Annotated in this window: 40 protein-coding genes and 1 riboswitch (1 of these 41 running past the window's edge); of the genes, 18 read left to right on the forward strand and 22 right to left on the reverse strand. The window is 63.8% G+C overall.

What is annotated here, in order from left to right; genetic code table 11:
* The 9 genes from murD to EBS11_RS05800 all read left to right on the forward strand — a co-directional run.
* Positions 1–297 carry the 3' portion of a UDP-N-acetylmuramoyl-L-alanine--D-glutamate ligase gene (murD, locus tag EBS11_RS05760; RefSeq protein WP_290601215.1) on the forward strand. Its footprint begins 1,296 nt before the window's first position, so only the last 297 of its 1,593 coding nucleotides appear in the window; the start codon falls outside the window, past its left edge; its stop codon occupies positions 295–297.
* Positions 297–1,508, forward strand: coding sequence for a putative lipid II flippase FtsW (gene ftsW / locus EBS11_RS05765; RefSeq protein ID WP_131376201.1), 1,212 nt, complete (start codon positions 297–299; stop codon positions 1,506–1,508). Before murD ends, ftsW begins: the two co-directional genes overlap by 1 nt.
* Positions 1,505–2,599 (forward strand): undecaprenyldiphospho-muramoylpentapeptide beta-N-acetylglucosaminyltransferase, encoded by a 1,095-nt coding sequence (gene murG, locus EBS11_RS05770; RefSeq protein ID WP_290601216.1) that lies wholly within the window; start codon positions 1,505–1,507, stop codon positions 2,597–2,599. Before ftsW ends, murG begins: the two co-directional genes overlap by 4 nt.
* Positions 2,600–2,609: 10 nt before the next feature.
* Positions 2,610–4,013, forward strand: coding sequence for a UDP-N-acetylmuramate--L-alanine ligase (murC, locus tag EBS11_RS05775; protein WP_131376196.1), 1,404 nt, complete (start codon positions 2,610–2,612; stop codon positions 4,011–4,013).
* A 1-nt stretch (position 4,014) separates the two neighbouring features.
* Positions 4,015–4,983: a D-alanine--D-alanine ligase gene (locus tag EBS11_RS05780; protein WP_290601217.1), complete on the forward strand. Its 969-nt coding sequence runs from the start codon at positions 4,015–4,017 to the stop codon at positions 4,981–4,983.
* A 1-nt stretch (position 4,984) separates the two neighbouring features.
* Positions 4,985–5,797: a cell division protein FtsQ/DivIB gene (locus EBS11_RS05785; protein WP_290601218.1), complete on the forward strand. Its 813-nt coding sequence runs from the start codon at positions 4,985–4,987 to the stop codon at positions 5,795–5,797.
* 52 nt (positions 5,798–5,849) lie between these two features.
* Positions 5,850–7,082, forward strand: a complete 1,233-nt coding sequence (gene ftsA, locus EBS11_RS05790) for a cell division protein FtsA (protein WP_010394955.1) — start codon at positions 5,850–5,852, stop codon at positions 7,080–7,082.
* A 155-nt stretch (positions 7,083–7,237) separates the two neighbouring features.
* The gene (gene ftsZ, locus EBS11_RS05795; protein WP_290601223.1) at positions 7,238–8,446 is read left to right on the forward strand and encodes a cell division protein FtsZ; all 1,209 of its coding nucleotides are present in this window, start codon (positions 7,238–7,240) and stop codon (positions 8,444–8,446) included.
* 333 nt (positions 8,447–8,779) lie between these two features.
* Positions 8,780–9,286, forward strand: coding sequence for a peroxiredoxin (locus tag EBS11_RS05800; protein WP_290601224.1), 507 nt, complete (start codon positions 8,780–8,782; stop codon positions 9,284–9,286).
* A gap of 121 nt (positions 9,287–9,407) precedes the next feature.
* On the opposite strand, the gene EBS11_RS05805 is transcribed toward EBS11_RS05800, so the two are convergent.
* Complete coding sequence (locus tag EBS11_RS05805; RefSeq protein ID WP_290601226.1) at positions 9,408–10,175, reverse strand: class I SAM-dependent methyltransferase; 768 nt, start codon at positions 10,173–10,175, stop codon at positions 9,408–9,410.
* Between the two features lie 104 nt (positions 10,176–10,279).
* Between EBS11_RS05805 and EBS11_RS05810 the strand changes: the two genes are divergently transcribed.
* The 3 genes from EBS11_RS05810 to lpxC all read left to right on the forward strand — a co-directional run bounded on the left by EBS11_RS05810 (position 10,280) and on the right by lpxC (position 13,070).
* Positions 10,280–11,050 carry a helix-turn-helix transcriptional regulator gene (locus EBS11_RS05810; protein ID WP_290601228.1) on the forward strand — a complete coding sequence of 257 codons (771 nt, stop codon included), beginning with the start codon at positions 10,280–10,282 and terminating at the stop codon, positions 11,048–11,050.
* A 166-nt stretch (positions 11,051–11,216) separates the two neighbouring features.
* Positions 11,217–12,059: a DMT family transporter gene (locus EBS11_RS05815; RefSeq protein ID WP_290601275.1), complete on the forward strand. Its 843-nt coding sequence runs from the start codon at positions 11,217–11,219 to the stop codon at positions 12,057–12,059.
* A gap of 75 nt (positions 12,060–12,134) precedes the next feature.
* Positions 12,135–13,070, forward strand: coding sequence for a UDP-3-O-acyl-N-acetylglucosamine deacetylase (gene lpxC / locus EBS11_RS05820; RefSeq protein ID WP_290601229.1), 936 nt, complete (start codon positions 12,135–12,137; stop codon positions 13,068–13,070).
* Between the two features lie 140 nt (positions 13,071–13,210).
* Here the strand turns inward: lpxC and EBS11_RS05825 are convergent, their stop codons facing one another.
* The gene (locus EBS11_RS05825; protein WP_290601232.1) at positions 13,211–13,720 is read right to left on the reverse strand and encodes a DciA family protein; all 510 of its coding nucleotides are present in this window, start codon (positions 13,718–13,720) and stop codon (positions 13,211–13,213) included.
* A gap of 280 nt (positions 13,721–14,000) precedes the next feature.
* Between EBS11_RS05825 and secA the strand changes: the two genes are divergently transcribed.
* Positions 14,001–16,769 carry a preprotein translocase subunit SecA gene (secA, locus tag EBS11_RS05830; protein WP_290601234.1) on the forward strand — a complete coding sequence of 923 codons (2,769 nt, stop codon included), beginning with the start codon at positions 14,001–14,003 and terminating at the stop codon, positions 16,767–16,769.
* A 75-nt stretch (positions 16,770–16,844) separates the two neighbouring features.
* Here secA and EBS11_RS05835 read toward each other — a convergent pair whose 3' ends face one another.
* Complete coding sequence (locus EBS11_RS05835) at positions 16,845–17,813, reverse strand: alpha/beta hydrolase (protein WP_290601235.1); 969 nt, start codon at positions 17,811–17,813, stop codon at positions 16,845–16,847.
* 648 nt (positions 17,814–18,461) lie between these two features.
* Between EBS11_RS05835 and argJ the strand changes: the two genes are divergently transcribed.
* The 5 genes from argJ (at position 18,462) to EBS11_RS05860 (ending at position 21,757) form a co-directional block, all read left to right on the forward strand.
* A complete protein-coding gene (gene argJ / locus EBS11_RS05840; RefSeq protein WP_290601237.1) occupies positions 18,462–19,700 on the forward strand; it encodes a bifunctional glutamate N-acetyltransferase/amino-acid acetyltransferase ArgJ in 1,239 nt (412 codons plus the stop codon).
* Positions 19,697–20,578: an ATP-binding protein gene (locus EBS11_RS05845; protein ID WP_290601239.1), complete on the forward strand. Its 882-nt coding sequence runs from the start codon at positions 19,697–19,699 to the stop codon at positions 20,576–20,578. The genes argJ and EBS11_RS05845 overlap by 4 nt, the downstream gene beginning before the upstream one ends.
* Positions 20,575–21,006: an NUDIX domain-containing protein gene (locus EBS11_RS05850; RefSeq protein ID WP_290601240.1), complete on the forward strand. Its 432-nt coding sequence runs from the start codon at positions 20,575–20,577 to the stop codon at positions 21,004–21,006. Before EBS11_RS05845 ends, EBS11_RS05850 begins: the two co-directional genes overlap by 4 nt.
* Before the next feature lie 118 nt (positions 21,007–21,124).
* Positions 21,125–21,334 (forward strand): DNA-binding protein, encoded by a 210-nt coding sequence (locus EBS11_RS05855; RefSeq protein ID WP_290601241.1) that lies wholly within the window; start codon positions 21,125–21,127, stop codon positions 21,332–21,334.
* Between the two features lie 6 nt (positions 21,335–21,340).
* On the forward strand, positions 21,341–21,757 hold the full coding sequence (locus EBS11_RS05860; RefSeq protein ID WP_290601242.1) for a PIN domain-containing protein: 417 nt from the start codon (positions 21,341–21,343) through the stop codon (positions 21,755–21,757).
* Positions 21,758–21,760: 3 nt separating this feature from the next.
* Here EBS11_RS05860 and yacG read toward each other — a convergent pair whose 3' ends face one another.
* The 19 genes from yacG to cobT all read right to left on the reverse strand — a co-directional run bounded on the left by yacG (position 21,761) and on the right by cobT (position 40,176).
* Positions 21,761–21,949 carry a DNA gyrase inhibitor YacG gene (gene yacG / locus EBS11_RS05865; RefSeq protein ID WP_071325269.1) on the reverse strand — a complete coding sequence of 63 codons (189 nt, stop codon included), beginning with the start codon at positions 21,947–21,949 and terminating at the stop codon, positions 21,761–21,763.
* An 11-nt stretch (positions 21,950–21,960) separates the two neighbouring features.
* Positions 21,961–22,716 (reverse strand): cell division protein ZapD, encoded by a 756-nt coding sequence (zapD, locus tag EBS11_RS05870; protein ID WP_290601245.1) that lies wholly within the window; start codon positions 22,714–22,716, stop codon positions 21,961–21,963.
* A 62-nt stretch (positions 22,717–22,778) separates the two neighbouring features.
* A complete protein-coding gene (coaE, locus tag EBS11_RS05875; protein WP_290601246.1) occupies positions 22,779–23,426 on the reverse strand; it encodes a dephospho-CoA kinase in 648 nt (215 codons plus the stop codon).
* Between the two features lie 21 nt (positions 23,427–23,447).
* The gene (locus EBS11_RS05880; protein WP_290601248.1) at positions 23,448–24,317 is read right to left on the reverse strand and encodes an A24 family peptidase; all 870 of its coding nucleotides are present in this window, start codon (positions 24,315–24,317) and stop codon (positions 23,448–23,450) included.
* A 106-nt stretch (positions 24,318–24,423) separates the two neighbouring features.
* Positions 24,424–25,620 carry a type II secretion system F family protein gene (locus EBS11_RS05885; protein ID WP_290601249.1) on the reverse strand — a complete coding sequence of 399 codons (1,197 nt, stop codon included), beginning with the start codon at positions 25,618–25,620 and terminating at the stop codon, positions 24,424–24,426.
* A 73-nt stretch (positions 25,621–25,693) separates the two neighbouring features.
* Complete coding sequence (locus tag EBS11_RS05890; RefSeq protein WP_290601251.1) at positions 25,694–27,166, reverse strand: DHA2 family efflux MFS transporter permease subunit; 1,473 nt, start codon at positions 27,164–27,166, stop codon at positions 25,694–25,696.
* Between the two features lie 90 nt (positions 27,167–27,256).
* On the reverse strand, positions 27,257–28,735 hold the full coding sequence (locus EBS11_RS05895) for a cobyric acid synthase (protein ID WP_290601252.1): 1,479 nt from the start codon (positions 28,733–28,735) through the stop codon (positions 27,257–27,259).
* Positions 28,732–29,538 carry an ABC transporter substrate-binding protein gene (locus EBS11_RS05900; protein ID WP_290601253.1) on the reverse strand — a complete coding sequence of 269 codons (807 nt, stop codon included), beginning with the start codon at positions 29,536–29,538 and terminating at the stop codon, positions 28,732–28,734. Before EBS11_RS05900 ends, EBS11_RS05895 begins: the two co-directional genes overlap by 4 nt.
* A complete protein-coding gene (locus EBS11_RS05905) occupies positions 29,535–30,446 on the reverse strand; it encodes a cobalamin-binding protein (RefSeq protein ID WP_290601254.1) in 912 nt (303 codons plus the stop codon). Before EBS11_RS05905 ends, EBS11_RS05900 begins: the two co-directional genes overlap by 4 nt.
* On the reverse strand, positions 30,443–31,429 hold the full coding sequence (cobD, locus tag EBS11_RS05910) for a threonine-phosphate decarboxylase CobD (protein ID WP_290601256.1): 987 nt from the start codon (positions 31,427–31,429) through the stop codon (positions 30,443–30,445). The genes EBS11_RS05905 and cobD overlap by 4 nt, the downstream gene beginning before the upstream one ends.
* Positions 31,422–32,375, reverse strand: a complete 954-nt coding sequence (cbiB, locus tag EBS11_RS05915; protein WP_290601257.1) for an adenosylcobinamide-phosphate synthase CbiB — start codon at positions 32,373–32,375, stop codon at positions 31,422–31,424. Before cbiB ends, cobD begins: the two co-directional genes overlap by 8 nt.
* The gene (cobU, locus tag EBS11_RS05920; protein WP_290601258.1) at positions 32,369–32,935 is read right to left on the reverse strand and encodes a bifunctional adenosylcobinamide kinase/adenosylcobinamide-phosphate guanylyltransferase; all 567 of its coding nucleotides are present in this window, start codon (positions 32,933–32,935) and stop codon (positions 32,369–32,371) included. Before cobU ends, cbiB begins: the two co-directional genes overlap by 7 nt.
* Positions 32,936–32,942: 7 nt before the next feature.
* On the reverse strand, positions 32,943–33,575 hold the full coding sequence (gene cobO, locus EBS11_RS05925) for a cob(I)yrinic acid a,c-diamide adenosyltransferase (RefSeq protein WP_290601260.1): 633 nt from the start codon (positions 33,573–33,575) through the stop codon (positions 32,943–32,945).
* Positions 33,572–34,345, reverse strand: coding sequence for an ABC transporter ATP-binding protein (locus EBS11_RS05930; protein WP_290601261.1), 774 nt, complete (start codon positions 34,343–34,345; stop codon positions 33,572–33,574). Before EBS11_RS05930 ends, cobO begins: the two co-directional genes overlap by 4 nt.
* 7 nt (positions 34,346–34,352) lie before the next feature.
* A complete protein-coding gene (locus EBS11_RS05935) occupies positions 34,353–35,378 on the reverse strand; it encodes an iron ABC transporter permease (protein WP_290601263.1) in 1,026 nt (341 codons plus the stop codon).
* An 89-nt stretch (positions 35,379–35,467) separates the two neighbouring features.
* The gene (locus EBS11_RS05940; protein ID WP_290601265.1) at positions 35,468–37,339 is read right to left on the reverse strand and encodes a TonB-dependent receptor; all 1,872 of its coding nucleotides are present in this window, start codon (positions 37,337–37,339) and stop codon (positions 35,468–35,470) included.
* 126 nt (positions 37,340–37,465) lie between these two features.
* Positions 37,466–37,708: riboswitch (cobalamin riboswitch) on the reverse strand.
* 44 nt (positions 37,709–37,752) lie between these two features.
* Positions 37,753–38,307, reverse strand: coding sequence for a histidine phosphatase family protein (locus EBS11_RS05945; RefSeq protein ID WP_290601266.1), 555 nt, complete (start codon positions 38,305–38,307; stop codon positions 37,753–37,755).
* 17 nt (positions 38,308–38,324) lie between these two features.
* Complete coding sequence (locus tag EBS11_RS05950; RefSeq protein WP_290601268.1) at positions 38,325–39,131, reverse strand: adenosylcobinamide-GDP ribazoletransferase; 807 nt, start codon at positions 39,129–39,131, stop codon at positions 38,325–38,327.
* 4 nt (positions 39,132–39,135) lie between these two features.
* A complete protein-coding gene (gene cobT / locus EBS11_RS05955) occupies positions 39,136–40,176 on the reverse strand; it encodes a nicotinate-nucleotide--dimethylbenzimidazole phosphoribosyltransferase (protein ID WP_290601270.1) in 1,041 nt (346 codons plus the stop codon).
* Between the last annotated feature and the right edge of the window lie 524 nt (positions 40,177–40,700).

Consider the following 40,700-nt stretch of genomic DNA (forward strand, 5'->3'; position numbering starts at 1 on the left):
CAGGACTTCTCGCCGCTGGCCGAACCCGTGTCGCGCTACGTGCGTGCCGTGGTACTGATCGGCCGCGATGCGCCGGCCTTGCGCGCCGCGCTCGAGCCGTCCGGCGTCGACATTCTCGACTGCGCCACCTTGCCGGAAGCCGTCAAGCGCACCAGTAGCCTGGCGCTGGCCGGTGACGCGGTGCTGCTGTCGCCCGCGTGCGCCAGCATGGACATGTTCAAGAACTATGCGCATCGGGCGCAGGTGTTTGTCGACGCCGTGCGCGACATCGCCCTGGAAAACGGACAGGATATCTGATGGCCTTCCAACTGCCATTCCGCTTCGGTTCCGGCTCGGCTGCCAAGCCGCTGGACGGCCGCGCGCGGCAGTCGAAGATGATGGAATACGACCAGCCGCTGGTGTGGGTGGTGCTGCTGCTTATGTTGCTGGGCATGGTGATGGTGTACTCGGCGTCGATTTCGCTGTCGGACGCACGCAAGTTCGCCGCCTACACGAACAATTATTTTGTCGTACGCCAGGCGCTGTTCATCGGCGTGTCGATCATCGTCGGGGCGATGGTGTTCCGCATCCGCATCGCCACCTGGCAAAAGATCGCCCCGTGGCTGTTCATCGGCACCCTGGTGCTGCTGGTGATGGTGCTGATACCGGGCCTGGGCGTGTCCGTCAACGGCGGGCGCCGCTGGCTGAACCTGCCGGGCCTGCGTCCGCAGCCGTCCGAGCTGATGAAGGTGGTGATGGTGCTGTACGCGGCCGACTACACGGTGCGCAAGCAGGAATACATGCACAAGCTGACCAAGGGCTTCATGCCGATGGCGCTGGCCGTGAGCTTCGTCGGCCTGCTGCTGCTGATGGAGCCTGACCTGGGCGCCTTCGGCGTGATCGTCTGCATCGCCATGGGCATTTTGTTTTTGGGCGGCGTCAACGCCATCTGGTTCGGCGGCATCGGCGCCATGCTGACGGCGATCTTCGTCACCATCATCGCCCTGTCAAAATTCCGCCGCGAGCGGTTTTTTGCGTATCTCGACCCGTGGCAGGAAGACAATGCGCTGAACAAGGCGTACCAGCTGACGCACTCGCTGATCGCCTTCGGGCGCGGCGAACTGTTTGGCGTGGGCCTGGGCGGCAGCGTGGAAAAACTGCATTACCTGCCCGAAGCGCACACGGACTTTTTGCTCGCCGTGATCGGCGAGGAACTGGGCCTGGTGGGCGTGCTGGTCGTGATCGGCCTGTTCTATTGGATCATCAAGCGCGCCTTCGATATCGGCCGTCAGGCGATCGCCATCGACCAGACGTTCGCGGGCCTGACGGCGAAAGGCATCGCCATCTGGATCGGCGTGCAGACCTTCATCAACATGGGCGTAAACCTGGGCCTGCTGCCGACCAAGGGCCTGACCTTGCCCTTGATGAGTTATGGCGGCACGGGCGTACTGATTAACTGTATCGGCCTGGCGATTTTGCTGCGCATCGATTACGAAAACCGGATCCTGATGCGCGGAGGCCGGCTATGACTAATGTAACGACATTGAAACCGACGAAAAGACTGATGATCATGGCGGCCGGTACCGGCGGCCATATTTTCCCTGGCCTGGCGATCGCGCAAACCATGCGCGCGCGCGGCTGGGAAGTGAGCTGGCTGGGCACGACCCACGGCATGGAGCAGGACCTGGTGCCGAAGAGCGGCATTCCCATGGACGCCATTGCATTCTCCGGCATGCGCGGCAAGGGTCTGGCGCACACGGTCAAGGGCGGCTTCAGGATGCTGGCCAGTTTCTTTGCCATCCGCCGCTTCATCGCGCGCCGCAAGCCGGACGTGGTGATGGGCATGGGCGGCTACGTGACCGTGCCGGGCGGCCTGATGGCGCGCCTGAAGGGCGTGCCGCTGGTGCTGGTCAATGCCGACGCCGCGCTGCTGCTGTCGAACAAGACGCTGGTTCCGCTGGCGCAGCAAGTATGCTTCGGCTTTCCCACCGATTTCGGCAGCGCCGCGGGCAAGGCCGTCGTCACGGGCAACCCCGTGCGCGCCGAGATTCTGGCCATGGCGCCGCCGGCCGCGCGCTTTGCTGGCCGCAGCGGGCCGCTGCGCATCCTGGTGGTGGGCGGCAGCCTGGGTGCGAAGGCGCTGAACGACAGTCTGCCAGCCGCGCTGGCCCTGATGCCCGAAGGCGAGCGTCCGCTGGTGACGCACCAGTCGGGCAAGAAGAATATCGACGCCCTGCATGCCGCGTATGCGCAGGCGGGCGTGCAAGCCAATGTGGTCGACTTCATCGACGACATGGCCAAGGCATATACCGAAGCGGACCTGGTGATCTGCCGCGCTGGCGCGATCACCCTGTCGGAGCTGACGGCGGCCGGCGTGGCCAGCGTGCTGGTGCCCCTGGTGGCGTCGACTACCAGCCACCAGCGCGACAACGCGCAGTGGATGGCGAAACAAGGCGCGGCGATTCATTTGCCGCAGACGGAAATGAGTGCGGCGTCGCTGAGCGCCCTGCTGGCATCGCTGAGCCGCGATAGCTGCCAGCGGATGGCGCAGGCGGCACTGGCAGCAGGCAAGCGCGACGCCAATGAGGCGATCGCACACGTATTGGAAAAACTGGCATGAGGTTAGCTCTGTGAAGCATAAAGTAAATAATATCCACTTTGTCGGCATTGGCGGCAGCGGCATGAGCGGCATCGCCGAAGTGCTGGTCAACCTGGGCTACAAGGTGTCGGGCTCCGACCTGGGCAGTAATGCGGCAACGCAGCGCCTGGCGAGCCTGGGCGCGACCGTCATGCTCGGTCACGCGGCGGAAAATATCGGCGACGCCGACGCGGTGGTGACGTCGGGCGCCGTCCCGCAGGACAATCCGGAAGTGGCGGCCGCGCGCGCGCGCAAGATCCCGCTGGTGCCGCGCGCCGTGATGCTCGGTGAACTGATGCGTCTGAAGCGCGGCATCGCCATCGCCGGCACGCATGGCAAGACGACGACGACCAGCCTGGTTGCTTCCGTGCTGGCGCAGGGCGGTCTCGACCCGACTTTCGTCATCGGCGGCCGTTTGACCAGCGCCGGCGCGAACGCCAAGCTGGGTTCGGGCGACTACCTGGTGGCCGAAGCCGATGAATCGGATGCCTCGTTCCTGAACCTGACGCCGATGATCGAAGTGATCACGAATATCGATGCCGATCACATGGACACCTACGAGCACGATTTCGAAAAGCTCAAGCAGGCCTTCGTGCAGTTCACGCACCGCCTGCCGTTCTATGGCCGCGCCATGCTGTGCATCGATGATCCGCACGTGCGTGCCATCATTCCGTCCGTGACCAAGCCGGTCACCACCTACGGTTTCGCGGAAGACGCGCAAGTGCGCGCCATCAATGCGCGCGCCGTGGGCCTGGAAATGCATTTCACCGTGCTGCAGGAAGGCTATCCCGACCTCGACGTGGTGCTGAACCAGCCCGGCATGCACAATGTGCAGAATGCCTGCTCGGCGATTGCCATCGCGCGCGAAATCGGCATCGCCGACAGCGCCACGCAGCAGGGCCTGGCGGAGTTTTCCGGCGTGGGCCGCCGCTTCACGCGCTATGGCGACGTGGCGCTGCCGAATGGTGGCAGCTTCGCCCTGGTCGACGATTTCGGCCACCATCCGGTGGAAACGGAAGTGACTTTGGCTGCCGCGCGCGCCGCCTATCCGGGCCGCCGCCTGGTGCTGGCGTTCCAGCCGCACCGCTACAGCCGCACGCGTGACCTGTTCGAAGACTTCGTCAAGGTGCTGGGCGCGCCCGACGTGCTGCTGCTGTCCGAAGTGTATGCGGCGGGCGAAGCGCCCATCGTCGCCGCCGATGGCCGCGCACTGGCGCATGCGCTGCGCGCGCGCGGCAAGATCGAACCGATTTTCGTCGAATCCATGACCGACATGGCCGACACCATCATGAGCGTGGCGCGCGACGGCGACGTCGTGCTGACCATGGGTGCGGGCTCCATCAGCGGCATCCCGCAACAACTGACTACGTATCAATCCAACACTGTAAAGGCCTGATGTGAACCAAGCTTCAGCTATCGATGTAAAACAATTGGGCAAGGTCGGCGTCCTGTTCGGCGGCAGCTCGGCCGAGCGCGAAGTGTCGCTGATGTCCGGTACGGGGGTGCTGGCCGCGCTGAAAAGCCATGGCGTGGATGCGCATGGCTTCGATACGGGCGAGCGCAGCCTGGCCGAACTGGCCGCTGAAAAATTTGACCGCGTCTTCATCGCGCTGCATGGCCGCTTCGGCGAAGACGGCAGCCTGCAGGGCGCGCTGGAACAGCTGGGCATTCCCTACACGGGCAGCGGCGTGATGGCTTGCGCCGTGGGCATGGACAAGGTCTATACCAAGATGATCTGGCTGATGCACAAGCTGCCGACGCCGCAGTACGCTGTGCTGGACGACAGCTCCGACCTGGCCAAGGTGGCAGCGGAACTGGGCTTGCCGCTGATCGTCAAGCCGCCGCACGAAGGCTCGAGCATCGGCATCACGACTGTCAAGGAGGCCTCGGCCTTCCAGGCGGCCTACGATATCGCCGCCGGCCTCGATGATTCGGTGCTGGCAGAGGAATTCATCCAGGGTCGCGAGTTCACCGTGGCGATCCTTGGCAAGGGCGCTACGGCGCGCGCGCTGCCGCCGATTGAAATCGTCGCCCCGCAAGGCAGTTACGACTACCAGAACAAGTATTTTACCGACGATACGCAGTATTTCTGCCCGCCGCAGCTGGACCCGGCGATCGTGGCGGAGATGGAGCGCATTGCCGTGGAAGCCTACCGTGCCCTTGGCTGCGAAGGATGGGGACGGGTCGATGTGCTGATGCGCGCGGCCGACAGCAAACTGTTCCTGCTGGAGGTGAATACCTCGCCCGGCATGACGGGCCATTCGCTCGTGCCGATGGCGGCGCGCGCGGTGGGCATCAGCTATGAAGACCTGTGCCTGGAAATCGTCTCCGGCGCGCGCCTGAAAATGCACAAGGGACAGCACTGATATGTGGCATGACGCTAAAAGCCTGAATACGACTGCCAACGGCTTGCTGGCCGCGGTTCTGGTCGTGTGCGTGGCGGCCGGCGTCTGGTGGGTATCGCAGCGTCCCATGTTCGACCTGCGCACCATCAAGGTGGAAAGCGCGGACGACAAGGGCCTGCGCCACGTGAATTACCTGACCCTACGCAGCGGCACCTTGGGGCGCATCAAGGGCAATTTTTTCACGACCAACCTGGAAAGCGTGCGTGGCGTGTTCGAGGCGGTGCCCTGGGTGCGCCGCGCCAGCGTGCGGCGCGAGTGGCCCAACCAGCTGATCGTGGCGCTGGAAGAACACGAAGCGCTGGGCACGTGGGGCGAGGATGGACGCCTGCTGTCGGTCAAGGGCGACGTGTTTACGGCCAATGTGGCCGAAGCGGAAGACGACCATGAACTGCCCGCGTTTTCGGGCCCGGACGGCAGCGAGAAGGAAGTGCTGGCCACCTACGTGCAGCTGGAAAAATGGTTTGCACCGCTGAAGATGGTGCCGGAAAGCCTGTCGCTGTCGAGCCGTTACGCGTGGACCGTGAAACTGAATAACGGCATGAGCGTGGCGCTGGGACGCGAGCAGAATCATACGACCCTGAAGGCGCGGGTCGACCGGCTGGTGGGGATTTATCCGCAGCTGGCGAGCCGCCTGGAAAATATCGACACGATCGACATGCGCTACCAGAATGGCCTGGCCTTGAGTTCCGCTGGCCTCGTGATACCGGCGGAAGGCAAGGATGGCAGGCCAGTGATGAAGAAAAAGAACAGCAGTCCGATTAAAAAACCGGCTTGACCGAATACCCAATTAATCAATTAATTATTAGCCCAAAAACTAGGCGACAGAAATGACAAAAGACGCGAAAAACCTGATCGTCGGCCTCGACATCGGCACCTCGAAAGTGGTGGCGGTGGTAGCCGAAGTGATGTCCGACGGGCGCCACGAAGTGATCGGGCTGGGCCAGCACGAATCGAAGGGCCTGAAAAAAGGCGTGGTGGTCAATATCGAGGCTACGGTGGAGTCCATCCAGCGCGCGCTGGAAGAGGCCGAGCTGATGGCCGACTGCAAGATCCGCAATGTGTATGCGGGCATCGCCGGCAGCCATATCCGCAGCTTCAATTCCAGCGGCATGGTGGCCATCAAGGACAAAGAAGTGACGGCGACCGACGTGGCGCGCGTCATCGAGACGGCAAAAGCGGTTAACATTCCGACCGATCAGCAATTGCTGCACACGGTGCCGCAAGAGTTCATCGTCGACAGCCAGGAAGATGTGCGCGAGCCTATCGGCATGAGCGGCATCCGTCTGGAGGTGAAGGTGCATATCGTCACCGGCGCCGTGTCGGCGGTGCAGAACATCGTCAAGTGCGTGCGCCGCTGCGGCCTGGAAGTGTCGGACCTGATCCTGCAGCCGATGGCTTCGGCCGACGCCGTGCTCACGCCCGATGAAAAGGAGCTGGGTGTGGTGCTGATCGACATCGGCGGCGGCACGACCGATGTGGCGGTGTTCTCCGATGGCGCGATCCGCCATACGGCAGTCATTCCCATCGCCGGCGACCAGATCACCAACGACATTGCCATGGCCTTGCGCACCCCGACCGCGGAAGCGGAAGAAATCAAGATCCGCTATGGCGTGGCCAAGCAGGTCCTGGCCGATCCCGGTGAATCGCTGGAAGTGCCAGGCCTGGGCGACCGCGGTCCACGCAACCTGTCGCGCCAGGCGCTGGCCGCCGTGATCGAACCGCGCGTCGAAGAGCTGTTCGCCATGGTGCACCAGGTGGTGCGCGAATCCGGTTACGAAGGCGTGCTGTCGTCGGGCATCGTGCTCACGGGCGGCACCTCCATCATGCCTGGCATGGTGGAAATGGCGGAAGACATTTTCCTGAAGCCGGCGCGCCTGGGCACGCCCGAGTATCGGGGCCAGCTGGCCGACGTGGTGCGCAGTCCGCGCTATGCCACGGTATTGGGCCTGCTGCTGGAAGCGAAAAAGCAATACCTGCGCGGTCACATCGTGACGCGTCAGGACGGCTCGGTGAAGGCAGTCTGGCAGCGCATGAAGGAATGGTTTTTAGGGAATTTTTAAGGGCATGATTTTCGCCCGGCAGCACAGTTTTTTTGGCAGCATCGCAGGTAAACACACATAACTTAATTTTATATTTAACCGCAGTTTTCAATCTCCAGTTCTCCTACCAATATGAGGCCTGGCGCTTGGAAACCGCATTCTGATAGGAGCACATCATGGAGTTCGATATGGTCGATAACACAGCTTTAGGTACCGTCATCAAGGTCGTCGGCGTCGGCGGTGCGGGTGGCAATGCAGTCCAACACATGATCAACAAAGGCATGTCGGGCGTGGAGTTCATTGCCGCCAATACCGACGCACAGGCCCTGTCAACCTCGAAGGCCCACAACATCATCCAGATCGGCGATACGGGTCTGGGCGCCGGGATGAAGCCGGCCGTCGGCCGCCAGTTGGCGGAAGAATCGCGCACGCGCATCGCCGATTCGCTGCGCGGCGCGCACATGGTCTTCATCGCTGCCGGCATGGGCGGCGGCACGGGCACGGGCGCCGCTCCCATCGTGGCCGAAGTGGCCAAGGAACTGGGCGCGCTGACGGTGGCCGTGGTTTCCAAGCCATTCTCGTACGAAGGCCAGAAGTGCATGGATATCGCCGACGAAGGTCTGGAGCAGCTGTCGCTGCACGTCGATTCGCTGATCATCATCCTCAATGAAAAGCTGGAAGAGATCTACGAAGATGAAAGCATGCTGGAATGGATGCAGCACGCCGATGATGTGCTCAACAACGCGGTGGCCGGCATCGCCGAGATCATCAACGTGCCGGGCCATATCAACGTCGACTTCAACGACGTGAAAACCATCATGGGTGAGCAGGGCAAGGCCATGATGGGCACGGCGACGGCATCCGGCGTCGACCGCGCGCGCATCGCTGCCGAGCAGGCCGTCGCTTCGCCGCTGCTGGACGGTATCGACTTGTCCGGCGCGCGCGGCGTGCTGGTCAACGTCACGGCCAGCCGTGGCTTGAAGGGCAAGGAGATCAAGGAAGTCATGGCCGCCGTGCGCGCGTTTGCGGCGCCGGACGCGTCGATCGCACAAGGCATCGCCTACGACGACGCCATGGGCGACGATATCCGTGTCACCGTGGTGGCGACGGGCCTGGGCCGCGCGAAGAAAAACATCCAGCTGGTACCGCAGCAAGTGCTGCGCACCGGCACCCACAACGGCCCGCTGACCCCGTCGGCGGCGATGGGCGGCGCGCAGGCTGCGACGACCACCGTGGGCGTGGCCACGCCGGCAGCCGGTTTCGATGGCATGAAGGCACCGGCCGTATGGCGCCGCGAATCGGCTTCCGAGCAGGTGCGCGCGATGGAGAAGAACGGTATGGAAACGTACGACATTCCAGCGTTCCTGCGCAAACAAGCCGACTAATCACAGTGAAAAAAGCTCATGGCGGCGTTGCATAGCCTTGCCGTACAGTCGTACTGTCTTCGGCCATGCGCCTTGCCCTGAGCATTTTTCATGTGATTAGGTTTCCGGAGGTGATCTGATGTCAGCAACAATGACGGCGGCCTGAGGGCCGCCGTTTTTTTATCCGTTTTCTTGATGTTTGCCTTTGCCTTCCTGGCTGTTTTCTGCACAAATACGGCAAGTCAGGCATACTATCGCGCTGGGCCAGCTTCACGCTAGCCGAACCAGATCACGGGCGCTGTCCGCTCCATGCAGCGGGCAGCGTCTTCAACCGACAGTACACAAGGAGTCAACATGACCATCAAGATCGGCGACACCCTGCCAGAAGGCACCCTGGCTGAATTCATCGAAAGCGAAACCGAAGGCTGCGCATTGGGCCCGAACACGTTCAACGTGCAAGACCTGGTCAAGGGCAAGAAGATCGCCATCTTCGGCCTGCCAGGCGCCTACACCCCGACCTGCTCCGCACAGCACGTGCCAGGCTACGTCAAGCACGCCGCCGACCTGAAGGCCAAGGGCGTCGATGAAATCTGGTGCATCTCCGTCAACGACGCGTTCGTGATGGGCGCCTGGGGCCGCGACCAGAAAGCCACCGGCGTCGTGCGCATGATGGCTGACGGCAACGCCGCCTTCAGCAAGGCCCTGGGCCTGGATGCCGATTTCTCCAAGCACGGCATGGGCACGCGCTCACAGCGCTACTCGATGCTGGTCGACAATGGCGTCGTGACGCAATTGAACGTCGAGCAGGGCGGCAAGTTTGAAGTGTCGAATGCCGAGACGCTGCTGGGCCAGCTGGCTTGATGGTCGGGGTCAGACCCTTGGGGTCTGGCCCCAGCAATTGTGTAGGGTTAATGCCCAGCTAAAGCTTGCTACCAATCCAAATCAAAATCTGGGGTCGGACCCAAAGGGTCCGACCCCATTTTTATTGCACCTGCGGTTTTGTCGCCTCGAACATGGCCGCGTCGATGCTGAACGAATAATCATCCTGCAGCGCGAAATAGCGCCGCGCTTCTTCGGGCGCGCCGTCGAACAGATTGCGGATGGCCGCCACGCGTTCGACCGGGGTGCGCATGCGCGCCACCCACTCGTCGAACTGCATCGTCAGTTTCCACACGCTGCGCAAGCTGTGCGTGAAGCCCGCGTTGTCGAACTTGGCGCCCCATTCGCAGCTGCGGTAGTCGCGCACGTGCGAGGCGTCGCGCAGCATTTCCACCGCCTGCAAGGTGCTGTCGTACAGGGCCGTTTTCGGCGCCACGATGTCGATTACCAGCAAGGTGCCGTTCGGACGCAGCACGCGCCACGCTTCGGCCAGCGCGCCCGCCACGTCGTTCCAGTGGTGCGCGGAAAAGCGCGTGACGACCATGTCGAAGCTGGCGTCGGCAAACGGCAGCCGGGCCACGTCGCCCTGCTGCGTGCTGATGTTGTGCAAGCCGCGCTGCACCCGGGCGCATTCCACCACGTCGAGCATGGGCTGCGCCAGGTCGTAGGCGACGACGGATGCGGCCACGGGGGCGACGGCAAAGCTGGCGTGGCCCGCGCCGCAGCCCAGGTCCAGCACCACCGGCTTGCCATGGCGGCGCGCGCATTCCTGCATCAGCACCAGGTCGGCTCCCTGCGCGTGGACCGCGCTGCTCAGGTAGGCATTGGCCGTCTTGCCAAACTGTTCGGTAACGACATCGTGCTGCTGCATGATTTTCTCCTGTGGATGGGTGAGTACACGCAGAATAAGGATAAAATTATCCTGTAACAAGACCATAACTTATACTGGTATATCGACTACCATGCATCTCTGCCATGTCCACCAAACTCGCTGAATTCATCCGCGCCCGGCGCGAAGCCGTCACGCCCGCCATGGCCGGTTTGCCCGGCGGCGGACGGCGGCGCACGCCCGGCTTGCGGCGCGAAGAGCTGGCGCAGCTGTGCGATGTCAGCCCCACCTGGCTGACGTGGCTGGAGCAGGGGCGGCCCGTGTCCGCATCGGCCAAGATGCTGGCGCGCCTGGCGCAGGTGCTGCAGCTGAGCGCGGCCGAGCGCGCCTATCTGTTCGAGGTGGCCGACAAGCATGACCCGAGCCACGGGGCAGGCGAGGGCGATGGGCCTGCTAGAGCCGAGCTGGCCGCCATCGTCGCCGCCGTCGCCGCACCCGCCTACATCCTGGATCGCGCGTGGAATGCGGTCGCGTGGAATGACGCCGCCGCCGGCTTGTTCACGGGCTGGCTGCATGGCGATGCGGCCACGCCGAACCAGCTGCGTTTTATGTTCCTCGAAGCTGGCGCGCGTGAGCTGGTCGTCGGCTGGCCCGAACGGGCGCAGCGGCTGGTGGCGGAGTTCCGCGCCGATATCGGCCGCCATGCGGACCAGGCGCCGCTGGCCGGCCTGATCGCCGAACTGGCCGGCGCCAGCGCGCCATTTCGCCAATGGTGGGAGGCGCAGCAGGTGCAGGGCCGCGACGGCGGATTGCGCCGCTTCCAGCATCCGCAGCAAGGCTTGCTGGCATTTCATCAGGTGACCTTGCACCTAGCGCGGCAGCACGAGCTGAAGCTGGTGATGCTGCTGCCCGTATAGTTGCCCCTTTGAAAATGTAAAATGGCGGCGCTTGTTATAATCGGGGCGACTGCCTGGCTCCCGCCATGCTGTCCTGGCTCCGGCCGTCGCCATGATGACGGCCCCGCTCTGTCGCCAGGAGGCTGTCCTGTTACCCCGCAATCCCAACCTGCGCAGCATCTACGTGATGCTGGTCGCCGTCGCCATGTTTTCCCTGATGGACACGGCCATGAAGCTGCTGTCCGCCCATTATCCGCCCATGCAGGTGACGGCCCTGCGCGCCCTGTCGTCCTTGCCGCTCGTCTGCCTGTACCTGCTGTACCGCGGCGCTTTTACCAATGTGATGCAGGTGCGCTGGCCGCTGCACCTGCTGCGCGGCGCCCTGGGCGTACTGATGATTACCCTGTTCGCCTACGGCCTGAAGCGCATGTCGCTCGCCGAGACGTACTCGCTGTTCTTCGTCGCCCCATTGCTGATCACGGTCCTGTCCGTCTTTATCTTGAAGGAGAAGGTTGACTTTGCGCGCTGGTGCGCCATCGCCGTGGGCCTGCTGGGCGTGCTGGTGGCGCTGCGTCCGGACGGTTCGGGATTCTTTTCGCTGGCCGGCCTGGCCGTGCTGGGTTCGGCCGCCTGCTACGCCATTTCGGCCGTCACGGGCCGCATCCTCAGCCGCACGGATGCCAGCGAAAGCATGGTCTTCTGGCTGATGGTGATGATGGCCATCGGCGGCGTGGCACTGTCGGCGCATGAGTGGGTGAGCATCCGCCACGACGACTGGTGGCTGCTGGCAGGCCTGTCCGTCAGCGGTTTCCTGGGACAGTTGGCCATCACGGAGGCGTTTCGCCATGGCAAGGCATCCAGCGTGGCGCCGTTCGAATACTCGGCCCTGGCGTGGGGCATGGCCCTGGACTGGCTGCTGTGGCGCGCCTTGCCCGACCAATACACCCTGATCGGCGCGGCCATCATCATCGGCAGCGGCATTTACCTCGTGCGCCGCGAAGCCGTGCATGCGGAAAGCGAGCATCCCTGACGGTGCATTGTGGTTTTTCTGGCGTGGCTCATGCCGCGCCGCAACGAAAAGACGCCAAATGGATATAATCGACAGATGTTAAAACAACGCACTATCAAACAATTGGTCCGCACCATCGGTGTCGGTTTGCATTCTGGTACCAAGGTCGAACTGACCCTGCGACCCGCCGCGATCGACACGGGCATCGTGTTTCGCCGCATCGACCTCGATCCCATCGTGGAGTTTCCCGCCAGCGCCATGGCCGTGGGCGATACGCGCATGGCCTCCGTGCTGATCAAGGACGGCGCCAGGGTTTCTACCGTGGAACATCTGATGTCGGCCGCGGCCGGCATGGGTGTCGATAATATGTATATCGACGTGAATGCGGAAGAAATTCCCATCATGGACGGCTCCGCCTCATCCTTCGTCTACCTGCTGCAGCAGGCGGGGGTGGAGGAGCAGGAAGCACCGAAGAAATTCATCAAGGTCATCAAACCCGTGGAAGTACGCCACGGCAAGGGCGATGCGGAGAAATGGGCGCGATTGTCGCCGTACGACGGCTTCAAGCTCGATTTCTTTATCGAATTCAATCATCCGGCCGTCGATGGCACGATGCAGCGCGCTTCCGTGGACTTCGGCGACGTGTCCTACGTGCACGACGTGGCGCGCGCCCGCACCTTTGGCTTCATGCAGGACGTGGAAAGTTTGCGCGGCATGGGCCTGGCGCGCGGCGGTTCGCTGGAAAACGCCATCGTCATGGACGAGTACCGCATCCTGAATGCGGACGGCTTGCGCTATGAAGACGAGTTCGTGCGCCACAAGATTCTCGACGCCATTGGCGACCTGTATCTGGTGGGACACCCCTTGCTGGCCTACTACACGGCGCATAAGTCGGGCCACGCGCTGAACAACCAGCTGCTGCTGGCGCTGCTGGAACAGCCCGATGCGTATGAAATTGTCTCGTTCGCCACGAACGAGGAAGCGCCGCAGTCGTATTTACGGCAAATGCAGCGCGAGTGGTCGCTTACCTGAGGGAGACCTCATTAAACCTACTGCGCGGACCGATTTCCGGCCTGCGATGCTCACTGTGCTTTAGCACAGTTGCGCTTCTTGACCAGAACTAGGCCCGCTCGCTACGGTTTTCTGAGGTGTCAAGACGCCGCATGGTGTTCTTAATCTTTTGCTTCGCGGTGGTGACGCACTAAACTGCGCAGCGCCGCGATCAGTTGCTCGTTCTGCTTCGATGCGGGCAGGGCCGCGCTCAGCTCTTCCAGGGCGGACATGGCTTTTTCCGGCAAGACCAGCGCCCGCGTATGCACGATGGGCGCGATGCTCTTGATCACTTGCACTTTCAGCTTGATGGCGGAAATCTGCCAGCCCTTTCTTTCCAGTTCCCCTTGCAGTTTCGGCAATTGCTGCTTGAGCTTGGCCGCCAGCGCCGCGTTCGGCGTCGCCAGCACCAGCTGGCCGCCTTCGAACTGCAGGATATCGCAGTGCTCGAACATTACCGGCAGGGCCTTGGCGCAGTCTTTTTGCAGGGCGGCCAGGCGCTGGACGGTGGGCATCAGGGATGCCATCGTCGCATTGCCGCGCAGAAAGTCTGTCGCGCCCGTGACGGCAGGGCCAGAGCGGGCAAAGCCGTAGCCGCGGCGCGGCGCCGGAGAGTAAGTGGGAGTTCGCATGGGCGAAACATATCACAAGTGGCCCGCGCCTGACGAGCGGGGCGGCCGCGGAAACCCTGGCGGGCTGTGGGTCTTGCCTTACAGCATGGAAAATGTCCGCAATTTCTGCCATTTGTTTGTCATTAAGCTATTGTTATATGGCGCATTACCCCAACCATGTCGGGAACGCATGATAAAATCATCGTCTTTTGCCATAGTCGAACTCCGTGCGGTGACACGATGCTTACCTCGTTGTTCCCTACCGAGCTTTTTTTAACGGCGTTTTTTCAAGAATTCAAGCATGTCATTACTGACCCAGATTTTCGGTAGCCGCAACCAGCGGCTGCTCAAGCAATACCAAAAAACGGTACGCGAGATCAATGCGCTCGAGCCGGTCATCGAAAAGCTGTCGGATGCCGAGCTGCAAGCGAAGACGCCTGCCTTCAAGGAACGCATCGCCGCTGGCGAATCGCTCGACGCCCTGTTGCCGGAAGCATTTGCCGTCTGCCGCGAGGCCAGCAAGCGCGTCCTGCGCATGCGCCACTTCGACGTGCAGATGATCGGTGGCATGGTCTTGCACTTTGGCAAGATCGCGGAGATGGGCACGGGCGAGGGCAAGACCCTGATGGCTACCTTGCCCGCCTACCTGAATGCCTTGTCGGGCAAGGGCGTGCACATCGTCACCGTCAATGATTACCTGGCGCAGCGTGATGCCGAGACCATGGGTCGCCTGTATGGCTGGCTGGGTCTGTCGACGGGCGTGAACATGTCGCAGATGGAGCACAGCGCCAAGCAGCAGGCGTACGCCTCGGACATCACGTATGGCACGAACAATGAATTCGGTTTCGACTTCCTGCGTGACAACATGGTCTACGAAGCGCGCGAGCGCGTGCAGCGCAGCCTGAACTTCGGCATCGTCGACGAAGTCGACTCGATCCTGATCGATGAAGCGCGTACGCCGCTGATCATTTCGGGCCAGGCCGAGAACCACACGGACCTGTATCACAAGATCAATGCAGTCCCAAGTCTGCTGACCCTGCAGATCGGCGAAGAAACGCCAGATGGCAAGGGTAAAGTGGAAGTGCCGGGCGACTACACCAAGGATGAAAAAGCGCACCAGGTGCTGCTGACGGAAGCGGGCCACGAAAAGGCCGAGCGCATCCTGATGGAAATGGGCCTGCTGCCGGAAGGCGCCTCGCTGTACGATTCGGCCAACATCACCCTCGTGCACCACCTGTATGCGGCGCTGCGCGCGCATGCCCTGTACTTCAAGGATCAGCACTATGTGGTGCAGAACAATGAAGTGGTGATCGTCGATGAATTCACGGGCCGTCTGATGACGGGCCGCCGCTGGTCCGACGGCCTGCACCAGGCTGTCGAAGCGAAGGAAGGCGTAAAGATCCAGAACGAGAACCAGACCCTGGCCTCGATCACCTTCCAGAACTACTTCCGCATGTACGCCAAGCTGGCCGGCATGACGGGTACGGCCGATACGGAAGCCTACGAATTCCAGGAAATCTATGGCCTGGAAACGGTCGTGATTCCGCAAAACCGTCCGCTGCAGCGCAAGGACCGCCAGGATCAGGTCTACAAATCGTCGGCGGAAAAGTACAACGCGATGTTGAACGACATCCGCGACTGCTACGAGCGCGGCCAGCCCGTGCTGGTGGGCACGACCTCGATCGAGAACTCGGAATTGCTGTCGGGCATCCTGACCAAGGCCGGTCTGCCGCACAACGTGCTGAACGCGAAACAGCATGCCCGCGAAGCGGAAATCATCGCCCAGGCAGGCCGTCCGAAAGCCATCACCATCGCCACCAACATGGCCGGTCGCGGTACCGACATCGTGTTGGGCGGCAATGTGGAAAACCAGATCAAGTTCATCGAAGCCAATCCTGAGTTGAGCGACGCCGAAAAAGCGGCGCAGGCGCAGAAGCTGCGCGATGAATGGCAGTCGCTGCACGACCACGTGGTCAATGCGGGCGGCTTGCACATCATCGGCACCGAACGCCACGAATCGCGCCGCGTCGACAATCAGCTGCGTGGCCGTGCCGGCCGCCAGGGCGATCCGGGTTCGTCCCGCTTCTACCTGTCGCTCGACGACGCGCTGCTGCGCATCTTCGCGGGTGACCGCGTGCGCGCCGTGATGGACCGCCTGAAAATGCCGGAAGGCGAACCGATCGAGGCAGGCATCGTCTCGCGTTCGATCGAGTCGGCCCAGCGCAAGGTGGAAGCGCGCAACTTCGACATCCGCAAGCAATTGCTGGAGTACGATGACGTCGCCAACGACCAGCGCAAGGTCATCTACCAGCAGCGTAACGAGCTGCTGGAAACGAGCGACATTTCGGAAATGATCGCCTCGCTGCGCCACGGCGTGTTCACCGACCTGGTGCACCAGTACGTGCCGCAGGAATCGGTGGAAGAGCAGTGGGATATCAAGGGCCTGGAAAAGACCCTGTCCAGCGAGTGGCTGATCGATTTGCCGCTGCATGAAATGCTGGAAGCCGATCCGACCCTGACGGACGAAGAAATCCTGGAAAAAGTGCTGGCCGCGGCCGACGCCGTGTACCAGTCGAAGATCGACATCGTCGGCAAGGAATCGTTTGGCGGCTTTGAACGCAATGTCATGCTGCAAAGCGTGGACAGCCACTGGCGCGAACATCTGGCGGCGCTCGATCACCTGCGCCAGGGTATTCACCTGCGCGGCTATGCGCAGAAGAACCCGAAACAGGAATACAAGCGCGAAGCGTTCGAACTGTTTGGCCAGATGCTCGACATGATCAAGAACGACGTCACGAAGCACGTGATGACGGTGCGTATCCAGTCGCGCGAAGAAGTCGATGCGGCCGAACAGGCGATGCAGCAGTCGCACGTGGAAAACGTGCACTACCAGCACGCCGAATTCGACCCGAACGCGGCGCCGGAAGAACTGCTGGCGCCTGCGCCTGGCGGCAACATGGATAACGTCGACGACATGAGCGTGAGCATGGGCGTCAAAGTGGGCCGCAACGATCCATGCCCTTGCGGCAGCGGCAAGAAGTACAAGGCTTGCCACGGCAAGCTGGCCTAAGCCGGTGGTATCGGCTTGAAGAAAACGGAGACTGCGGTCTCCGTTTTTTTTTGCCAGCCGCGCGTGGCCGCCCGCTCAGGGAAACGCCCAGTACTGCGGCGCCTGCGATGGTATGCCTTTCAGGCCGCCGCGGTTCTTTGCCCGCTGCCCCGTCTTGATCATGGTGGCGATGTCGGTCAGCAGGACGCGGTTGCTGGCGAAGTAATCATGGCCCATGAAGTTCATGATGACGGCGGAGGCATCGACGAGTTCCATGCCGGGGATGCCGACGACGGGGCCGCGGATGTCGCCTATGCGGTCCCAGTCGGCAAAGTTGTAGGATGCGCGCATGGCCTTGTCGTTCGCGGACGCGTACAGGGTGGCGGGGAGCTTGAGGCTGGCGAAGCGGGGGGCGATCTGGTCGCGGAAGACGTCGGCATTGATGTCTGGCGCGGCCAGCACGACCTGCTTGAACCGGGGCAGCAGGTCGGGGCGTTTTTCCAGCAGGTTGGCCAGGGCCACGGTCATGGGACGGTTACCCATGCTGTGGGCGATGATGTAGATATCGGTGGCGGAGGAGTGCTCGGCGAAGTCGGCGAGGAAGGCCTGCAGGTGCGCCTGGGTCCATTCGGCGGAATTTTCGTCGAATTCATAGCCGGCGAAAGTGCCTTTCGACGGCCAGCTGTAGAAGACGGGCAGGGCGCCGATATCGAGGTCGACCGCCATCTGCGCCGTGCGCCGGGCCGCATCGTCGAAGGAGTTGCTGTAGCCATGGATGTAGATGAAGGCGGCGTGCCGTTCCGGGGCTGCCCGTATCCTGGCCTGGACGGTGGCGAGAAAGTCCACCCGCGACAGGCGTGTAACTCCCTGGATCAGCACATATTTTTGCGCATCGTCGCCGGCCAGGATGGCGTACCAGGGCGGCAGCGGCAGCTCGCCCGGCGCCCTTTTGTCGGGGATGCTCACCTGCACGCTGCCGTAGGTAAGATAGGGTGCTGCGCGGTTGGGCTGCCAGCCATAGTTGTTGTGCTCCGGCAGGTATTGCCTGTCGGTGGCGTAGTACACGGTGACTTGCGTGGCGCCGCTCTCCCCATTGGCCTTGACTGGCGGGGCGGCCTTGGCCTTGGCGTGGCCTGCGCCGCCAAGCTTGCCGAGGTTGCCGAACAGCCCGCCCAGGCCAGGCCATGAACTGCTCCAGCGGCTGCTTCCGGGTGGCCGAGCCGTGTCGCCGGGCGGCGGGACTGGGACTGCCGGAGGCGCAGGAGCTTGCGCGTCAGGACGCGGAGCATCCTGGGCTGGCGGCGCGTGGACGTCCGGCGGCGCAGTTACCTGTTCAGCGGGCGCAGGCAGGGCGGCGCTGTCGGCGGTGCCGCGCGGCGCCCTGCATGCCGTCAGCCCGGCTGACAGGCCAAGCAGACACAGCAAGCAAAGCAAGTGCGGCAGATATGAGCGCACCGTTCCCTTCCCTTGGCTTCGAAATGATTTGCCGTGCGCCATGACGTCTCCCTGGGCGCTTGCGCCAGACCCGCGATCATCGGTTCTTCCATCTTAGCGTCGCCTGGCGGCATGGTTCTGATAAATCGCAAGCCTGGCCATGCTGCCAGTCCGCTTCGACGCTGCCGCGCCCGCCGGGACTATTCACTTGCCGCATGTTCACCTGCGGCGCGAAGGCGCTACAATAGCGCTTCCATTTTCCCTCGCAGAAGAACTCCTATGGCCGTCAATTCTCCCAAGCCCTTCGCCGCCGACTTGAAAGCCGTCGCCGGCATTGAAATCGGTGTTGCCGAAGCCGGCATCAAGAAACCCAATCGCAAGGATTTGCTGGTATTGAAACTGGCGCCGACGGCCACCGTGGCCGGCGTGTTCACCCTGAACCGCTTCTGCGCCGCACCCGTGCAAGTCTCGAAAGCCAACCTGGCGGCCGTGACGGCTGGCGCCGCGCCGATCCGCGCGCTGCTGGTCAACACGGGCAACGCGAACGCGGGCACGGGCGAATCGGGCCTGGCCGACGCGCAGGCCAGCTGCGCCGCGCTGGCCGAGCTGCTGGGCTGCACGCCGCAGCAAATCCTGCCGTTTTCCACGGGCGTGATCCTGGAACCGTTGCCCGTGCAGCGCCTGGTCGCCGGCTTGCCGCAAGCCGTCGCCGCACTGACATCGGACAACTGGTTCTCGGCCGCCGAAGCCATCATGACCACCGACACGCAGCCGAAAGCCGGTTCGCGCAAGGTCACCATCGGCGGCCACGCGGTGACCCTGACGGGCATCAGCAAGGGCGCCGGCATGATCAAGCCGAACATGGCCACCATGCTGGGCTTCCTGGCCTTTGACGCCACCGTCGCCCAGCCCGTGCTGGACCAGCTGGTGAAACAGGCGGCCGACAAGTCGTTCAACTGCATCACCATCGATGGCGACACCTCCACCAATGACTCGTTCATGCTGGTGGCCACGGGCGCCGGCAGCCTGGTCATCGACTCCATCGATTCGCCGCACTACGCTGAACTGGCCGCTGCCGTGACCGAACTGTCTACTTTTCTCGCGCAAGCCATCGTGCGCGACGGCGAAGGCGCCACCAAGTTCATGACCGTGACCGTGGAAGACGGCCGCAACGTGGAAGAGTGCCGCAAGATCGCCTATTCCATCGCCCATTCGCCGCTGGTGAAAACGGCGTTCTTCGCCTCCGACCCGAACCTGGGCCGCATCCTGGCCGCCATCGGCTATGCGGGCGTGGACGACTTGGACGTGGGCCAGCTGAACCTGTACCTGGACGACGTGTGGGTGGCCAAGAATGGCGGCCGCAACCCGGACTACCAGGAGCAGGATGGCCAGCGCGTGATGCAGCAAAGCGAAATCACGATTCGCGTGAAACTGGCGCGCGGCGATGCCACGGCCACCCTGTGGACGTGCGACCTGTCGCATGACTACGTGTCGATCAACGCCGACTACCGCTCATGACCAGCCTCGATCAATTCCTGATCCGTGCCGAGGCGTTGCTGGCGCGGGTGGAAGCGATCCTGCCGCAGGCCGCGCCCGCGCCGGACTGGAACAGCTTTGCCTTCCGCTGGCGCCGGCGTCCTGGTGCCGTGCCGTATCTGCAGGCCGTGGCCCACGTGTCGAACATCGCCTTGGATGACCTGCACAACATCGGCACGCAAAAGGCGCAGATCGAGCAGAATACGCGCCAGTTCGTCAGCGGCCGTCCCGCCAACAACGTGCTGCTGACGGGCGCACGGGGCACGGGCAAGTCATCGCTGATCAAGGCTTGCCTGAACCAGTTCGCCGCTCAAGGCCTGCGCCTGATCGAAGTGGACAAGGCCGACCTGGCCGATTTGCCCGACATCGTCGACCTGGTGGCGGCCCGCGCCGAGCGCTTCATCATCTTTTGCGACGACCTGTCGTTCGAGGAAGGCGAGAGCGGCTACAAGGCGCTGAAGGTGGCGCTCGACGGCAGCATCGCCGCGCAATCGGACAATGTGCTGATCTATGCCACCTCGAACCGCCGTCATCTGATGCCGGAACGCATGTCGGACAACAGCAGCTACAAGACGGACGATGATGGCGACCTGCATCCGGGCGAGACGGTGGAAGAGAAAATCTCGCTGTCCGAGCGCTTCGGCCTGTGGTTGTCGTTCTACCCGTTCAAGCAGGATGACTACCTTGATATTGCCGCGCACTGGCTGGCCTCGTTCGGCTGCACGCCGGAACAGATCGTCCAAGCGCGTGGCGACGCCCTGCGCTGGGCCTTGCAGCGCGGTTCGCGCTCGGGCCGGGTGGCATGGCAATTCGCGCGCGACTATGCTGGGAAACTACCTGCGGGAAAACTGCCGCAATGAGCGAGATGACATTGAATGAAAAAATCCAGCCGGTCGACGTGGCCGTGGGCATCCTGATGAAGCCGAATGGCGACGTGCTGCTGGGACAGCGCCCGGCCGGCAAGCCGTATGACGGCTATTGGGAGTTTCCTGGTGGCAAAGTCGAGCCGGGCGAAGCCATCTTCGACGCCTTGAAACGCGAGTTTGTCGAGGAACTGGGGCTGCATATCGACAGTGCCGAACCTTGGTGCGGCGTGGAATATGTGTATCCGCACGCCCACGTGCGCCTGCATTTCTATATCAGCCGCGACTGGCGGGGCGAGCCGCAAAGCCTGGAAGGGCAGGCGTTCGCCTGGCAAGGCACGGTGGGCGTGGAGCCCTTGCTGCCCGCCACCATTCCCTTGCTGGAATGGCTCGATGAGGTGCGCCGGGAATCCCTGGCTGCCTGAGTCCGATTTGTGCCAGCATGCAGCCCATGCGCTGCGCTGGCGCAAACCTGTGCTGTCCTTCCCTTGTATCGCCGGTATTTTGCGCTACAGTGCTCTCATGACGCACTGGGGAATTCGCATGCCGCTGACCCTGACCTTCACCGATACCGATGAACTGCTGCTCGCGGCGCTGCACAAGCGTGCCCGCGCGCATGGGCGCAGCATCGAGGAAGAGCACCGCGACATCCTGCGCAGCGCCTTGCGGCCTTTGCCGAAGCGGCCGCTCGACGATATTTTGCGCGGCATGCCCGACGTGGGAGCCGATGGGGACTTCGAGCGCCGCTCCTGAGCCGCCATGGGCGCTTACCTGGTCGATACGGATGTGATCGTTGCGGCACGCAAAGGGGCAGGTGCACCGGCGGGCATTGCCGCTTTCTTCGAGCGGGTGGCGCCCGAGGCGCGCTACTTGCCGGTACAGGTGATCGCGCAATTGCGCGCAGGCATACAGTGCAGCTGGCGGCGCGAAGCATCCCTGGAAACGTTGGCCCTGGAAGGCTGGCTGGAAGCGCTGCTGGCCGATTATGCGGCGCGGCTGCTGGACTTCGACCTCGATTGCGCGCTCGTCTGTGCCCGTTTGCAGGGCCGTGGCGCCGTACAGGGTGTGGACAGGCAGATCGCGGCGATGGGCATCGCCTATGGCTTGACGGTGGTCAGTGGCAGGCTCGACAGTTTCGCGGCGCAGGGGCTGCGCCTGGAAAATCCGTTTCGCTGAGGCTTATTGCGGCTTGTTGTCTTCGTCTGCCAGCGGATCTTCGAACGGGTCGGCGGCGGGGATCGTGTATTTTTCCTCGGCCCAGGCACCGAGGTCGATCTGCTTGCAGCGCTCCGAGCAGAAGGGGCGGTATTTGTTGGCTTCAGTCCATTCGACTTTGGCGGCGCAGGTAGGGCAGTTGACTACAGTCATGGCAATTACAGTTAAAAATTACAGAGCGTGAGCTCGAATGGTACATCTTCTTCCAGCGGCTTGGGTTTCAGGTCGCCGCCCTGGGTGGTAAAACGTACCCATAGCATGTATTTGTTGGCGGAAATTTCTGGGATGGCACCACTGGTTTCATCCAGGCTCAGGCGCAGCATCTGGTACACCTTGCCTTGCAGCATTTGCTGGTAGCTGCCGCCGCTGGCGATCAGTTTGACGGGGCCGCCGGAATCGCGCAGCAGGCGCAGCACGAGGGCCAGCGCATCGAAGAGGGGGGCCAGCGGGGCAAACCAGGCCTGGATATCGGCCAGGCGCTGTTCCGAGCTGCGTTTTTGCCAGGCGAAATATGACGGTAAATCGAATTCGCAGGCGCCGCCCGGGATGATGGTGCGGCCGCGGATGCTCATCAGCCATTCATTGTCGCGGATATTCTGCCCCGTCTTGCCCTGCGCCGCCACGAGGGCGCCACTGACACTGTCGAGTTCGCCCAGGATGGCGTCCAGGGTTTCCGGTTCCACGTTCGGATTGCTGCGGTAGCCCAGCAGGCTCTGGCGCTGGCGCTCGAGTTCCTGCAGCAGGTCCGATTTCAAATCGGCGCGGCCGGCCACTTCCAGCATGTCGAAAATTGTTGCCAAGGCGACATGGTGTTGCATTGCATGCTCTTGCTGGATGAAGAACTTGAATTTGTCGTACAGGTCTTCCAGCCGCAACAAGGTACGTATGCGTTCGTTGAAAGGGTATTCGTAGACAATCAAAATAATTCCCTTAAGTAAGGACCTGCAAACAATCCCGTGATTTTGAACCAAGCGTCGACAAATTACAAACGTTGCGACCCGATTCCGGCCATTCTTTTTGTAAATGCCAGATATAAATCGTGCAACTGGGCAATCTGCGGTGCCAGGGCCGCCAAATCGCCATTGTTGTCGATGACGTCGTCCGCCGCCGCCAGGCGCATGGCGCGCGTCGCTTGCGTGGCCATGATGGCTTTGACTTGTTCTTCCGATAATCCGTTGCGCGCCATGACACGCGCAATCTGCAAGCTTTCCAGGCAATCGATGACCAGCACGCGGTTGACCCGCTCCACCCAGCCGCCGGACTCGACCAGCAGGGGCACGGCAAAGATCACGTAGCTGCCCGTCGCTTCGGCGGCGGCCGTCAACGTGGCCTGGCGGATGCGGGGATGCAGGATGGCTTCCAGCCTGGCCTTGGCGGCAGGGTCGGAAAACACCAGCTCGCGCATTTTCTTGCGGTCGAGGGCGCCAGCCGCATCGGCACAGTCGGGGCCGAATTCCGCCACCAGGGCGGGCATGGCCGCGCCATTCGACGCCGTCAGGCTATGGGCGATCTGGTCCGTATCGACGATGGACGCGCCCAGCGCGGCGAACATGTCGGCCACCGTGCTCTTGCCGCAACCGATGCCGCCGGTGAGTCCTACGCTGAAATAGGAGGCGTTTTGTATGTGCATGTATTTATCCATAGTGGCTGGTCAGCCGGCCAGGCCCAGCGTGAGCTGCGACAGGGGCGTGCGGTACAGCAGGGCGATGAGGCCCGCCGCGGCCAGGTAGGGGCCGAACGGGATCGGCTTGTCGCGCCCGCGTCTGGCGAAAACGATCAGGCCGATGCCGACCACGGCGCCCACCAGCGACGACAACAATATCATCGTTGGCAACATGGTCCAGCCCAGCCACGCACCGAGTGCCGCCAGCAGTTTGAAGTCACCATAGCCCATTCCTTCCTTGCCTGTCGCCAGCTTGAAGGCCCAGTAGACGCCCCACAGGGCCAGGTAGCCGGCGGCAGCGCCGATGACGGCGTCCTGCAGCGGCACGAAGGTGCCGTTGATATTGACGAGCAGGCCCGCCCACAGCAGGGGAAAGGTGAGGTCATCGGGCAGCATTTGCGTATCGGCATCGATGAAGGTCATGGCGATCAGCAGCCAGGCAAACACGAGCGTGGCCAGGCCCGTCCAGCCGCTGCCGAAATGCCAGATCAGCACGGCCGAGAGCGCGCCCGTCAGCAGTTCCACCAGCGGATAGCGTGCGGAGATGGGCGCCTGGCAGGCGCTGCATTTGCCGCGCAGCAACAGATAGCTGACGACGGGAATGTTTTCCATGGCCGTGATGCGGTGGCCGCAGGCGGTGCAGTTCGAGTGCGGCAGCATCAGGTTGTAGCGGTCCGTGTGCGGCAGCGGCTGGCCGCTTTCTTCCGCCACGTAATTGTCGGAGTCGCGCTGCATCATCTTCGGCATGCGGTGGATCACCACATTCAGGAAGCTGCCGACGATCAGGCCGAACAGGGCGGCGACGAGGGCGACAGGCAGATTGCCGGGCGCGGCGAACAACAGGGTATCTTGCAGCATGGTGATTTGTCTGAGGTGAAGATTGTTGCCGCGCAAACATTGCCTGGCACTGCCGCAGTGTAAAACATCCGTCACCACATGGGGACGTTTTGCATGGTGCGACCTGTCAAATGACGGCGCCCAGCTTAAAAATCGGCAAATACAAGGCAATGACGAGCGAGCCGACCAGCACGCCCAGCACCACCATCAGCGCCGGTTCCAGCAGCGAAGCGAGCACGGCGACGGTCGCTTCGATCTCCGCTTCGACGATGTCGGACGCGCGCGACAGCATGGCGTCGAGCGCGCCCGATTCCTCGCCGATCAGGGTCAGCTGGGTCAGCAGCGGGGGAAACACGCCGCTGTGCTCCATGGCCAGGGCCAGGCTGCCGCCGGCGCGGATTTCGCGGTCGATCCGGATCGTCGCTTCCCGGTACAGCGCATGGCCGGCGGCAGCGCCCACCAGGCCGAGCGAGTCGAGCAGCGGCACGCCGGCGGCAAACATGGCGGCCAGGGTGCGTGTCCAGCGGGCGATCGCCGCCTTGCGCAGGAGCGGGCCGAACAGGGGCAGACGCAGCGCCTGCACTTGTGCATGGCGCCGCAGGGCGGGAGAGCGGCGCCAGGCCACGCGCAGCAGCACGCCGGCCAGCACCAGCACTGCCAGCAAGGCCAGCCAGTAGCGGACAAAGAAGGCGGATACACCCATGACGACCAGCGTCGGCAGCGGCAAGGGGGCGCCGAAGCTGTCGAAGACCTGGCGGAAGGCGGGCACGACCACGCTCAGGATGATGGCCGTGACAACGATGGCGACGAGCACGATGACCAGCGGATACATCAGCGCGCCGCGCACCTGCCGCCGCAGGGCAATGGCTTTTTCCTGGTGCGTGGCCAGGCGCGCCAGCAATTCCTGCACGATGCCTGCCTGTTCCCCGGCCGCCAGCAGGTTGCAATACAGCTCGTCGAACAGCAGGGGGAACTGGCGAAATGCCTGTTGCAGGCTGCTGCCCGCTTCGATGTCGTGGCGCAAGTCGCGCATCAGCTCCGTGATGGCGGGCTTGGCGTGGCCCTTGCCGGCGATGTCGAAGGCGTGCAGCAGCGGCACGCCGGCCGCCATCATGGTCGACAGCTGGCGCGTGAACAGGGCGATATCCTTGTGCGTGATGGCCTTGCCCGGCCCGGCGCGGGCGACCTTGACCTTGCTGGCCAGGATGCCCTGGCGCCGCAGGGCCATGCCGGCAGCGGCGGCATCGGCGGCGCGCACGATGCCATCGACCGTCTTGCCATGCCGGTCCGTTCCCTTCCATGCAAACCGCCGCTCGGCCGCCATGTGCGCCTCCTGCCGTCACGGTAGCAGGGTCAGGTGAAAGCGCCAGCTGCGGCAGGGGCAGGCTTGATCTGGCTCAGCCTTTCGTCGTTTGCACTTCCGTCTGTACAACGGCCTGGGCCTTGATGTCGTCCGCGTCATCTTCAGCGCCATCGCTGCCCTTGCTGATGCTTTCGCCATCGTCGCGGCGCAAGGTCCAGAAGGTCAGCGAGGACAGGATCGTCAGTGCCGCCAGGGTCAAAAAGGCATGGTGCAGTGCCGTGCTGAGCATGGCACGGTCGGACTGCGGCATGTCGCCCAGGTACCAGCCCGTGATCAGCGAACCGAAGGCCAGGCCAAAGCTCATCGATAGTTGCTGCATGGAACTGGCGATGGTGCTGGCCATGCTGGAGTCGCTCTTGTCCACGTCGGCATAGGCAATCGTGTTCATGCTGGAAAACTGCAGCGAGTTGAAAAAGCCCATGCACAGGCTGATGAAGACGATCACGTACAGGGGCGTGCCGGCTCTCACTTGCGAAAACATGGCGATGGTGACGCCGATCAAGACCGTGTTGACGATCAGCACCTGGCGGTAGCCGAAGCGGGCCAGCACGCGCGCGGAAATGAATTTCATGCCCATGGCAGCGGCCGCCGACGGCATCATCAGCAAGCCCGACTGCCAGGCGGGCAAGCCCAGGCCCAGCTGGTACAGCAGCGGCAGCAGGAAAGGCAGGCCGCCCACGCCCAGGCGCGTGACGAAGCCGCCCACGACGGAGACGCGGAAGGTGCGGATCTTGAACAGGGTCAGGCGCAGCAGCGGGTGCAGCACTTCGCTCGAATGCCAGGCATAGGCGGCCAGCAGGCTGATGGAAATGAACAGCAGCACGGCGGCCGAGGTGGGATCGATCTTGTGTTCGCCAAAGATTTCCAGCAGCCACGACAGCAGGGCGATCCCCGTGCCGAACAGCACCAGGCCGATCAGGTCAAGGGGACGCGGCTTGTCACCGTAATAGTCGGGCATGTAGCGGTGCGCCAGGTACAGGGCCACCAGGCCCACGGGCACGTTGACGAAGAAAATCTCGCGCCACGACAGCCAGTGCACGATCAGCCCGCCCACGGTCGGCCCCAGCAAGGGACCGATGAGGGCGGGGATGATGACGAAATTCATGGCCGCCAGCAATTGCGACTTGGGAAAGGTGCGGATGATGGTCAGCCGGCCCACGGGCATCATCATGGCTGCGCCCACCCCTTGCAGCAGGCGCGCTGCCACCAGCATGGGCGAATTGACGGACAGGCCGCACAGGATGGAGGCGATGGTGAAGATGGCAACGGCGGCGGAGAATACGCGCCGGGTGCCGAAACGGTCGGCCATCCAGCCGCTGATGGGAATGCACACGGCCAGGCTCAGAATATAGCTGGTGACGACCGCCTTCAAGCTCAGCGGCGTCACATTCAGGCTGGCGGCCATGGCGGGAATGGCGGTGTTGACGATGGTGGAGTCGAGTTGCTCCATGAACAGGGCGGTGGCGACCACCCAGGGAAGATAGCTTTTTATGGGGGAACTGGTCATGGATGCGGGGCCTGGTAAGGGATGCTGCGCCTGTGGTATGCCGGCAATTGTCACATAAATAGTCCCGATGCGTCGCCGCCGCGTCTGCCCTTATGTTGCCTTACGGTAATTTTCCAGGCTGCCCAGCCCGTCCAGGGCTGCCATCAACGGCAGCGCCGCATCGGCGATGCGCTCCAGGCTCGCTTCGCGCAGGGCGCCGGTGTCGACCGTGTGCGCCGACGCCAGTCCCGCCCAGCGCAGCAGCGCTGCGCAGGCGGCGGGCGTGTCGAACATGCCGTGCACATAGCTGCCCAGGATCTGCCCGTCGGGTGATACGGCCCCTTCGGGGCGGCCCGCGATGACGAAGGCGGGCTGCTGCAAGGCCGCGCCATGCGACACACCCATGTGGATTTCGTAGCCGGCCATGGCGGCATGGTCCGCGCCGGCAAACGCGCAGTGTCCCGCCACGTGTTCCAGCGTCTTGTCGGCCGTCAGCTCGGTTGTCATCGCCAGCAGTCCCAGTGCCTGCGATGCGCCAGCCTGCCCCTCCACGCCCAGCGGGTCGTGCACGGATTGCCCCAGCATCTGGAAGCCGCCGCAGATGCCGATCGCCTTGCCGCCATAGCGCAGGTGCTTCGCCAGGTAGGCGGGCCAGCCCTGCTGCTGCAGCCAGGCCAGGTCGCCGCGCGTGTTCTTGCTGCCGGGCAGGATCACCAGGTCGGCGGGCGGAATCGGCTGCCCCTGCTTGACGAACTGCAGGTCGATGTCGGGATGGGCGCGCAGGGCGTCGAAATCCGTGTGGTTGCTGATGCGCGGCAGCTGCGGCACCACTACCCTGAAGGCGCCCCGTTCGGCCTGCATCGCCTCGACGGCGTCTTCCGCGTCGAGGAACAGCCCTTGCAGGTAGGGCAGCACGGCCAGCACGGGTTTACCCGTCTGCTGTTCCAGCCAGTCGATGCCGGGCGTGAGCAGCGAGATGTCACCGCGGAAGCGGTTGATGACGAAGCCGACGATGCGCGCCCGCTCGCTGTCGGACAGGCAGGCGAGGGTGCCAATGATGTGGGCGAAGACGCCGCCCCGGTCGATGTCGGCCACCAGGATCACGGGGCAGTCGACGGCTTCGGCAAAGCCCATGTTGGCGATGTCGCGCGCGCGCAGGTTCACTTCCGCCGGGCTGCCCGCGCCTTCGACGACGACGGCGTCGTATTGCCGGCGCAGGCGCGCATACGATTCCAGCACGGCGCCCATGGCGATGGTCTTGTATTGCTGGTAGTCGCGCGCATCCATCTCGGCGCGCACCTTGCCGTGGATGATCACTTGCGCGCCCGTGTTCGACGACGGTTTCAGGAGTACCGGGTTCATGTCCGTGTGCGGCGCGATGCCGCAGGCCAGCGCCTGCAGGGCCTGGGCGCGGCCGATCTCGCCGCCGTCGCTCGTCACGGCGCTGTTCAAGGCCATGTTTTGCGGCTTGAAGGGCGCCACCGTCACGCCGCGGCGTTTCAGCAGGCGGCACAGGGCCGCGACGACGGTGCTCTTGCCCGCGTCGGATGTCGTGCCCTGTACCATCAGGGCGGGGAAGGGCGTGTTCATGTTGCTTGCTCCTGCTGATGCTGCCATTGCGCGATGATGTCGCTGATCTGGCGCAAGCCATGCGTGATGGCGGCCGGGCCGGGCGACAGGATATCGGGCGACTTGATCTCGAACAGCATCTGGTTTTGCACGGCTGGTATCGTTGCCCAGTCCGGGCGCGCCGCCAGTTGCGCGGGCTGGAATTTCTTGCCGCACCAGCTGGCGATGATGATGTCGGGCGCGCGTGCCACCACGTCCTGCGGGTCGGCGATGATGCGTTCCTTCGCGCCCGGCTGCGTGGACAGTTCCGGGAAGGCGTCGGCGCCGCCGGCGATGCCGATCAGCTCCGCCGCCCAGCCGATGCCGCTCATCAGGGGTTCGTTCCACTCCTCAAAGTAGACCACAGGCTTGCGCGTCCACGCTGCGGCGCGGGTTTGCGCGGCGGCGATGTCGGCGCGCAGGCTGGCGACCAGATCCTTGCCCGCCTCCTCGCGCCGCACCAGCGCGGCCAGCACGCCGATCATGCGCAGGATGCCGTCCACCGTGCGCTGGTTGAACTGGTGGACTTCGATGCCGGCCTTCACCAGGTCGCGGCAGATATCGGCCTGCATGTCGCAAAAGCCGATCACGAGGTCCGGTTTCACGGCCAGGATGCGTTCCAGCTTCGAAGACGAAAAGCCGCTGATCCTGGTCTTTTCCTCGCGCGCGCGGGCCGGGCGCACGGTAAAGCCGGAGATGCCCGCGATGACGTCTTCCGCGCCCAGCGCATACAGGGTTTCCACGGCTTCCGTCGACAGACAGGCGATGCGCTGGTAGTGGCTCACGGTGCCGCCTTGGCGGCGGGAGTACTGCGGCGCTGGCGTGCCACCTCCAGTTGTTCGCACATGGCGGCCGTGCCTTCGATCATGCGCGGGCCGGCGCGGTTCAGCAGGTCGCCGTTCAGGCGGAACAGGTTATTTCGGCGTACGGCCGTCATCGAAGGGAAGGCGCGCCACATGGCCAGACCGCCTTCGCTGCGCGGATCGCTCTTTTCGCTGGTGCCGAAAATGACTTCCGGGTCTTCCTGCAGCACGCCTTCCGGCGTGACGACGGGCGCCACCACCTTCATCGCGGCAAAGATGTTCTGGCCGCCGCACACGCGCATGGAATCGCTGACGATGCTTGCGCCGCTCAGGGTGTACAGCGGCTTGTCCCACACCTGGTAAAACACGCGCACGGGCGGGCGCTGCGCGTATAGCGCCGTCAGACTGGCCAGTTTGGCGCGCAGCTGGGCGGCCGCCGGTTTCGCCACCGCTTCCGTGCCCATCAGCTGGCCCAGGCGCTCCATGCCGCTGGGGATGTCGGCCAGCTTGCGCGGCTCGCTGTGGTAGATGGGTACCTTCAGCTGGCGCAGCATGGCGATCTGGCGTTCGGCGCTGCCGTGCATCCACACGACGATCAGGTCCGGCTTCATGGCGATGATGCGCTCCATGTCGTACTGGCGGTTGTCGCCCACCTGCGAAATTTTTTTTGCCGCTTCCGGATAGTCGCTGTAGCTGACGGCGCCGACGATCTTTTCGCCGCCGCCGGCCGCGAACAACACTTCCGTGATGTGCGGCGCCAGGGCCAGGATGCGCTGTGCCGGTTTTTCCAGGGTGACGACATTGCCATCGTCGTCGCGCACGCTGATGGCGGCATGCGCCTGCAGCGAGACCAGTCCGGCCAGCAGCAGCGATATTTTCAAGGTATTCATGTGTTTTTCCAGGCGGTGAGGGCCTGCTGCAGGCGCAGCCAGGCGGGTTCGTCGGGGGGCAGGCCCAGGCGGATGCCGTGGGCTGCGTGGCGGAACAGGCGCACCCAGATACCCGCTTCCGCCATGTGGCGCCAGCAGGCTTCGGCGCGCGCTTCCGGCCACCACTGGAACAGCGCCGTGCCGCCGCTGGCGATGCCGTGGGCGGCCAGCAGCTGCTGCAAGCGGAGGCCTTCGCCGCGCAGGCGCTCGCGCATGGCGTCCTGCCAGTGCGTGTCGTTGAGGGCGGCCAGCGCCACCTGCTGCGCCGGGCCGCTGACGGTCCATGGTCCCAGCAGGTCGGCCAGCTGGGCCAGCAAGGCGGGATGGGCGGCGACAAATCCCAGGCGCAGTCCCGCCAGGCCAAAGAATTTGCCCACCGAGCGCAGCACGATCAGGCCCGGCTGGCTCGTATGCTGTCCCAGGCTGGCGTGCGTTTCCGTGTCGCCAAACGCTTCATCGACCACCAGCCAGCCGCCGCGCGCGGCCAGCTTTTCCGCCCACCCCAGCAGTACCGCGGGGGCGATGCGCTCGCCCGTGGGATTGTTCGGATTGCAGACGACCAGCACATCGCAGTGGTCCACCGCATCGCCCAGATGCGCATACGGCACCTGGCGCAGCTGGTGGCCGTGCTGGCCCCAGTGGTGCGCGTGTTCCGCATACGAGGGCGCGGCCACCACCACGCGCGACGGCGCGCGCAGCCGGGGCAGGGCCTGGATGGCCGCCTGCGTGCCGGCCACGGGCAGCATGGCCGGCGCGCCGTAGTAGCTGCAGGCGGCTGCGGCCAGGGCGGGATCGGCTTCCGGCAGCCGGTGCCAGGCATTGGCATCCGGTGCTGGCGCTGCATACCAGTGCGGGTTGATGCCCGTCGACAGGTCGATCCACTCGCCGATGGGGCGGCCGTATTCGCGCGCGGCGTCGCGCAGGTTGCCGCCATGTTCAAGCAAGATATTTCCCCTTCAGGTAGAACAAGCCCGCCAGCAGCGCCACCCAGATCAGCCACAGTACGGCCGTTTCGGCCACCAGTCGCCAGGCGCGGTCGATGTCGCGTGCTTCGGCGGGACGGCCGCTACCCAGCGGCGGGCGCTGTTCCAGTTCACCGTCGTAGACGGCGTCGCCGCCCAGGGCCAGGCCCAGGGCGCCGGCGCCGCTGGCCATCACGGGGCCCGCGTTCGGGCTGCCCCAGGTCGGTGCCTGCGTGCGCCAGCAGTACCAGGCCCGCCGCTTGTCGGCCATGCTCTTGCCCAGCAAGACATACGACAGGGCAGTCAGGCGCGCCGGCAGATAATTGAGAATGTCATCGATGCGCGCGGCGCAGCAGCCGAACCACTCATAGCGTTCGTTGCGGTAGCCCCACATGGCGTCCAGCGTGTTCGCCAGGCGGAACAGCACGGCGCCGGGGCCGCCTGCCACGGCAAACCAGAACAGGGTGCCGAAGACGGCGTCGTTGCCGTTTTCCAGCAGGGATTCCGTGCTGGCCTTGGCCAGGCTGGCCGCGTCCGCGTTGGCCGTGTCGCGGCTGACGATGCGCGCCGTCAGCAGGCGCGCGTTGTCCAGGTCATCCATGGCCAGGGCGTCGGCGATGGGCTGATTATGGTCGCGCAGGCTGCGCAAGCCGAGGCACAGGTACAGCAGGAAGACGTGGAGGGCGGCGCCCGCCAGGCCGCACAGCCAGTAGGCTGCATAGCTGAGCGGCAGCACGGCCAATGACCAGGCCAACGCGCCGCGCAGGAAGCGCGCGTGGCCCCGGTTCAGCAGGCGTTCCAGCGCGCTGGCGACGCGGCCAAAACCGACCAGCGGATGCCAGCGGCGCGTCTCGCCCAGCAGCATGTCGAGCAGCACGCCAGCCGTCATCAGCAAGGCCAGCATGGGCAGCGACAGGCCGCTCAGCATGGGCTGCCTTTCAGGTGCAGTGGCAGGCCGGCGGCGACAAACACGGCCCTGTCGCAGACGGCCGCCACGGCCTGGTTCAGGCGGCCCGCTTCATCCGTGAAGCAGCGCGAGATGGCGCCATACGGCACGATGCCCATGCCCACTTCGTTCGACACCAGCACAATGTCGCAGCCCGAGTCGCCGATTTCGGCCAGCGCGTACAGCAGGTGCGCGCGCTCGCTGTGGAACAGTTCGGGCAGGGCGATGTCGCCCACGTCCGGATAGCTCTCGCCGCTGGAAAACATCAGGTTCGTCAGCCACAGGGTCAGGCAGTCGACCAGCAGCAGCCTGCCGGGGCGCGCATGCTGCAGGAGCGCGTCTCCCAGACGCAGCGGCTCTTCCAGCGTGGTCCACTCAGCCGGGCGCTGCGCGCGGTGATGCCCGATGCGGGTGGCCATCTCGCCGTCGCCCGCCTGCGCCGTGGCGATGTACAGCACTTCCTTGCCCGATGCGCGGGCCAGCTGCTCGGCGTAGGCGCTTTTGCCGGAGCGGGCGCCGCCGAAGACCAGGGTGCGCGTCATGGCGCTGTTACCATTCGGTGCCGAGTTGCGCGCCGATGCCGGCCGCATACGCATGCTTGACGACGGCCATCTCGGTGACGGTGTCGGCGATGGCGATCAGTTCATCGGGCGCGCCGCGGCCCGTGATGACCACGTGCTGCATGTGCGGGCGTTCCAGCAGGTCGGCGATGACCTTGTGCACGTCGAGGTATTTGTACTTGAGGGCGATATTGAGTTCGTCGAACAGCACCAGGCCATAGGCGGGATCGGCCAGGAAGGTCTTCGCCTGTTCCCACGCCAGTTCGGCCTTTTCGATGTCGCGTTCGCGGTTCTGCGTCTCCCAGGTATAGCCTTCGCCCATCGCATGAAAACTGATTTCATCGGGGAAGCGGCGCAGGAATTTTTCTTCGCCCGTGGACATGGCACCCTTGATGAACTGCACCACGCCCACTTTCATGCCGTGGCCCATGGCGCGGATGGCCATGCCGAAGCCGCTCGAACTCTTGCCCTTGCCATTGCCTGTGTTGACGATGATGATGCCGATTTCCTTGTCGGCCTTGGCGATGGCCGCATCGATGATGGCCTTCTTGCGTTCCATGCGCACGCGGTGGCGCTCGTTGATGGCGGCGGTGTCCGCGTCGACGGGTTTGTTATCGCTCATGTTAAATCCTCTTTCGGTATGAATATCTTGCGTTTGCCGTGATCGATGATCTCGATCGGGTGGCCCAGGTAGTCGCCCAGGATGGATGCCTGCATCACGTCGGCCACGGGACCGGCGAGCCAGCCGCCGTCGCCCATCAGCAGCAGCGCATGCGTCGAGACGCTGTGCGCCAGGTTCAGGTCATGCCCCACCATCACCACGGTCTTGTTCTGTTCGCGGCACAGCCGGGCCAGCAGGCCCATGACGCTGACCTGGTGCGCCAGGTCCAGCGCATTGGCCGGTTCGTCCAGCAGCAGCAGGGGCGTGTCCTGCGCCAGCATGGCGGCGATGGCCACGCGCTGGCGTTCACCGCCGGACAGGCTGCGCACGTCGCGCTCGGCCAGGTGCTCCACTTCCATCGAGGCCAGCGCCGCCAGGGCGATGCGCTGGTCGTCGCTGCCTTCCCAGTAATGGCTGTCGTGATACGGGTGGCGCGCCGACAGCACCGTTTCGATCACGCGGTACGAGAACGCGTCATGCCGCGCCTGTGCCAGGAAGGCGCGTTCGCGCGCCAGCTCCTCCAGCGGCCAGTCGACCAGGGCGCGGCCCTGCACCGTCACGTGGCCGGCATCGGGTTCGCGCAGGCCGGCCAGGGCGCGCAGCAGGGTGCTCTTGCCGGCGCCGTTGCGGCCGATCACGCTCCAGCATTCGCCATCCTTGATTTGCCAGGTGAGGTTTTCCACGAGGGAGCGCGTGCCTGCCTTCAGGCCCAGTTGGTAGGTACGGATCATGGTTGTTTCATCTCCGGCGCAGCCGGTGCAGCTGGTACAGGAAGACAGGCGCGCCTATCATCGCCGTGACGACGCCGACGGGCAGCTGCAAGGGCGCCAGCACGGTGCGCGCCAAGGTGTCCGCCAGCACGAGGAAGGTGCCGCCGGCCAGCGCCGCGGCGGGAATCAGGAGGCGGTGATCGGGGCCGCAGGCAAAGCGCAGCGCATGCGGCACGATCAGGCCGACGAAGCCCACGCTGCCGGCGCTGGTGACGGCGCTGGCCGTGAGCAGGCCGGAACAGAAGAACAGGCCCTTGCGCAGGGCGCCCACGCGCACGCCCAGGGTGCTGGCCGCTTCCGCGTGCAGCGCCATGATGTTGAGCGAGCGCGCGCAGCGCAGGGCGAAGAACAGGGCGCCTGCCAGGACCAGCCAGGGCATCAGCCGCGCCGGCGCGCCGGACAGGTCGCCGATCATCCAGAAGATCATGCTGCGCAGGCGGCTTTCCGGGGCGATGGACAGCATCAGGGTGACGATGGCCATGCAGGCCGAGGCCAGGATCACGCCCGTCAGCAGCAACAGCGAAGCGCCGCCTTCGGCCGCCGCGCCGCCGCGCAGGTCGCGCCGGGCAAAGAAGTACAGCAGCATCGACACGCCGACGGCGCCGGCGAATGCCGCCGCATCGACCACCCACAGCGCGCACATGAACAGCAGCGCGGCCAGGGCGCCGACGGAAGCACCGGCCGAAATACCCAGCACATACGGGTCGGCGAGGGGATTGCGCAGGAGGGCCTGCATCATGACGCCGGCCAGCGACAGCGCCGCGCCCGTGACAAAGGCGGTCAGCGCGCGCCCGAGGCGCAGGTCGAGCAGGGTGGCGGCGAGGGTATCGGTCTTGCCTTGCAGCAGATGGAAGAGGGCGGAAGGCAGGTCGGCGAGCGGGATCGCGATCGAACCGATCATGCCGGAGAAGATCAGGCTGGCAACGGCGCATGCGACCAGCACCGTGATGATCACGGTGGCGCGGTGGCGCATGTTGCGAAAGAATGGGTGCATTGACTGCCTTAAGAAGCGGGGACTGCAGGACTGCACTGCGGGCGATGGCGTGGATGCCATTGCCCGCAGCTTACATCATTACATCATGCTTATTTCATGCCGTAGCGTACGCCGACGAAGACTTTCGAGCCTGGCGTCGCATAGAAACGGGCCAGTTCGTAGTTCTTGTTGGCGATGTTGTTCCAGCGCGCCAGCACCGACCACTCAGGAGCAAACTGGTAGGTGGCGTACAGATTGACCAGGCCATAGCCGCCCAGGACGTTCTTGTTGGCGGCATCGTCGTAGCGTTTGCCCGACAGTTGCCATTCGGCGCCCGAGGTCAGCGCGCCCAGCGTGTAGTCAACGGCGACATTGGCGTGCTGCTTGGCACGGCGCTGCAGCTGCTTGTCCTTGGTTTCATCGCGCGGGTCCTGCAGGTCGATATTGCCGCTGACGTTAAAGGCGCCGAACTTGCTGCTGGCCGCCAGGGTCACGCCTTCGAGCAAGGCTTTGTTGACGTTGTAGGCGCAGCCATAGCTGCCGTTGAACAGCGGGTCCGGGCATGGCGTGGTGTTGACCAGCAGGTCGGTGACCTTGTTATGGTAGTAGGTCGCGCTGGCTTGCGAGACGCCGTCGTTGTAGTGCAGGCCGATTTCCGCGTTGCGGCCCGTTTCCGGCTTGTTCGATGCCAGGCCGTATCCCGGGTAGTACAGTTCATTGAAGGTCGGTGCACGGAAGCTGGTGCCATAGCTGGCGTTTGCGCGCAGCGCATTGCTGATGCGGTAGCCGTAGGCGATGCTGCCCGTGTTGTGCGAGCCGAATGCCGAGTTGTCGTCGCGCCGGCCGCTGATATTGAACAGGTGCGCGCCGCGTACCATGTTGTATGCCGCTGCGTAGGATTTGGTATTGCGTGCACCCGTTACTTCCGGCGTGCTGCTCGACATGACGTCTTCATCGCGGTAGCTGGCCAGCAATTGCAGGTTGTCGCGGCCGATGCGGATGTCGTTCTGCCAGGTGAAGTCGGTCTGCTTGGTGTCGATCTGGCTTTTGCCATACGATGCCGCGCTGCTGTCGTCGCCCGACTTGTCGCGCGCTTCCGCGTAGCGCAGTTCGCTGGTCCAGTTAGGCAGGAATTCATTCTTGGTGAAGACGGAGACGTTCTGCAGCTTCTGGTTGCTGCGCGCATCGTAGCCCGGGCCGGCGTCGTACTGGGCTTTCAATTCGCTATTCAGGAACACCAGGCCGACTTCATGGCCCTTGGCCATCTGGTAGCCGAACTGACCGCTGACGCTTTGCTTGTCGTAGCCGTCCTTGTCCGGGTTGTAGGTGAACGAGGAGGCGCCCAGCTTGGATGCGGAGAAGCCATCCGATTTTTCCTTGCCTACCGCCAGCGCGTAGCTGAAGCTGTTCACGCCGCCCGTCGAACCGGCAACGCTGGCTTCCGCCTGGCGCGTGTTGTTGCTGCCGTAACCGGCGAAAGCGGAGAAGCGCGTGGCGCCGTCGCCTTTCTTGGTGAAGATCTGGATCACGCCGCCGATGGCATCGGCGCCGTACATGGTGCTCAGCGGACCGTAGACGATTTCAACGTGGTCGATGCTCGACAGGGGCAGGGCGCTCCAGTTGGCCGTGCCCAGGGTGGACGAGCCGATGCGCACGCCGTCGACCAGGACGATATTCTGGTTGCTGTTCGCGCCGCGGATGAACACGCTTGCCGAGGTGCCTGCGCCGCCATTGCGGGTCACTTCGATACCGCGCTGCTTTTGCAGCAGGTCGATCAGCGAGCCGGCGCCCGAACGGGCGATTTCTTCCGAGCTGATGGTCTGCGTATCGCTCAGTACTTCGCTCAGGTGCTGCGGGTAGCGATTGGCGGTGACGACCACCGGGTCGAAGGTGTCGGGCGTGGATTGGGCGAAAGCGGCAGGCGCGGCAATGGCTAGCGCGAGCGACGTGAGCGCCGCGTGGCGGGAAACAGCATGGGTCATGATAATTTTCAGTAAGTAATATGCAACCAGCCGACGTCCCCGTTGGCCAGATTGAACAGAAGTGGGAACTGAAGATGACGATCGAAGATGGCCATGGGCCATTCGGATCGCGAACATCCCCGTTCGCACACTTCCACCTGTCCTGGCCGGTATCCGGGCTGGCAAGTACGGCTATCCCACCTTCCCATGCTCGATGATTGCAAGCACAGTGGTTGTCAGAGAGAGCTTGTCGTCCGCTTCCGGTCGGGAGGGGCGACACTTGCTTACCGTTGCGGGGGCAGCACACGTTCGCCGCGGGCGCGGCATCGTGTTTCCCGTTTAACTGCGCTCATGGACATGAGCGCGGGCACCAAAACCCCGCCATTATACGTGCAGTGAGCGGGGACTGAAATGGCAGGCCGGACGATTCGCTATCAGAAATCGAGGGCGAGCGCCGCGCCGTAGGTGATTTTGTGGGCGGAACGGGCCGCCAGCAGGGCCGTGTCCTCCAATGACAATCCTGTTTGCAGCGCGGACAGCAGGCGGATGGTCCCGGCATGGCAGATGATGACGGCCGTTTCGTGTTGTTCGCGCAACAGTTCGCCTAAAAACGCGTCCACGCGGGCGGCCATCGCCACGACATTTTCGCCGCCGCCGGGCCGGTAGTAGGCCACGTCGGCAGCCCAGGCATCGATTTCCGCGCGCGCGATCGCGTGCCAGGGACGCATTTCCCATGTGCCGAAATCCATCTCTGCCAGGCGGGTGTCAAGATGCAGGGCGGTGGCGGGCAGGTCCTGCGCCAGCAGTGTCGCCAGGTCGGCGCAGCGGCGCAGCGGGCTGGCATACAGCGGGACGCCGGCGGGCAGGGTCGCCAGCAGGCTGGCGCGTGCCCTGCTCATTTCATGCGGCGCCACTGCCACGTCGCTGCGGCCATAGCAGGTGCCGTCCGTCACTTGCGGTGCGGGGTGGCGAATGAGGATCAGGCGCATGGGTATGTCGGCTCTATCTAGTAGAAACGGACCGGGGGCTGAAAGCTGGACAGGATCGCCAGGTAAATCGCCACTTCCGCCAGTTGCTGCACGGCGCCGAGGCAGTCGCCCGTGTAGCCTTGCAGGCGGAGCTGGCATTTGCGGCCCAGCCAGAATGCGGCGGCGGCGGCCGCCACGGCGGCAAAGGCCAGCGTCGCCCAGTAAAAAATCCCCAGCACGCCGCAGGCGATGGCTGGCAGCAGGCCGAAGACGACGGCGATGATGAATTCTCCTGTGCGCATTTCCTGCGCCATGGGCTTGGACTTGCCTTCATCGCGCGCATAGTCCATGAGCCAGATCAGTGAGACGGCTGCCAGGCGTGAAAGTGGGTGGGCGATGAACAAGGCCGCGATGACGACGGCTGGCGGCAGCGCTGCCAGTGCCATGCATTTGACGGCGAGCAGGCAAATGATGCCGATGGCGCCATACGCGCCGATGCGCGAATCCTTCATGATTTCCAGCACCCGCTCGCGCGTCAGGCCGCCGCCGAAGCCGTCGCACATGTCGGCAAAGCCGTCTTCATGGAAGGCGCCCGTCAGGTAGATGCCGGCAGCCACCGCCAGCAGCACGGCCACCGCGGACGGCAGCAGCCAGCTGGCCAGCACGTACACGGCGCCGGAAATGGCCGCCACCACCACGCCCACCAGCGGAAAGTAGCGCGAAGCGTGCTGCAGCCAGGACGCCTCGAAACCCACCCAGCGCGGTATCGGCAGGCGCGTGAAGAACTGCAGCGCGATGAAGAACAGGCGGCACTGGTGGAGGATGGCGGTAAGCGGATTGGCCATGATCTTAGTCTGGCGTGGATTTTTCGCTGACCTGGGCCGAGGCGAAAGTCGCCATCTCGCGCATGAAGTTGACGGATGCGTGCAGTAGCGGCAGGGCCAGCGCAGATCCCGTGCCTTCACCGAGGCGCAAATCGAGGTGCAGCAAGGGACGCGCGTCCAGACTGGCCAGCAGCTGGCGGTGGCCGTTCTCGTCGGAGCAGTGCGAAAACACGCAGTAGTCGAGGATGGCCGGCTGCAAACGCGCCGCCACCAGCAGGGCGCTGCTGACGATGAAACCGTCGATCAGCAGGATCATGCGCCGTTCTGCCGCTTTCAGCATGGCGCCGGCCATCATTGCGATCTCGAAGCCGCCAAAGGTGGCCAGCACGGCCAGCGGATCAGTGACCGTCGCGTGATGGGCGACGGCCGCTTCGATCACCTGCTGCTTGTGCAGCACGCCTTCTTTCGACAGGCCCGTGCCGGCGCCCACGCAGTCGGCGACGGGCGTGCCGGCCAGCTTGTGCATCAGGGCGGCGGCGGCCGTCGTGTTGCCGATGCCCATTTCGCCAAAGCCCAACACATTGCCCTCCAGCGTGGCGACCAGGTCCATGCCTGCCTGCATGGCGGCCAGGCATTGCGCCTCGCTCATGGCGGGTTCCTGGGCGAAGTTACGCGTGCCAGGGCCTTGCTTGCGGTCAAGCAAGCCGTCGCGCGGGCCGAAATCGTGGTTCACGCCCGCGTCTACTATATAGAGGGCGCAATCGGCCTGGCGGGCGAAGACGTTGATGGCGGCACCGTTGCCGAGGAAGTTCTCCACCATTTGCCACGTCACGCTCTGTGGATAGGCGGAAATGCCTTCGGCGACGACGCCATGGTCGGCCGCGAAGACGATGATGGCTGGCTGGCGCAAGGCCAGTTGCGTGCTTTGCTGGATCAGGCCGATCTGGCGGGCCAGGGTTTCCAGCATGCCGAGGCTGCCCAGCGGCTTGGTCTTGCTGTTGATGGCGTGGTCGAGTTCGCTGGCCAGGGTGGCGTTGGCGGTAGGGGAAATATGTGGGATAGGCATGGGACTCTATATGGATGAGGCAGGGTGTAGTCGGCGCTACGATATCACACAGCAATATTTGCCCTGCTGCAAAATAGCCCTTGCGGGGCGTGCGGGGCTTTGCTATAGTTCGCCTCCCCAATGAGACGCAGTCAAATGCGGCACTTGAGGATCACCGGAAACGGCGATGCAGCAGAAAAGAAGGTGTTGACGGATGTAGCGAAATGCTTCATACTATTCCTTCTTTGCAGCTGACAAACACAACGCTTTGTCGATAGCGCGAAAGCAGTACCGAATACAGTTCTTTAACAATTAACAGTCGATAAGTGTGGACATTTGATGCAGTGCAGCGCCGATCTTCGGATTGGCGTCATACTTAAAATATCAAATGTTCACAAGAAATAATGAAATAGGCGCTACGAAAGTAGTGGCCTGTCAGTTTTTTGAGTGAGCGACCCGTCAGCAATGACGGTGCCGGTAAAACGGCAAAGTAACAGAGATTAAACTGAAGAGTTTGATCCTGGCTCAGATTGAACGCTGGCGGC

Origin of the sequence: Janthinobacterium sp. (assembly GCF_009923995.1) — a bacterium.
Classification (GTDB): domain Bacteria; phylum Pseudomonadota; class Gammaproteobacteria; order Burkholderiales; family Burkholderiaceae_D; genus Janthinobacterium.

What these genes read in the sequence shown, in the direction of transcription:
- yacG (WP_071325269.1), bottom strand. Translation starts at nt 21,949, where the DNA reads ATGACTGTAGTCAACTGCCCTACCTGCGCCGCCAAAGTCGAATGGACT.
- EBS11_RS05805 (WP_290601226.1), bottom strand. Translation starts at nt 10,175, where the DNA reads ATGCAGCAGCACGATGTCGTTACCGAACAGTTTGGCAAGACGGCCAAT.
- EBS11_RS05815 (WP_290601275.1), top strand. Translation starts at nt 11,217, where the DNA reads ATGCTGGTCGCCGTCGCCATGTTTTCCCTGATGGACACGGCCATGAAG.
- ftsW (WP_131376201.1), top strand. Translation starts at nt 297, where the DNA reads ATGGCCTTCCAACTGCCATTCCGCTTCGGTTCCGGCTCGGCTGCCAAG.
- cbiB (WP_290601257.1), bottom strand. Translation starts at nt 32,375, where the DNA reads ATGCTGAGCGGCCTGTCGCTGCCCATGCTGGCCTTGCTGATGACGGCT.
- EBS11_RS05825 (WP_290601232.1), bottom strand. Translation starts at nt 13,720, where the DNA reads ATGCGAACTCCCACTTACTCTCCGGCGCCGCGCCGCGGCTACGGCTTT.
- EBS11_RS05810 (WP_290601228.1), top strand. Translation starts at nt 10,280, where the DNA reads ATGTCCACCAAACTCGCTGAATTCATCCGCGCCCGGCGCGAAGCCGTC.
- argJ (WP_290601237.1), top strand. Translation starts at nt 18,462, where the DNA reads ATGGCCGTCAATTCTCCCAAGCCCTTCGCCGCCGACTTGAAAGCCGTC.
- cobU (WP_290601258.1), bottom strand. Translation starts at nt 32,935, where the DNA reads ATGACGCGCACCCTGGTCTTCGGCGGCGCCCGCTCCGGCAAAAGCGCC.
- EBS11_RS05860 (WP_290601242.1), top strand. Translation starts at nt 21,341, where the DNA reads ATGGGCGCTTACCTGGTCGATACGGATGTGATCGTTGCGGCACGCAAA.
- murG (WP_290601216.1), top strand. Translation starts at nt 1,505, where the DNA reads ATGACTAATGTAACGACATTGAAACCGACGAAAAGACTGATGATCATG.
- ftsA (WP_010394955.1), top strand. Translation starts at nt 5,850, where the DNA reads ATGACAAAAGACGCGAAAAACCTGATCGTCGGCCTCGACATCGGCACC.
- secA (WP_290601234.1), top strand. Translation starts at nt 14,001, where the DNA reads ATGTCATTACTGACCCAGATTTTCGGTAGCCGCAACCAGCGGCTGCTC.
- cobT (WP_290601270.1), bottom strand. Translation starts at nt 40,176, where the DNA reads ATGCCTATCCCACATATTTCCCCTACCGCCAACGCCACCCTGGCCAGC.
- EBS11_RS05950 (WP_290601268.1), bottom strand. Translation starts at nt 39,131, where the DNA reads ATGGCCAATCCGCTTACCGCCATCCTCCACCAGTGCCGCCTGTTCTTC.
- coaE (WP_290601246.1), bottom strand. Translation starts at nt 23,426, where the DNA reads ATGCACATACAAAACGCCTCCTATTTCAGCGTAGGACTCACCGGCGGC.
- EBS11_RS05935 (WP_290601263.1), bottom strand. Translation starts at nt 35,378, where the DNA reads ATGCACCCATTCTTTCGCAACATGCGCCACCGCGCCACCGTGATCATC.
- cobO (WP_290601260.1), bottom strand. Translation starts at nt 33,575, where the DNA reads ATGAGCGATAACAAACCCGTCGACGCGGACACCGCCGCCATCAACGAG.
- EBS11_RS05855 (WP_290601241.1), top strand. Translation starts at nt 21,125, where the DNA reads ATGCCGCTGACCCTGACCTTCACCGATACCGATGAACTGCTGCTCGCG.
- EBS11_RS05940 (WP_290601265.1), bottom strand. Translation starts at nt 37,339, where the DNA reads ATGACCCATGCTGTTTCCCGCCACGCGGCGCTCACGTCGCTCGCGCTA.
- EBS11_RS05930 (WP_290601261.1), bottom strand. Translation starts at nt 34,345, where the DNA reads ATGATCCGTACCTACCAACTGGGCCTGAAGGCAGGCACGCGCTCCCTC.
- EBS11_RS05895 (WP_290601252.1), bottom strand. Translation starts at nt 28,735, where the DNA reads ATGAACACGCCCTTCCCCGCCCTGATGGTACAGGGCACGACATCCGAC.
- EBS11_RS05785 (WP_290601218.1), top strand. Translation starts at nt 4,985, where the DNA reads ATGTGGCATGACGCTAAAAGCCTGAATACGACTGCCAACGGCTTGCTG.
- EBS11_RS05945 (WP_290601266.1), bottom strand. Translation starts at nt 38,307, where the DNA reads ATGCGCCTGATCCTCATTCGCCACCCCGCACCGCAAGTGACGGACGGC.
- lpxC (WP_290601229.1), top strand. Translation starts at nt 12,135, where the DNA reads ATGTTAAAACAACGCACTATCAAACAATTGGTCCGCACCATCGGTGTC.
- EBS11_RS05890 (WP_290601251.1), bottom strand. Translation starts at nt 27,166, where the DNA reads ATGACCAGTTCCCCCATAAAAAGCTATCTTCCCTGGGTGGTCGCCACC.
- EBS11_RS05800 (WP_290601224.1), top strand. Translation starts at nt 8,780, where the DNA reads ATGACCATCAAGATCGGCGACACCCTGCCAGAAGGCACCCTGGCTGAA.
- EBS11_RS05850 (WP_290601240.1), top strand. Translation starts at nt 20,575, where the DNA reads ATGAGCGAGATGACATTGAATGAAAAAATCCAGCCGGTCGACGTGGCC.
- EBS11_RS05845 (WP_290601239.1), top strand. Translation starts at nt 19,697, where the DNA reads ATGACCAGCCTCGATCAATTCCTGATCCGTGCCGAGGCGTTGCTGGCG.
- EBS11_RS05885 (WP_290601249.1), bottom strand. Translation starts at nt 25,620, where the DNA reads ATGGCGGCCGAGCGGCGGTTTGCATGGAAGGGAACGGACCGGCATGGC.
- ftsZ (WP_290601223.1), top strand. Translation starts at nt 7,238, where the DNA reads ATGGAGTTCGATATGGTCGATAACACAGCTTTAGGTACCGTCATCAAG.
- EBS11_RS05880 (WP_290601248.1), bottom strand. Translation starts at nt 24,317, where the DNA reads ATGCTGCAAGATACCCTGTTGTTCGCCGCGCCCGGCAATCTGCCTGTC.
- EBS11_RS05905 (WP_290601254.1), bottom strand. Translation starts at nt 30,446, where the DNA reads ATGAATACCTTGAAAATATCGCTGCTGCTGGCCGGACTGGTCTCGCTG.